The organism is Mesorhizobium sp. M8A.F.Ca.ET.202.01.1.1, from assembly GCF_004791595.1.
In the GTDB taxonomy this organism is placed as follows: domain Bacteria; phylum Pseudomonadota; class Alphaproteobacteria; order Rhizobiales; family Rhizobiaceae; genus Mesorhizobium.
In genome coordinates, this window is sequence record NZ_SRUN01000011.1 from 56,691 (window position 1) to 112,754 (window position 56,064).

The 56,064-nt window shown below is 64.5% G+C and carries 57 protein-coding genes (2 of these 57 running past the window's edge); 29 read left to right on the forward strand and 28 right to left on the reverse strand.

Going from position 1 to position 56,064, the window contains the following annotated elements; translation table 11 throughout:
• The 9 genes from EN845_RS22720 to EN845_RS22765 all read left to right on the forward strand — a co-directional run.
• Positions 1-766, forward strand: the 3' portion of a protein-coding gene (locus EN845_RS22720; RefSeq protein WP_127872871.1) for a spermidine/putrescine ABC transporter substrate-binding protein. 299 nt of this gene lie to the left of the window's left edge; 766 of the gene's 1,065 nt are visible here — the last part of the coding sequence; the start codon falls outside the window, past its left edge; it ends in the stop codon at positions 764-766.
• Between the two features lie 372 nt (positions 767-1,138).
• Positions 1,139-1,981: an ABC transporter permease gene (locus EN845_RS22725; RefSeq protein ID WP_127872912.1), complete on the forward strand. Its 843-nt coding sequence runs from the start codon at positions 1,139-1,141 to the stop codon at positions 1,979-1,981.
• Positions 1,974-2,768, forward strand: coding sequence for an ABC transporter permease (locus EN845_RS22730; RefSeq protein WP_127872870.1), 795 nt, complete (start codon positions 1,974-1,976; stop codon positions 2,766-2,768). Before EN845_RS22725 ends, EN845_RS22730 begins: the two co-directional genes overlap by 8 nt.
• A complete protein-coding gene (locus tag EN845_RS22735; protein ID WP_127872869.1) occupies positions 2,765-3,838 on the forward strand; it encodes an ABC transporter ATP-binding protein in 1,074 nt (357 codons plus the stop codon). The genes EN845_RS22730 and EN845_RS22735 overlap by 4 nt, the downstream gene beginning before the upstream one ends.
• 12 nt (positions 3,839-3,850) lie before the next feature.
• On the forward strand, positions 3,851-5,125 hold the full coding sequence (locus EN845_RS22740; protein ID WP_127872868.1) for a glycosyltransferase: 1,275 nt from the start codon (positions 3,851-3,853) through the stop codon (positions 5,123-5,125).
• 229 nt (positions 5,126-5,354) lie between these two features.
• Positions 5,355-5,705 carry a cupin domain-containing protein gene (locus EN845_RS22750; RefSeq protein WP_127872867.1) on the forward strand — a complete coding sequence of 117 codons (351 nt, stop codon included), beginning with the start codon at positions 5,355-5,357 and terminating at the stop codon, positions 5,703-5,705.
• Positions 5,706-5,733: 28 nt separating this feature from the next.
• A complete protein-coding gene (locus EN845_RS22755; RefSeq protein ID WP_127872866.1) occupies positions 5,734-6,075 on the forward strand; it encodes a cupin domain-containing protein in 342 nt (113 codons plus the stop codon).
• Positions 6,076-6,095: 20 nt separating this feature from the next.
• Positions 6,096-6,440, forward strand: a complete 345-nt coding sequence (locus EN845_RS22760) for a cupin domain-containing protein (protein WP_095202811.1) — start codon at positions 6,096-6,098, stop codon at positions 6,438-6,440.
• A gap of 20 nt (positions 6,441-6,460) precedes the next feature.
• Entirely contained in the window at positions 6,461-7,969 is a 1,509-nt protein-coding gene (locus tag EN845_RS22765) for an aldehyde dehydrogenase family protein (protein ID WP_127872910.1), read from the forward strand.
• Positions 7,970-8,114: 145 nt separating this feature from the next.
• Here EN845_RS22765 and EN845_RS22770 read toward each other — a convergent pair whose 3' ends face one another.
• From EN845_RS22770 to EN845_RS22795, 6 genes are all read right to left on the reverse strand, one after another.
• Positions 8,115-8,942 carry a hypothetical protein gene (locus EN845_RS22770; protein ID WP_127872865.1) on the reverse strand — a complete coding sequence of 276 codons (828 nt, stop codon included), beginning with the start codon at positions 8,940-8,942 and terminating at the stop codon, positions 8,115-8,117.
• A 284-nt stretch (positions 8,943-9,226) separates the two neighbouring features.
• Positions 9,227-9,988, reverse strand: coding sequence for a glucose 1-dehydrogenase (locus tag EN845_RS22775; protein WP_127872864.1), 762 nt, complete (start codon positions 9,986-9,988; stop codon positions 9,227-9,229).
• Between the two features lie 13 nt (positions 9,989-10,001).
• Complete coding sequence (locus tag EN845_RS22780) at positions 10,002-10,814, reverse strand: ABC transporter permease (protein WP_127872863.1); 813 nt, start codon at positions 10,812-10,814, stop codon at positions 10,002-10,004.
• Positions 10,814-11,677: an ABC transporter permease gene (locus EN845_RS22785; protein ID WP_127872862.1), complete on the reverse strand. Its 864-nt coding sequence runs from the start codon at positions 11,675-11,677 to the stop codon at positions 10,814-10,816. The genes EN845_RS22780 and EN845_RS22785 overlap by 1 nt, the downstream gene beginning before the upstream one ends.
• Positions 11,678-11,740: 63 nt before the next feature.
• Positions 11,741-12,904 carry a spermidine/putrescine ABC transporter substrate-binding protein gene (locus EN845_RS22790; RefSeq protein ID WP_127872861.1) on the reverse strand — a complete coding sequence of 388 codons (1,164 nt, stop codon included), beginning with the start codon at positions 12,902-12,904 and terminating at the stop codon, positions 11,741-11,743.
• Complete coding sequence (locus EN845_RS22795; RefSeq protein WP_127872860.1) at positions 12,885-14,021, reverse strand: ABC transporter ATP-binding protein; 1,137 nt, start codon at positions 14,019-14,021, stop codon at positions 12,885-12,887. Before EN845_RS22795 ends, EN845_RS22790 begins: the two co-directional genes overlap by 20 nt.
• A gap of 113 nt (positions 14,022-14,134) precedes the next feature.
• Here EN845_RS22795 and EN845_RS22800 point away from each other — a divergent pair, with 113 nt between their 5' ends.
• Entirely contained in the window at positions 14,135-14,947 is an 813-nt protein-coding gene (locus tag EN845_RS22800; RefSeq protein ID WP_127872859.1) for a LuxR C-terminal-related transcriptional regulator, read from the forward strand.
• Positions 14,948-14,961: 14 nt separating this feature from the next.
• On the opposite strand, the gene EN845_RS22805 is transcribed toward EN845_RS22800, so the two are convergent.
• From EN845_RS22805 to EN845_RS22825, 5 genes are all read right to left on the reverse strand, one after another.
• Entirely contained in the window at positions 14,962-17,034 is a 2,073-nt protein-coding gene (locus EN845_RS22805) for a 3-hydroxyacyl-CoA dehydrogenase NAD-binding domain-containing protein (protein ID WP_127872858.1), read from the reverse strand.
• A 128-nt stretch (positions 17,035-17,162) separates the two neighbouring features.
• Positions 17,163-18,110 carry an ABC transporter permease gene (locus tag EN845_RS22810; protein WP_127872857.1) on the reverse strand — a complete coding sequence of 316 codons (948 nt, stop codon included), beginning with the start codon at positions 18,108-18,110 and terminating at the stop codon, positions 17,163-17,165.
• Between the two features lie 3 nt (positions 18,111-18,113).
• Positions 18,114-19,094 carry an ABC transporter permease gene (locus EN845_RS22815; protein WP_127872856.1) on the reverse strand — a complete coding sequence of 327 codons (981 nt, stop codon included), beginning with the start codon at positions 19,092-19,094 and terminating at the stop codon, positions 18,114-18,116.
• A 1-nt stretch (position 19,095) separates the two neighbouring features.
• Positions 19,096-20,616 (reverse strand): sugar ABC transporter ATP-binding protein, encoded by a 1,521-nt coding sequence (locus EN845_RS22820; protein WP_245511783.1) that lies wholly within the window; start codon positions 20,614-20,616, stop codon positions 19,096-19,098.
• Positions 20,617-20,665: 49 nt separating this feature from the next.
• The gene (locus EN845_RS22825; RefSeq protein WP_127280402.1) at positions 20,666-21,679 is read right to left on the reverse strand and encodes an ABC transporter substrate-binding protein; all 1,014 of its coding nucleotides are present in this window, start codon (positions 21,677-21,679) and stop codon (positions 20,666-20,668) included.
• A gap of 209 nt (positions 21,680-21,888) precedes the next feature.
• Between EN845_RS22825 and EN845_RS22830 the strand changes: the two genes are divergently transcribed.
• The 8 genes from EN845_RS22830 to EN845_RS22865 all read left to right on the forward strand — a co-directional run bounded on the left by EN845_RS22830 (position 21,889) and on the right by EN845_RS22865 (position 31,091).
• Complete coding sequence (locus EN845_RS22830; RefSeq protein WP_127872855.1) at positions 21,889-24,309, forward strand: glucan 1,4-alpha-glucosidase; 2,421 nt, start codon at positions 21,889-21,891, stop codon at positions 24,307-24,309.
• Positions 24,310-24,358: 49 nt separating this feature from the next.
• Positions 24,359-25,375: a phosphogluconate dehydrogenase (NAD(+)-dependent, decarboxylating) gene (gnd, locus tag EN845_RS22835; protein WP_127277935.1), complete on the forward strand. Its 1,017-nt coding sequence runs from the start codon at positions 24,359-24,361 to the stop codon at positions 25,373-25,375.
• Positions 25,376-25,397: 22 nt separating this feature from the next.
• The gene (gene zwf, locus EN845_RS22840) at positions 25,398-26,774 is read left to right on the forward strand and encodes a glucose-6-phosphate dehydrogenase (RefSeq protein WP_127872854.1); all 1,377 of its coding nucleotides are present in this window, start codon (positions 25,398-25,400) and stop codon (positions 26,772-26,774) included.
• 14 nt (positions 26,775-26,788) lie between these two features.
• Complete coding sequence (locus EN845_RS22845; protein ID WP_127872908.1) at positions 26,789-27,493, forward strand: ROK family protein; 705 nt, start codon at positions 26,789-26,791, stop codon at positions 27,491-27,493.
• Positions 27,494-27,699: 206 nt separating this feature from the next.
• On the forward strand, positions 27,700-28,164 hold the full coding sequence (locus EN845_RS22850; protein WP_127277932.1) for a MucR family transcriptional regulator: 465 nt from the start codon (positions 27,700-27,702) through the stop codon (positions 28,162-28,164).
• A gap of 125 nt (positions 28,165-28,289) precedes the next feature.
• Positions 28,290-29,390, forward strand: a complete 1,101-nt coding sequence (locus EN845_RS22855; protein WP_127872853.1) for an aminotransferase class I/II-fold pyridoxal phosphate-dependent enzyme — start codon at positions 28,290-28,292, stop codon at positions 29,388-29,390.
• Between the two features lie 159 nt (positions 29,391-29,549).
• Positions 29,550-30,788 carry an MFS transporter gene (locus EN845_RS22860; protein ID WP_127872852.1) on the forward strand — a complete coding sequence of 413 codons (1,239 nt, stop codon included), beginning with the start codon at positions 29,550-29,552 and terminating at the stop codon, positions 30,786-30,788.
• A gap of 72 nt (positions 30,789-30,860) precedes the next feature.
• Positions 30,861-31,091 carry a hypothetical protein gene (locus EN845_RS22865; RefSeq protein ID WP_127277929.1) on the forward strand — a complete coding sequence of 77 codons (231 nt, stop codon included), beginning with the start codon at positions 30,861-30,863 and terminating at the stop codon, positions 31,089-31,091.
• 53 nt (positions 31,092-31,144) lie between these two features.
• On the opposite strand, the gene EN845_RS22870 is transcribed toward EN845_RS22865, so the two are convergent.
• From EN845_RS22870 to hemC, 6 genes are all read right to left on the reverse strand, one after another.
• Positions 31,145-31,861, reverse strand: coding sequence for a glutamine amidotransferase (locus EN845_RS22870; protein WP_127277928.1), 717 nt, complete (start codon positions 31,859-31,861; stop codon positions 31,145-31,147).
• Between the two features lie 18 nt (positions 31,862-31,879).
• Positions 31,880-32,359, reverse strand: coding sequence for a TerB family tellurite resistance protein (locus EN845_RS22875; protein WP_127277927.1), 480 nt, complete (start codon positions 32,357-32,359; stop codon positions 31,880-31,882).
• 53 nt (positions 32,360-32,412) lie between these two features.
• Entirely contained in the window at positions 32,413-34,008 is a 1,596-nt protein-coding gene (locus EN845_RS22880; protein WP_127872851.1) for a heme biosynthesis protein HemY, read from the reverse strand.
• Between the two features lie 10 nt (positions 34,009-34,018).
• Positions 34,019-35,497 carry a COG4223 family protein gene (locus EN845_RS22885; protein ID WP_127872850.1) on the reverse strand — a complete coding sequence of 493 codons (1,479 nt, stop codon included), beginning with the start codon at positions 35,495-35,497 and terminating at the stop codon, positions 34,019-34,021.
• Between the two features lie 111 nt (positions 35,498-35,608).
• Positions 35,609-36,325, reverse strand: a complete 717-nt coding sequence (locus tag EN845_RS22890) for a uroporphyrinogen-III synthase (protein ID WP_127872849.1) — start codon at positions 36,323-36,325, stop codon at positions 35,609-35,611.
• 2 nt (positions 36,326-36,327) lie between these two features.
• Positions 36,328-37,266: a hydroxymethylbilane synthase gene (hemC, locus tag EN845_RS22895; RefSeq protein ID WP_127872848.1), complete on the reverse strand. Its 939-nt coding sequence runs from the start codon at positions 37,264-37,266 to the stop codon at positions 36,328-36,330.
• Between the two features lie 103 nt (positions 37,267-37,369).
• Here hemC and tsaD point away from each other — a divergent pair, with 103 nt between their 5' ends.
• The 7 genes from tsaD to EN845_RS22930 are packed head-to-tail and all read left to right on the forward strand — an operon-like array spanning position 37,370 to position 42,114.
• On the forward strand, positions 37,370-38,455 hold the full coding sequence (tsaD, locus tag EN845_RS22900; protein WP_189343598.1) for a tRNA (adenosine(37)-N6)-threonylcarbamoyltransferase complex transferase subunit TsaD: 1,086 nt from the start codon (positions 37,370-37,372) through the stop codon (positions 38,453-38,455).
• Positions 38,452-39,474, forward strand: a complete 1,023-nt coding sequence (locus tag EN845_RS22905) for an NAD(P)H-dependent glycerol-3-phosphate dehydrogenase (protein ID WP_127872846.1) — start codon at positions 38,452-38,454, stop codon at positions 39,472-39,474. The genes tsaD and EN845_RS22905 overlap by 4 nt, the downstream gene beginning before the upstream one ends.
• Positions 39,475-39,493: 19 nt before the next feature.
• On the forward strand, positions 39,494-39,790 hold the full coding sequence (locus tag EN845_RS22910) for a YciI-like protein (RefSeq protein WP_127278253.1): 297 nt from the start codon (positions 39,494-39,496) through the stop codon (positions 39,788-39,790).
• Between the two features lie 17 nt (positions 39,791-39,807).
• Positions 39,808-40,233: an EVE domain-containing protein gene (locus EN845_RS22915; RefSeq protein ID WP_127278254.1), complete on the forward strand. Its 426-nt coding sequence runs from the start codon at positions 39,808-39,810 to the stop codon at positions 40,231-40,233.
• Positions 40,230-40,913, forward strand: a complete 684-nt coding sequence (locus EN845_RS22920; RefSeq protein ID WP_127872845.1) for a methyltransferase — start codon at positions 40,230-40,232, stop codon at positions 40,911-40,913. Before EN845_RS22915 ends, EN845_RS22920 begins: the two co-directional genes overlap by 4 nt.
• 23 nt (positions 40,914-40,936) lie before the next feature.
• Positions 40,937-41,353, forward strand: coding sequence for a DUF1761 domain-containing protein (locus EN845_RS22925; RefSeq protein ID WP_127872844.1), 417 nt, complete (start codon positions 40,937-40,939; stop codon positions 41,351-41,353).
• A 17-nt stretch (positions 41,354-41,370) separates the two neighbouring features.
• Positions 41,371-42,114: a glycosyltransferase family 25 protein gene (locus EN845_RS22930; RefSeq protein ID WP_127278257.1), complete on the forward strand. Its 744-nt coding sequence runs from the start codon at positions 41,371-41,373 to the stop codon at positions 42,112-42,114.
• 24 nt (positions 42,115-42,138) lie between these two features.
• On the opposite strand, the gene gcvA is transcribed toward EN845_RS22930, so the two are convergent.
• Complete coding sequence (gene gcvA / locus EN845_RS22935; RefSeq protein WP_127872843.1) at positions 42,139-43,071, reverse strand: transcriptional regulator GcvA; 933 nt, start codon at positions 43,069-43,071, stop codon at positions 42,139-42,141.
• A gap of 165 nt (positions 43,072-43,236) precedes the next feature.
• On the opposite strand from gcvA, the gene EN845_RS22940 reads away from it, so the two are divergent.
• On the forward strand, positions 43,237-43,479 hold the full coding sequence (locus EN845_RS22940) for a hypothetical protein (RefSeq protein ID WP_127872842.1): 243 nt from the start codon (positions 43,237-43,239) through the stop codon (positions 43,477-43,479).
• 110 nt (positions 43,480-43,589) lie between these two features.
• Here EN845_RS22940 and EN845_RS22945 read toward each other — a convergent pair whose 3' ends face one another.
• A complete protein-coding gene (locus tag EN845_RS22945; protein ID WP_167531445.1) occupies positions 43,590-44,126 on the reverse strand; it encodes a L,D-transpeptidase in 537 nt (178 codons plus the stop codon).
• Between the two features lie 144 nt (positions 44,127-44,270).
• On the opposite strand from EN845_RS22945, the gene EN845_RS22950 reads away from it, so the two are divergent.
• Together EN845_RS22950 and EN845_RS22955 are read left to right on the forward strand one after the other, a co-directional pair.
• Positions 44,271-44,954 (forward strand): response regulator transcription factor, encoded by a 684-nt coding sequence (locus EN845_RS22950; protein ID WP_027145512.1) that lies wholly within the window; start codon positions 44,271-44,273, stop codon positions 44,952-44,954.
• A gap of 122 nt (positions 44,955-45,076) precedes the next feature.
• Complete coding sequence (locus EN845_RS22955) at positions 45,077-45,532, forward strand: cyclic nucleotide-binding domain-containing protein (RefSeq protein WP_127872841.1); 456 nt, start codon at positions 45,077-45,079, stop codon at positions 45,530-45,532.
• A 49-nt stretch (positions 45,533-45,581) separates the two neighbouring features.
• On the opposite strand, the gene EN845_RS22960 is transcribed toward EN845_RS22955, so the two are convergent.
• From EN845_RS22960 to tesB, 7 genes are all read right to left on the reverse strand, one after another.
• On the reverse strand, positions 45,582-46,388 hold the full coding sequence (locus EN845_RS22960; RefSeq protein ID WP_127872840.1) for an exodeoxyribonuclease III: 807 nt from the start codon (positions 46,386-46,388) through the stop codon (positions 45,582-45,584).
• Positions 46,389-46,461: 73 nt separating this feature from the next.
• Positions 46,462-47,142: an outer membrane lipoprotein carrier protein LolA gene (locus EN845_RS22965; protein WP_127278263.1), complete on the reverse strand. Its 681-nt coding sequence runs from the start codon at positions 47,140-47,142 to the stop codon at positions 46,462-46,464.
• 134 nt (positions 47,143-47,276) lie between these two features.
• On the reverse strand, positions 47,277-49,934 hold the full coding sequence (locus EN845_RS22970) for a DNA translocase FtsK (RefSeq protein WP_127872839.1): 2,658 nt from the start codon (positions 49,932-49,934) through the stop codon (positions 47,277-47,279).
• A 205-nt stretch (positions 49,935-50,139) separates the two neighbouring features.
• Entirely contained in the window at positions 50,140-50,418 is a 279-nt protein-coding gene (locus tag EN845_RS22975) for a hypothetical protein (RefSeq protein ID WP_127280025.1), read from the reverse strand.
• Positions 50,419-50,874: 456 nt separating this feature from the next.
• A complete protein-coding gene (locus EN845_RS22980) occupies positions 50,875-52,230 on the reverse strand; it encodes an ammonium transporter (protein ID WP_127280024.1) in 1,356 nt (451 codons plus the stop codon).
• Between the two features lie 31 nt (positions 52,231-52,261).
• A complete protein-coding gene (locus EN845_RS22985; RefSeq protein ID WP_127280023.1) occupies positions 52,262-52,600 on the reverse strand; it encodes a P-II family nitrogen regulator in 339 nt (112 codons plus the stop codon).
• Between the two features lie 302 nt (positions 52,601-52,902).
• Complete coding sequence (gene tesB / locus EN845_RS22990) at positions 52,903-53,763, reverse strand: acyl-CoA thioesterase II (RefSeq protein ID WP_023771879.1); 861 nt, start codon at positions 53,761-53,763, stop codon at positions 52,903-52,905.
• 116 nt (positions 53,764-53,879) lie between these two features.
• On the opposite strand from tesB, the gene EN845_RS22995 reads away from it, so the two are divergent.
• Complete coding sequence (locus EN845_RS22995) at positions 53,880-55,139, forward strand: ubiquinone biosynthesis hydroxylase (protein WP_127872838.1); 1,260 nt, start codon at positions 53,880-53,882, stop codon at positions 55,137-55,139.
• 60 nt (positions 55,140-55,199) lie between these two features.
• Here the strand turns inward: EN845_RS22995 and EN845_RS23000 are convergent, their stop codons facing one another.
• Positions 55,200-55,730, reverse strand: a complete 531-nt coding sequence (locus tag EN845_RS23000; protein WP_127872837.1) for a hypothetical protein — start codon at positions 55,728-55,730, stop codon at positions 55,200-55,202.
• 153 nt (positions 55,731-55,883) lie between these two features.
• Positions 55,884-56,064, reverse strand: partial view of a YciI family protein gene (locus tag EN845_RS23005; protein WP_127276761.1) — the 3' portion only. It continues 176 nt past the right edge of the window; the window shows 181 of its 357 coding nt (coding positions 177-357); its start codon lies off the right edge, out of view — the gene reads right to left on this strand; it ends in the stop codon at positions 55,884-55,886.

Below are 56,064 nucleotides of genomic sequence, written 5' to 3' on the forward strand. Positions count from 1 at the left end.
CGAGCCGATGGACCATGCCAAGATCCCCAACCTCGCCAACCTCTATCCCGAAGCGACCAAGCTGCCGCACGATGTCGGCAACACCTTCTCCGTGCCCTACACCTGGGGCACGACCGGCCTCTGCTACCGCTCGGACCTGGTCAAGACGGCGCCCACGAGCTGGAGCGACCTGCTGGCGCCGTCGGATGAGCTGAAGGGCAAGACCACCATGCTGGCGACTGATCGCTGGCTGCTCGCCGCCGGGCAGCTCGACAAGGGTTTCTCTGTCAACGAGACAGATCCGGCCAAGATGGCCGAGGTCAAGAACCTGCTGATCTCGGCCAAGAAAACCCTGCTCGCCTATGACGACACCACCTTCTATTCGAAACTGGTTTCCGGCGAGGCGCTGATGGTCCAGGCCTGGGACGGCTGGTGCAATTACGGCATCGCCGACAAGCCGGAGATCAAATACATCATTCCCAAGGAAGGTTCGGATCTCTGGGTCGACACGATGGTGGTGATGAAGGCCTCCGAGCACAAGGATGCCGCCTTCCAGTTCATCAACTTCATGCTCGATGCCAAGAACCACGCCTGGGCGGCCCAGAATATCGACTACAAGGTTCCGAACAAGCCGGCGATGGAAAGCCTGCCGGCCGATTTCCTGGCAAAATTCCCCAACATGGCGATGCCGGTGGCCGACCTCGTCAAGTTCGAACAGCTGCGTGATGTCGGCGAAGCCCAGCGCGATTATTCCAAGATCGTCAGCGAGATCAAGGCCGCGCAGTAAGGACTGTTCCAACAGCATCTTGAAATAAAGCTTGCGTTCCGTGTCGCCCCCCTCTGGCCCGCCGGTCATCTCCCCCTCAAGGGTGGAGATTGGCCGGCTTGCGGCTTTTCGCCAATCGCTGGCGCAGCGCCCCCTCATCCGGCCGCTTCGCGGCCACCTTCTCCCCGTGGGGGAGAAGAGGAAGGCACCGGCGTGCGCGCACTCCTCTCCCCTCGGGGAGAGGTCGGATTGTCCCGAATTGCCCTTCGCAATTCGGTTGGCAATCCGGGTGAGGGGGCAACTGCCGAGACATCATTTCGATGCCCTCGAGATAGCTCGCAGACCAGAGGGCGGTACGTCGTGAAACACGTCCCCTACCGCTCCTCCTTGCTGATGGCCCCGGCGCTGGTCTGGTTGACCGCGCTGATGGTTGTGCCGTGCGCGCTGGTGCTGGCGCTCGCCTTCTTCCGGCGCGGCATCTATGGCGGCATCGACTACACCTTCACGCTGGAGAATTTCGGGCAGGTCTTCGACCCGCTTTATGCCGGCATTTTCCTGAACTCGGCGCGCATTGCCGGCACCGCCACGCTGATCGCGGTGGTGATCGGCTACGCCGCCGCCTATGCCATCGCGGCCGCCCCGCGCCGCTGGCAGCCGGTGTTCCTGTTCTTCGCCGTGCTGCCGTTCTGGTCCAACTACCTGATCCGCACCTATGCCTGGATCGTGCTGCTCAACCGCGAAGGGCTTATCACCCAGCTCCTGCGCTGGGTGGGCTACACCGGTGAACCGCCCTCGATGCTCTACACCGAAGGCGCGGTCATCGCCGGCCTGGTCTACAACTATCTGCCCTTCGTCATCCTCGCCTGCTACGCGCCTTTGTCGCGGCTCAACCCGGAACTGGCCGAAGCCTCGCGCGATCTCGGCGCTTCGGCGATGACGACGTTTCGCCGTGTCATCCTGCCGCTGACCGTGCCCGGCATCGCCGCCGGCGCCGTCTTCGTCTTCGTGCTGTCGATCGGCAATTTCGTCACCCCGGCGCTGCTCGGCGGCGGCCGCTTCCAGATGATCGGCAACCTTGTCTACGACCAGTTCCTGACCGCCAATGACTGGCCGTTCGGCGCGGCCCTGGCGATGGCGCTGATCGCCATCATGCTGCTGGTGCTGATGGCGCAAGCGATCGCCGCCAATCGCGCCTCTGGCCGCATCGCGGAAGCCGAGGGCAACGCGAATGGCTGAACGCTCACCAGCCACACGGCGCATGCTTTGGCTCGTGTTGAGTCTCGTCTTCGCCTTCCTCTACATCCCGATCGCCGTGCTGGTGGCGCTGTCCTTCAACGAAGGCGGGCTGCCTACGGCATGGTCGGGCTTTTCGCTGAAATGGTACGTCTCGCTGGCCGGCAATTCCGCCATCCTCTCCGCCGCCCTCAACACGCTGATCGTGGCGCTGGTCTCGACAGCGATCGCCACCTTGCTCGGCACGCTGCTGGCGATCGGCGTCGAGATGCGCCGGCAATATGGCAAGGGGCTCGAGGCGCTGATCTTCGCGCCGATGATCATTCCCGACATCGTGCTGGCAATCGCGCTCCTGTCGTTCTTTTCGATGCTCAACCTCACCATGGGCCTGCACACCATCATCCTCGCCCATGTCGTATTCAACCTCGCCTTCGTCTGCTCGGTGGTGCGTGCCCGGCTGAAGAGTTTCGACTGGTCGATCGTCGAGGCTTCCACCGATCTCGGCGCCTCCGCCATCACCACCTTCCGGCGGATCACCTTGCCGGTCATCGCGCCGGCCGTGATTGCCGGCGCACTGCTCGCCTTCACGCTCTCGGTCGACGAGTTCATCATCGCCTTCTTCACCGCAGGCGCGGGCCGCGCCTCGACCACGCTGCCGATGCAGATCTACGCCATGATCCGCTTCGGCATCACACCCGAGATCAACGCCCTGGCCACCATCGTCATGGCGGTCTCGGTCACCGCGCTGACCCTGTCGCAGCGGCTCAACCGGGGAATAACAGGCCAATGAGCGAACCGCGCACGCTGCTGGCCATCGATCGTGTGTCGAAGAATTTCGGCCGCGTCACCGCCGTCGACGGCATCTCGCTGGATATCAGGGAGAACGAGTTCTTCGCGCTGCTCGGTCCATCGGGCTGCGGCAAGACCACGCTCTTGCGCATGCTGGCCGGCTTCGAGACGCCGAGCGACGGGCGCATCCTGCTCGACGGCAAGGACATCGCCAGGATGCCGCCCAACAAGCGGCCGGTCAATCTGATGTTTCAGTCCTACGCGCTGTTCCCGCATATGAGCGTTCGCGCCAATGTCTCCTACGGGCTGGAGATGGAGCGCTTGCCGGCTAAAGAAATCCGCGCGCGCGTCGACGCCATCCTGGCGACCACCGAACTCGTGCCATTCGCCGACCGCAAGCCGGAGCAACTGTCCGGCGGTCAGAAGCAGCGCGTGGCGCTGGCCCGCGCCTTGGTCAAGCGGCCCCGGTTGCTGCTGCTCGACGAGCCGCTCGGCGCACTCGACAAGAAGCTGCGCGGCGCCATGCAGCTGGAACTGAAGCGCCTGCAGCACGAGGTCGGCATCACCTTCGTCATCGTCACCCATGACCAGGAGGAATCGCTGGTCATGGCCGACCGCATGGCGGTGCTGAAAGACGGCAAGCTGCTGCAATGCGACACGCCGCATGCGGTCTATGAGCATCCGGCCGACCGTTTCGTCGCCGACTTCATCGGCGTGATGAATTTTGTTCCGGGCAAGGTGTCCACCGATGGCGTCGTGGCCGCGAATGGCGCGCGCATCGCCGGCAAGGTTCCCGCAGCGCTTTCGTCCGGGGCGGCCGCCGTCGCGTCCGTGCGGCCCGAACGCGTCCGGCTGTTCCCGTCCGCGGATACCGCGAACCGGACGACCGGAACGGTTGAGGCACTGGCCTATCAGGGGCTCGACCTGCAACTGCATGTCCGAACGCCGCTGGCGCCGAAGCCGTTCCTGGTGCGTGTAACCGCCGATGCAGCCGACCGGCGGCCGGTCTCGTCGGGCGACCAGGTCGAACTCGGCTGGGATCCTGCCGATGTCAGAATTTTCGCAGAGTGAAGGAGAAGCCTGATGGCGCAGAAGACGATCGCGTTTTTTCCCGAAGCCGCCTACGGCCCGGCGCTCAATTCCGTCGGCATCGCGCAAGCCGTGGAAGCGCGCGGCCACAAAGCGGTTTTCCTGTCCGATCCGGGCTTTGTCGATGTCTACAAGGGCTATGGCTTCGAGGCGCATCCGGTGAACCTTTCCGAACCGATGCCGCCCGAGCAGATGGCCAAGTTCTGGGAGGACTTCATCAACGGCCACATCCCCAACTTCCGCAAGTCGCCCTACGACCAGGTCGACAATTACGTCAAGGATTGCTGGACGGCCATCGTCGACAGCGCCAAGTGGGCGCAAAAGGACCTGCCGCGCGTGCTTTCCGCCATCAAGCCGGATGTGATCTGCGTCGACAACGTCATCCTGTTCCCGGCGATCAAGCAGTTCGGCAAGCCGTGGGTACGCGTCATCTCCTGTTCCGAAAACGAGATCGAGGACGAGGGCATCCCACCGCATCTCTCCGGCTGCGGCGAAAACGACCATGCCGGACACCAGCGCTACCGCGATCACTTCAATGCCGTGATCAAGCCGATCCATGATGACTTCAACGCGTTCCTCGGCGCCAATGATGAGGCGCCCTATCCGATCGGCCAGTTCTTCGAGGCTTCGCCCTATCTGAACCTGCTGCTTTATCCCGAAGCCGCGAAATTCAAGCGCCGCCATCCGCTCGATCCGGCAAAATTCCGGTATTTGGAAGGCTGCGTGCGGCAGGAAAAGCCCTATACCGTCCCGGCCTTCGCCAAAAACAACGACGGGCCGCTGCTCTACGTCTCCTTCGGCAGCCTGGGGGCCGGCGATGTCGACTTGCTGAAGCGGATCATCGCGACGCTGGGCAAGACCCGCTACCGCGCGCTGGTCAATGTCGGCGGCTACAGGGATCAGTACACCGACGTGCCCGGCAACGTCATCGTCGACAGCTGGTTCCCGCAGCCTTCGGTGATCCCGCAGGTCGATGCCGTGATCCACCATGGCGGCAACAACTCCTTCACCGAGTGCCTCTATTTCGGCAAGCCCGCGATCATCATGCCCTATGTCTGGGACGGCCACGACAACGCCACCCGGGTCCAGGAAACCGGCCATGGCTTCGGCATGCCGCGCTACGATTGGACGGACGCGGAGTTGATCGCGAAGATCGAAGCCTGCCTGACCGATCCGAAAATGAAGGCGAAGCTGGCGCAGACATCGGCACAGATGCACGTGCAGAATGGACCTGAGAAGGCTGCGGGTTTGCTGGAGGCGTTGCTGTGATTGCGATGTTTGACACGCCGAGCCAAGGCGCCCCCCTCTGGCCTGCCGGACATCTCCCCCACGAGGGGGGAGATTGGATGTCGCGACTGCCTTGGCCAATTTTCGACGTCGATGACGAAACGCCGAGGCCGAAGTTGCCGATCTCCCCCCTCGTGGGGGAGATGTCCGGCAGGACAGAGGGGGGCGCCGTAGAGCACGAGCTTCTCAGGCGGCGCGCAGGAGCATCAGCATGACTTCCTCCGCCCCGCACCTCCACCAGGCCTCGACCCGCACCGACCTCGTCGACTGGGGCGTCCAGCCCGACGCCCTGTCGGGCGTCTCCCACTCCACCGGCAAGCTCGTGCACAAAGGGCCGAACAACCAGCCGGAATCCGGAATATGGGTCTGCACACCGGGCCGCTGGCGGCTCTCGATTCCGCGCGACGAACTGTGCCACTTCGTCGCCGGCCGCGCGACCTACCGGTCGGATGTCGGCGAGGTGATAGAAATCTCCAGGGGAAGCGTGGTCATGTTTCCCGCCGGCTGGACGGGCGAATGCACCGTGCATGAGACCATGCGCAACGTCTACATGCTGGCCTGAGCAAGAATAAGCCGCAGAGGAGCAAGACATGCCGACACCGCATTGGCCTGAGGCCTCGACCGTGGAGCTGGAAGATTGGGGCGCGGGCGCCAACACGCTCGCCGGCGCGCCGCGGGCCTCAGGCAAGATCCTCTCCAGGAATCCGGACGGGTCGAGCGAATGCGGCCTGTGGTCGTGCACGCCGGGCACCCGCAAGGTCAGCTTCGCCGCCGACGAGTTCTGCCATTTCCTGTCGGGGCGCGGCAGCTATGTCAGGGACGATGGCGAGGACATCCCGGTCGGAGCCGGCACGCTCGTCTTCTTTCCCGCCGGCTGGACCGGCATCTCCATCATCACGCAAACGCTGACCAAGGCCTTCATGTGCCGGTGAGCACTTACCAGGAAAATCCTATGACCACGCCGATCATGCAATCGCCGCTTGCCATCACGGACCTCGTCGACTGGGGCGTCATCCCGACAATGATCGAGGGGCAATCCCATACGTCGGGCAAGCTACTCCACAAGGGGCCGGAAGGCCGTTCGGAATGCGGCCTCTGGGTCTGCACGCCAGGCAAGTGGCACTGCCACGTCACCCGCGACGAGTTCTGCCACTTCCTGGAGGGGCGCTGCACCTACGTGCATGAGTCCGGCGAGGTCATCGAGATCGAGCCGGACACGGCGGCCTTCTTCCCGCAGGACTGGAAAGGCGTCTGCACCGTCCATGAGACGATCAAGAAGGTCTACATGATCCGTTGAGCGGATCCGAGAGGATGTCCATGCATTTCTCCCCCGGCCGGCCGATTTTCTTCGTCAATCCGGACTACCGGCCAATGACCGGCGCGAACAGGCCGGTAATCGATCCGGCGACGCTGGAAAGCGTCGGCGCGATCGCGGCGGCCAGCGACGGCGAGGTCGACACCGTGCTCACCGCCGCGACCAAGGCGCAGCTTGCCTGGAAAAAGCTCGACGCCAAGAGCCGGGCAAAGCATCTGCACGCCGTCGCCAACGCCATCGAGGCGGCGGACTTCACGCGCTGCGCCGAACTGATGGTGCGCGAGATGGGCAAGCCCTATCCCGAAGCCATCGGCGAGATCGCCAATTGCGCGCCGATCTTCCGCTACTATGCCGAGATGGCGCGCGACGATGCCGGCAAGATCGCCGGCACGACGCAGGCCGGCTCGTTCCAGTATGCGCGCTACGAGCCCTATGGTGTCTCCGTCCACATCATGCCCTACAACTTTCCGATCCTGCTGATGTGCTGGACCGTCGCGGCCTCGCTCGCCGCCGGCAACGCCTGCGTCATCAAGCCGGCGGAAGCGACGACGCTCTCGACGCTGGACTACATGACCGTATTCCGGTCGCTGCCCGAGGGCCTCGTCTCCTGCTTGCCTGGTGGCGCGGCCACCGCGCAGGCACTGATCACTGCCGATCGCACCCATGCGGTCGCTTTCACCGGCTCGGTCGCGGCCGGCAAGGCGGTGGCCGTGGCCTGCGCGGAACGCATGAAGCCTTGCGTCATCGAGGCCGGCGGCAGCGATCCGCTGATCATCAGCCAGCACGCGCCGCTCGACGTGGCGGCGGCTGGCTCCGTCACAGCCGCCTTCCACCTCACAGGCCAGGTCTGCACGTCGGCCGAGCGATTCTTCGTCGTCGATTCGGTCCACGATCGCTTTGTCGAACTGTTTGCCGAGAAGACACGGGCGCTGCGCATCGGCAACGGCATGGACAGAACCGAGATCGGCCCGCTGGTCAGCGAGGCAGCACGGGCCAAGGTCATGCGGCTGGTCGACGATGCCATCTGCAACGGCGCCACGGCCATTACCGGCGGCCGCATCCCGCCGGAGCACAACACCGGCTGGTTCTACGAGCCGACCATCCTGACTGGCGTCACCCCAGACATGGCGATCGTGCGCGAGGAGTGTTTCGGCCCGGTCGCCGCCATCTGCCGGGTTAGGGATTTCGACGAGGCGATCCGGCTTGCCAATGACAGCCCGTTCGGGCTCGGCGCTTCGGTGTTCACGACGGATCTGGCCGAAGCGCATGAGGCGGCCGAACGGCTCGAGGCCGGCATGGTCTGGGTTAACAACCCGCTGATCGACAATGACGCCCTGCCCTTCGGCGGCTGGAAGGCTTCCGGCCTTGGCCGCGAACTCGGGCGCCAGGGGCTCGACGCCTTCCGCCGCTCGAAGATGGTCATCATCGATCACAGACCGGCCATCCAGGACTGGTGGTATCCCTATCCCGACAGCTGGTTTCGCGAGACCGGCGGCCGCAAACACGTATGAAGAATGGCGCGCGGCAACACCGCGCGCCCTATCCTTATGCCTCGATCGCTACGACCAGGACGTGCGAGCAGGAAAAGCAATGCCGCCGGGCAAAGCCCAGCGGCATCTTCTTCGACTGGCTACCGCCTTTTTCAGGGACGATCCGCTACGGCGTCGTTCCCGCCTGAAGCTTGGCCGCCATCTGATCGATCTTGTCGGCAAGGACGCCTTGGGCCCAGGCCGTGACATCGGCGTCGACGGGCTTGTTGGCCATATCCGCCAGTGCCGCGTCGAGCGCCGCCGGATCCGTGCCGACCGCTGCCGCGGCAGCGTCGGCCTCGGCCTGGTCGGCCGCCGCATTGTCGGCGGCCACCACGGCCTCCTGTGCGGTGACATCTGCCTGCAGGGCCGCTATCTGGCCAGGCAAGGCCGCCTGTTCTTCGGGCGTCATGGCGGCGATCTGATCCGGCGTCAGCGACGTCAGCGCGCTCAGCTGCGAATTCAGGTCATCTAGCTGGGCTTGGGCGGCGGCGGCCGTGGCGGCGGCGGCAGCGGCCGCTGCTTGCGCATTCTTGGCCGTCGCCGATTGCGTCACGAAGGCCTGAATGCCGGCGAACTTCTTGCTCTTGGAATTCATGTAGGCGTTGATGTTGCGCTGCAGCGAGTTCAGCCGGCCGAGTTTGGCGTGAATGTTCTTGTCCTTCGGTACGGACGAGACTGTTGTGGTCGTATCGACCGTGGTGTCGGTGGTTGTGTCGGTTTCCGTCTTGGCTGCATGTCCCGGTGCCGACGACGACTTGCCATGCGAAGCACCGCTGTTGCCGTTGCTATTACCGTGGGTGCCGCCGTTGCCATTGCCACCGCCATTCCCGTTGCCGCCGCCGTTACCTCCGCCATTGCCATTGCCGCCATTGCCACCATTGCCGGCGAGCGCCGGAGACGCCAGAAGCGCCAATGCGGCCAGCGCCGCGAACAGAGTTTTCCGGTTTGTCATGTTAATCTCCTTGGGAATCGCCTACTCGCCCACCGCTGAACCATCTGGGTATGAGAAATCGCTAATTATACCCGGTAAACTTTAGACAAACTCGGTCGCAATCCGAGAGCGGACGCCGTTACCAAGCTGTAACGAGTTGAAAAGTCACAGAAATTGCCGCTCTGGTCCTGCCATGGCACTGAAGTCCCATGACAACCAGACCATAGTCCTGTGCCGTCCGACGCCACGCAAACCGCAGCAAAAAGGGGGCTGAAATGGGAAGGTCGATAGATGACAGCGTCGTGTCAGCCGATACTTTCGCCGCCATCGATCACCAGCGCCTGCCCGGTCATGAAGGACGAGCGGTCCGAGACGAGGAACAGGATCGCCTCGGCGATCTCTTCGGCCACGGCCCAGCGCCCCATCGGGATCTTGGTGCGGACATAGGTTTCGATCGCCTCGCGTCCGCCCATCTGGGCGATGAACGGTTCGTTGAAGGGCGTGTCGACCCAGCCCGGGCAGAGCGCGTTGACACGCACATTGTGCCGGGCATAGTCGAGCGACATCTGCCTGGTCATCGCCACCACGGCATGTTTCGATGTCGCGTAGGCGATCATCTCGCGGTCATAGAAGACACCCGAATTCGAAGCCGTGTTGAGGATGACGCCGCCGCCTTGCGCAATCATCGACGGCATGACGATCCTTGCCGCGAGAAACTGCGCCCGCACATTGACCCGCCACGAGGCGTCCATGCCGGCGGTCTCGACCTCGGTCAGCGTGCCGCCGACCTGGATGCCGGCATGATTGTGCAGGATGTCGATGCGCCCATGCTTCTCGAGCGTGCCGGTTATCAGCTGCTCGACAGCCACGTCCTCCCCGACATCGGTGGCGATGGCCTCGGCCCGGCCGCCCACTGCGCGGATGCCTGAGGCTGTTGCCTCGCCGGCGGCCGCATCCCGGTCGGCGATGACGACCACCGCACCTTCCCTGCCCATGATCATGGCGCCGGCACGCCCGATGCCGGATCCGGCGCCTGTCACCACGGCGATGCGGTCTTTGAGGATCATGGAGCAGCAGCTTTCAGTTGGATGGCTTGCGCTGGCGCAGCTGCCATTGGGCAAGCACCACGAGCAGTACGGAAGCGACGAGCACGATCGTCGCGATGGCGTTGATCTCCGGCGTCACCCCGCGCCGGATCGACGCGAACACATAGATTGGCAGCGTCGTCTGCGCGCCGGCGACGAAGAAGGCGACGATGAAATCGTCGAAGGAGAAGGTGAAGGCGAGCAGGAAGCCGGCGACCACCGCCGGCATGATCTGCGGCAGGACGATCGAGCGGAACGTGGTCAGCGGCGTCGCGTAGAGGTCGCTCGAAGCCTCGACCAGATTGCGGTCGAGGCTGCCCAGACGCGTGCCGACGATCATCGTCACCAGCGCCATCGAGAACAGGCCATGCGCGGCGATGATCGAGCCGTAGCCGAGCGACAGGCGCGGCGGCTGGTCACCGGGCCAGATCGAGGCGAGGAACGGGTTGACGACGGCGAACAGCTGGACGAGCGCGACCAGCGTCGAGATGCCGATGACGACGCCGGGAACGACGATCGCAGCGCCAAGCAAACCGTCGAAGACGGCGCGGGTTCTGATGCCGACACGCGCCAGGCCAAGGGCTGCCGCGGTGCCGAACACCGCCGCCAGCAGGGCGCTGGTGGTGGCAATGAACAGGCTGTTCTTCAGCGCCTCGACCAGGAACGGGTTGGACAGCGCCTTGCCGTACCACTGCACCGAGAAGCCGGTGAACTCGCTGGCATGGTGGCCGGCGTTGAAGGAGAACAGCACGACCAGCACGATCGGCAGATAGAGGAACGCGAAGACGGCGATGACGAAGGCGCGCATCAGATAAGGTCCACCCGGCGGGCGCCCGCAACCCGGTTCGAAATGCGGTTGGCGACAATCAGCACCACCACCGAGACCAGCACCAGCGTGATTGCGATGGCCGACCCGAATGGCCAGTTGCGCGACTGCAGGAACAGGTCGACCAGCGCGTTGCCGATGAAGAACACTTTGCCGCCGCCAAGCAGCGTCGGGATCAGGTACTCGCCAAGCAGCAGGATCATGACCAGCGAGAACCCGGTCATCACGCCCGGCAGGGACAGCTTCAGGGTCACGCCCAGAAAGGTTGACAATGGCGTCGCGCCGAGATCGGCCGAAGCTTCCAGCAGCCTTCGGTCGAGCCGCTCGAGGCTTACATAGATCGGCAGGATCATCAGCGGCAGATAGCCGTAGACGATGCCGAGCAGGACGGCACCCGGCGTGTTGATCAGCCTCACATCCTCGATGCCTACGAAGGCGATCAGCGCAGGGATGCCGCGTCCGCCCAGAATGTACATCCAGGCATAGGTGCGCATCAGCAGGCTCGTCCAGAACGGAATGACGACCAGCGCAAGCAGGATCAGCCGCCAGCGCTGCGGCGCCTGCAAGGCAAGATAGTAAGCGACCGGATAGGCAACGAGCAGGCAGGCAAGCGCGCCCACCGGCGCCAGCACCATGGTGTTCCAGAACGCGGTCGCCCGTGCCGGAAGATTGGCGTATTGCGCCAGCGTGAAGGCCGCCTGGTAGCCGCCCTCGGGCGCCCGCTCGCCGACGCTGAACACGGCGATGGCGACAAACGGCAGCACCAGGAACACCACCAGCCATACTGTCGCCGGCGCGAGCAGCAAGGCGGTCAGGAAATTATGCCGAAATCTGTTGCCGTGCATCGAAACCGTCCCGGTACCGGCGGACAGGGGCCCGCCGGTCGATTGTCTGTATCCAGGCCAGTCTCAAGCCGATTTGAAGCGCGCCATCAGTTCGGCACGACCCGGATCGGTCAGCGTTGCCGCAGCGCCGAATTCGAGCGGCGTCAACAGGTCCGCCGCCGGATAGAGGATCGGATTGTCGAGCACTTCCTTGGGCAGCAGCTTGTTGACGCGCGCATCGGTGGAAGGAGCGCCGTTGGCGAGGTGCTCCTTCACCGCGACCTGCGGGCTCATCAGATAGTTGAGCAAGGCATAGCCGGCGGGCTTGTTGGGCGCGTCCTTCGGGATGGCATAGAAATCGGTCCAGATCTCGCCGCCTTCCTTGCCGAGCACATAGGCGATCTCGGGAATGTCGCGATGCAGCTGCGCGCCGTCATTGGTCCAGCACATCGTCATCCACGCGTCGCCCGCGCGCATGCCCGGCTGGTAGTCGGAGGAGACGGCGAACAGATGCGGCTTGACCTTGAGCAGCAGTTCCTCCGCCTTGGCGAGTTCGTCCTGCTTCAGCGAATTGAACGAATAGCCGTAATATTTCAGCGCGTTGCCGATGGTGGTGAGCTGGTAATCATGCACCATGGTGCGGCCATCGCCCTCGGCCATGGCCGTATCCCAGAACTCCTTCCAGCTCGTCATCGGCTTGGCGAGCTTCTTGGTGTTGACGGCAAAACCCGTCGTGCCCCAGTTCTTCGGCACGGCGTATATCACCTTGTCGATCGTGCCTTCGGAGGTGAAGCGCGGATCTTCCTGGGTGCCATCGAAATTCGGCAGCTTGGCCATCTCCAGCGGCTCGATGATGCCGAGCTTCTTGTAGGTCGAGATCGTATAATTGGTCGGCACGAACAGACTCCAGCCCGAGGCGCCGGCCTGCAGCTTGGCCAGCATCTCCTCGTTGGAGCCGAACACGTTGACCTCGACGGCGACGCCCGTGTCCTTCTTGAAGTTCTCGAAGGTCTGCGGGTCATGATAGTTCGGCCAGGTGGCGATCGACATGCGGTCGCCAAGGCTCTCGGCGGCGAAGGCCGGCGTCGGCATGATGCCGATCTCGCGCGCCATCACCGCCGTTGCGATGCCGAGGCCGGTGAGGCCAAGGAAGTCGCGGCGGCCGATCGAGCCGCGCTTCAAGCGCATCAGCTGGTCGACGAAATTCTCGGGGCTTATCGGCAGTCCGTCACGATATGATTTCGACATTTTTGTTTACCCTCTGGTTGGTCCCGTTGTTCTTGGTTTCCGGAAACGCCAGCGGCGTCCCGGTGGCAAAGCCGATGGCGACGGGTTCACCCGGCTTGAAGAGATTGCCCTGGCCGATCAAATGGTCGGCCTTGGCGAGTAATGTTCCGATGCCCTGGACCTCGATCGCGTATTCCGCCGTCGATCCCAGGAAAATCCGGTTGCGGACGACGCCCTTGAGCGGGCCGCTTGCCGGAGCGCCGAGGCTGAGCGATTCAGGACGCAGGCTGACCGAGACGGTGTCGCCTTGCTGCAGGGCCGTGCGTTTGCGGGCCGTAATGATGGTGCCGTCCGCCAACGCAACGTCCACCAGCTCGCCCGTATGCCCCGCGACCTTGCCGGCAAGCAGGTTGGTCTTGCCGACGAAATCGGCCACGAACAGATCCGCCGGCTCATCATAGATCTCGCTCGGCTGGCCGAGCTGGACGATGCGGCCGCCATTCATGACACAGACGAAATCGCTCATCGACAGCGCTTCCTCTTGGTCGTGGGTCACCAGCACGAAGGTGATGCCGATCTCGCGCTGCAGGTTTTGCAGCTCGATCTGCATGTCGGTGCGCAGCTTCTTGTCGAGCGCCGCCAGCGGCTCATCGAGCAACAGCACCGCCGGCTTGTTGACCAGCGCGCGCGCCAGCGCGACACGCTGCTGCTGGCCGCCGGACAGTTCGTGGATCTTGCGGCCGCCATAGCCGGCGAGCCGCACCATTTCGAGCGCTTCGCCGGCCCGCTGGCCGATCTCGCGCGACGACAGCCGTGGCCTTGCCTGGCGCAGGCCATAGGAAACGTTGGCTTCGACATCGAGATGCGGGAACAGCGCGTACTGCTGGAACACCATGTTGACCGGCCGCCGGTAGGGCGGTGTGCCGGCCATGTCCTGGCCGCGGATGAACACCTGGCCTTCGCTCGGCTGTTCGAAGCCGCCGATCATGCGCAGGCAGGTCGTCTTGCCGCAGCCGGACGGTCCAAGCAGCGCAACGAAGGCGGAGGGCGGCACGGCAAGGTCGATGCCGCTGACCGCGGTCACCGCGCCATAGCGCTTGGCCACGCCGCGAAATTCGATGTCGGGCACTGCGGTCAAGGCTGCGGGCTCCAGGACGATGCGATTTCAAGACGCTACCAGAGCCAATGGCAGCTAGTATATACCTCGCGGGTGGTATATCTGATCTATTTTCTCGTTTAAGGGGGTATTGATTGAGCACTTCCCGCAGCGACGAATACAGCCGGCTTGCCACCCTTGTCGCGGCGACGCGGGAAACGAGCGGCGACCTGTTCGGCCACGCGATGGTCGATTGGCTGCGCCAGCATGTCGGCTTCGACCACTGCGTGATCTTCGGCTATCGTGGCGCCTCACGACCGCCATTGCTGTTCGAGACGTTCACACCGGCCGAAAGCCACGTCTTCGTCGCGCTCTACCAGGAGGGGCCTTACCTGCTCGACCCGTTCCATCACGCGGCGGTCGAGCGCAAGGAAGGGTTCTGGCGCATGCGGGAACTCGCGCCCGATCGTTTCTACGCCAGCGAATATTTTCGCTCCTACTACAGCCAGACCCGGTTGGCCGAGGAAGTCGGCTTCTTCGTGCCGCTGCCGGGCAAGGATGCGCTGGTGCTGTCGTTGATGCGGCTCAGTGCTTCCGGCCCGTTCGGCACCGCCGATGCCAGGCTGCTGCGCGACATGGCGCCCGCGGTGATCAGCTTCATCAGATCGCGCTGGCCTGCCCTCCCCGCCGACGAACCGGCCGTGACGAAGCAGGACGAGGAAATAGCCGCGGTCAACGAATTCGACCGCGCCCATATCTGGAAAAGCCTGTCACTGACGCCGCGCGAAAAGCACGTCGTCGACCTGGTGCTGCAGGGGCATTCGACGGAATCGATCGCCAGGGCCATGCGCATCGTGCCGGGAACCGTGAAGGTCCATCGCCGCAACATCTACCGCAAGCTCAAGATCAAGTCGCAGGCCGGCCTTTTCGCCCGCTTCGTCGAGATCATCGACGCGCGGATCCGATGATTCCGCTACCCGGATCAGGCTGTTGAGCCGGCTTCCCAAGAGCCGCTCTCAGCCATCCGCTTGAGCAAGGACGCCGGCTTGAAAACATCCTTGCCGGTCCGCTCCAGCCAATATTCGAGCCGCTCGATGATCTTGCCCGCGCCTACGAGACCGGCCCAGAACATCGGGCCGCCCTTGCCGATGGGAAAGCCGTAGCCATTGACCCAGACGACATCGATGTCGGAGGCGCGGGCTGCAATCCCTTCCTCCAGAATTTTCGCCCCCTCGTTGATCAGGGGATAGAGCGTGCGTTCGATGATCTCGTCGGCGGCTATCGTGCGTGGCGCGATGCCCTTCTCGGCGGCCTTGTCGCGGATCAGCGCCTCGACCTCGGGATCGGGTACCGGCGTGCGCGAACCGTTCTCGTAGAGATAGAAGCCACGGCCGGTCTTCTGGCCGAAACGGCCCTGCTCGCACAGCGTGTCGGCGATGACGGCCGTCAGCCCACGCGCCTTGCGGTTGCGCCAGCCGATGTCGAGGCCGGCCAGGTCGCCCATCTGGAACGGCCCCATCGGCCAGCCGAAATCGGTGAACGCCTTGTCGATCTGGCCGGGTGTCGCGCCCTCCAGCAGCAGCGCTTCCGATTCCGAGCCACGCGCGGCCAGCATGCGGTTGCCGACGAAGCCGTGGCAGACGCCGACGACGACGGCCACCTTGCCGATCCTGCGTGCCAGGTCGACCACGGTCGCCAGCGCATCCGACGCCGTCTTTTCGGCGCGCACGATCTCCAGCAGCTTCATGACGTTGGCCGGCGAGAAGAAATGCAGGCCGAGCACGTCCTGTGGTCGCGAGATCGAGGCGGCGATCTCGTCGATGTCGAGATAGGACGTGTTGGTGGCAAGGATGGCGCCTGGTTTCGCCACCGCGTCGACCTTGCCGAAGATTTCCTTCTTGACCGCCATGTCCTCGAACGCCGCCTCGATGATCAGATCGCAATCGCCGAGATCGGCATGGTCGATCGAGCCTTTGAATTGACCGAGCCGCTGCTGCCTGGCGTCTTCGCTCAAGGACCCCCGCGAAACGGAGACGGCATAATTCTTCTCGATCGTCGCCAGCCCTCGCTGCAGCGCTTCCTGACTGGTTTCCAGCAAGGTGACGGGATAGCCGCCATTGGCGAAAGCCATGGCGATGCCGCCGCCCATCGTGCCGGCGCCGATGACGCCGACGCGGCTGATCCTGCGCTTGGGCGTATCCTTTCCGGGAAGCTTGGTCGCCTCGCGCTCGGCGAAGAACAGATGCCGTTGCGCGCGCGACTGGTCGCTGGCGACGAGTTTCACGAACAGCGCCCGCTCGGCCGCCAGCGCCTCGTCGAAGGGCAGCGTGACGGCATTGCGCACCGCCTGCGCACAGGCAACAGGCGCCTCGAGCCCGCGCGCCTTCCTGGCAAGATCCGCGGCCTCGGCATCGAAGGCGGCAAGGTCGGTTTCCCCCAGACTTTCATCGCGTTCGCGCACCGGCGTGAACGGACCACCCTTGCGGGCGATCTCGCGGGCGAAATTCACGGCATGCGTGGTCAGATCACCCTCGAAAACGGCATCGACCAGACCGGCGCCATGCGCCTCTTGCGCGCCAATCGGGGTGCCGGAACCGATCATCCTCATCGCCTTTAAAGCGCCCACGAGACGAGGTAGCCGCACCGTGCCGCCGCCGCCGGGCAACAAGCCGAGCTTCACCTCGGGAAGGCCGAGCTTCGCGCCTTGATCGGCAACACGGAAATGACAGCCGAGCGCCAGTTCCAGCCCGCCGCCGAACGCGGTGCCGTGAATGGCGGCGACCGTCGGCTTGGCGATGGCTTCAAGTGTCGTCACGATGGCGCGCAGGTCTGGCTGCTGCACCGGCTGGCCGAATTCGGTGATGTCGGCGCCGGCGACGAAGGTCCGGCCGGCGCAAGCAATGACGATTGCCGCGACCGATGCGTCATCGCGCAGGGCGACCAGGGCCTGCATCAGCGGCTCGCGGACGTGAAAACTCAGTGCGTTGACCGGCGGATTGTCGATGGTGACGATGGCCACGCCACCCTCGTTCGCGACGCTGACAGAATTGGACAAGCGGAGGCCTCCCGAAACCGACTGAGATCGCGGACCGGTTTACTAGGCCACGCCGCGAATGGGAAACGGATGTTGAACTGGTCCAATGATTGGCCCGACAGGCCGCGGTCGCGCCGTCGACGTTGCAGTCAGCGCACCGCCTTCTCGCCACCCGCCGCCGTGATCACCCCTACGATGATCAGGCCGGTAAGCAGAAGCCGCACGCCGGCGCTGACGCCGAATGTGTTGAGCATGGTGAGCAGCAGCACCAGGAACAGCGCCGCGCCCCAGACGCCGGGCACATTGGCTTTGCCGCCGGCCACCGACGTGCCGCCGATGACGACGACCGCGATCGAAGCCAGCAGATATTCATTGCCGATATCGACATTGGCGCCGCGGAAATAGCCGGCGAGCAGCGCGCCGTCGATGCCGCCGAGCGCCCCCGACAGCGTGTAGGTGAGGAAGCGGATGCGGCCGACATTGACGCCGGCGAGCCAGGCGGCGCGGATGTTCTGGCCGATCGCCAGCACCGAGCGGCCATAGATCATGCGCTGCAAGGTGATGGCCGCGCCGATGGTGAACAGCACGGTGAGCATCGCCAACACCGGAATGCCCAGCACCTGCCAGTTGGTGAAATCGGCGAAGCCCGGCGGCGGCTTGATCTGCAGCCCGCGCCCATAGCTGATGTCGACCGACTGGATGATGAAGCTCGCCGACAACGTGGCGATGATCGGCGGAATGCGCAGCGCCCAGATCAGCAGGTAGTTGATGGCGCCGATGGCGGCACCACAGGCGAGCGCCGCCAGCAATCCAACCACGATCATGGCATCGCTGCCGCCCATCACCTTCATGGCAACCGCGCTTGCCAGGCCGATATTGGCCGGCAGCGACAGGTCGACATTGCCGGGCCCGAGCGTGATGACGAACATCTGGCCGACGCCGACGATGACCGTGAACACGGCAAGCGAGAGCGCCGCCGTGACCATGCCGCCGGCGCCATAGCCGCCGGTGAAGGCGATCGTCGCCAGCCACACCAGCAGCGCACCGGCAAACGACCAGATCCAGGGTTTTGTGAGCAGCGTTTTCAGCGAAGCCATCGCTCACCTTTCCCTGCGGCTGATCAGCACCCGCGCCGCCAGCACGATGATCAGGATGGCGCCGTTGGCGGCCACCTGCCAGTCGGGCGGAATGTGCATGAAGGTGAGCAGCGGCGAGGCGGCCAGCGCCAGCGTCAGCGCGCCGATGACGGCGCCGATCGGCGAGACCCGGCCGCCGACGAACTCGCCGCCGCCGAGGATGACGCCGGCGATGGCCAGCAGCGTGTAGCCATTGCCGATATTGGCATCCGCCGAGGTGGTGATGCCGATCAGCGCCATGCCCGACAGCACGCCGAACAGGCCGGCCAGCGCAAACAGCACGATCTTGGTCTTGAGCAGCGACCAGCCGGCGCGCCGCAGTGCTGCCGGATTGCCGCCGGAGCCGCGCAGGATCACGCCGTAGGAGGTGCGCATCAGGCCGAAATGCACCACCGCCGCGATCAGCAGCGCGGCGATGATCGGGAACGGAATGAAGAGCGGCTTGAACGACATGATCGCCAGCAGCCAGTCCGGCGCCTTACCGCCGGGCTTTGGCAGGACGAGGATGGCCAGGCCCTGCCAGACGAAACTCATGCCCAGCGTCACCACGATGGAAGGCAGGTTGCGCAGATGGATCAGCGCGCCGAGCAGCGCATAGATGCCGATCGACCCGGCGAGGATGAGGACGCCGATGAGCGGCGCGTCCTTCAGCCATGTCGCCGTGACGCAGCCGACAAAACCGACAAAGGTGCCGATCGACAGATCAAGCTCGTTGCCGGCTATGACGAACATCTGCGCGATCGTCGCCAGCGCGATCGGGATAGCCAGGTTCAGCATCAGGCTGAAGCCGAAATAGCTGATGGCGCGCGGGTTGAGCCAGGCGATTGCGGCCAGCACCAAGGCCAGCGACAGCGCTGGCAGCAGGGCGCGCAACAGCCGCGCCCGCGCCGCCGCATTGCGCGCCGCCGATCCCTTGAAGCCATTGTCGATTGGCGTCGCCGTCATCTCAGGCCGCGTCGCCGAAGGAGGACTGGATGATCTTCTCCTCGGTCAGCTCGTCGCGCGTCAAATTGGCGACGATGCGGCCGTTCTTGAAGACATAGATGTGATCGCAATTGTCGAGCTCTTCGGTTTCGGTCGTGTACCAGAGGAAGGTGCGTCCGCGGCCAGCCTCCTCGCGCACGAGGTCGTAGACCTCCAGCTTGGTGCCGATGTCGACGCCGCGCATCGGATCGTCCATCAGCACGATTTCGGCATCGGAGCCCAGTGCGCGGGCAAACAGGGCCTTCTGCTGGTTGCCGCCTGACAGTGAAAAGATGTTGTTGTCCATGTCGGGCGTGCGGATGCCGATCTTCTTCTTCCAGGCATCGGCGAGTTCCGCCTCGCGTCGCGGCGAGATCAGCAAGCCGTTGCGCAGACGCGCCAGCGAGCGGATGCCGATATTCTGCGCAATCGACCATTGCGGGAAAATGCCGTCCGACTGGCGGTCGCCCGCCACCAGCGCCACCGGCGCCGTGACCTCGATGCCGGCTTTGGCGCGTGCGGTGGCGCCAAAGATCCGCAGCAGCAAGTCGGTCTGTCCGTGACCGGCCAGCCCGGCAAGGCCGATGATCTCGCCGGCACGGGCGACAAGCTCCTTGCCGTCAGTCTGCCCGACGGGCCGCGCCCGGACGCGCAGCGGGCTGGCGCCTGGCTTTGCGGCAGCGGCCTGCGCGGCGGTCTTCTGGCGCGCCTCAGCCCCGCCCATCACCGTCACCAGCCGGTCGCGGTCGAAGGCGCCAGCCGCGTCCGACGCCACCATCTTGCCGTCGCGCATCACCACGATCCGGTCGGCGTTGCGCAACACCTCGCCCAGCACGTGCGAGATCAGGATGCAGCTTTTCCCGCCAGCGACGAAGCGGCGCACGAAAGCCAGCAGCTGGCCTGCCGTGTGCGCGTCGAGCGAGGAGGTCGGCTCGTCGAGGATGACCAGGTCGAGCCGGTCCTGCGTCACCGTGAAGGCGCGCGCCACCTCGACCATCTGCCGCCGGCCGATCGACAGATCGCCGACAATGTCCCAGGCCGAGATGCCATGGTCCGGGAATATCTCATCTAGCTTGGCGGCGATCAGCTCGGCCGCCTTGCGCCGCCAGCCGAAGCCGGACAGCGAGGCATGGTTGATGCGGGTGTTTTCGGCGACGCTGAGATTGGGACACAGCGACAGCTCCTGGAACACGCAGCGTACGCCGAGCTGCTGCGCCCGCGAAACCGAGTAGTTCTCCTCGATGACGCCATGCACGCCGATGGTGCCGCTGTCGGGCGTCAAGGTGCCGGCCACCATATGCATCAGCGTCGATTTGCCGGCGCCATTATGGCCGACGAGGCCGACGCATTCGCCGGGTCCGACATGGAAATCCACCCCGCCCAGCGCTCTGACGGCGCCGAAATGCTTTTCGGCACCGTCAAGTCTGACGACGTCAAGAGTGGCGGCGCCGAACTGTTTTTCGGCGCCGCCCAGCCTGATGATGCCCGTGTTGCCTGCAGCCATGCTCAACGATATCCGTTCAGTGATGCGCTAGGCAACGCGGATGCGGCTTTCACTTGATGTTGGCTTTGATGGCCGCGATGGCATCTTCCTGGGTGTATTCGTGAGTGGCGACGCCACCCTCCTTGATCTTAGGCAGGGCCGCCTCGAAATCGTCCTGGGTGAAGGCGAGATACGGCACCAGCAAATCGTGCGGAATGTCCTTGCGGCCATCGAGCACCTGCTGCGCCACCCAGAAGGCGAGCGTCGACACGCCGGGCGCGATCGACGCCGACCAGGTCTTGTAGCCGTCCTTCTCCTTCTGTTCCTTCCACCACTTCAGCTCGTCCTGCCGGTTGCCCATGATGATGGTCGGGCGCGGCTTGTTGGCGGCGGCGAAGGCTTGCGCGGCGCCATAACCGTCGCCGCCCTGGTCGACGATGCCGACGATGTCGGGCAGCGACGGCAGGATGGTCGCGACCGCCTTCTGCGCCGTGGTCTGGTCCCAGTCGCCGGTCACCGAACCGACGATCTTGAATTCGGGATGGGCAGCGACCCCTTCCAGGATACCGGCATGGATGGCGTCGTCGATCGAGGTGCCGGCCAGCCCGCGGATTTCAAGCAGATTGCCGCCCTTGGGCTGGAACTTCGCCATCTGCTCGACTTCCTGCTTGCCCATGTCCTTGAAGTCGACGACGACGCGGTAGGCACATGGCTCGGTCACCGTGCCGTCGAAGGAAACGACGGTGATGCCGGCGTCGCAGGCCTGCTTGATGGCGCCGTTGAGCGCGTCCGGCGAAGCGGCGTTGATGACGATGGCGTCATAGCCCTGCAGGATCAGGTTCTGCACCTGGGCGGCCTGCGTCGGCACCTCCTTGTCGGCGGTGGTGAAGACATCGGCCGCGCCGACGATCTTGTCGTCGACCGCCTTCTTGGTGACGATGCCATAGCTGTCGAGCATGGCCTGGCGCCACGAATTGCCGGCGTAATTGTTGGAGAACGCGATCTTCTTGCCGCTGGTGTCGGCGAAAGCCGTACCGGCTGCGAGCACCGCCGCAAGCGTGCCGAGAACCAATAATTTCTTCATAGGATACTCCTCCCGAGAGTGTTGATCAGTTGGCTGTCGATGAATTTTCGCGATTGCGATCCTGTTTTTTATCTATTGTCAGACAAAAGTGCAGAAGGCCGCCGAGCTGTCAACTGCAATCCGATGCGCGCCGGCGATCAACTTGCAGTGCGCTGATTGAAATGGTTTCGGTTGATGGCTAGGCAGGCGGGCCAGGAGACCGAACAAGCATGGCAGTGACGCCGACTGTGCCGACGGGCGCACCGGGAATTCCCGCGCGCTGGACCTCTAGCGCCAAGAGCGGCGTCGGCTCGGCGCTTTCGCCGTCCAGTCGCGTCTGGTTCACCATCAGCCACGGCATCCTGAACGAAGTGTATTATCCGCGCGTCGACAGCGCCTGCACGCGCGACCTCGGCCTGATCGTCACCGGCAAGGATGGATATTTCTCCGAGGAGAAGCGCGATGCCGCGCACGGCATCGAGCCGTTCGGAGATGGCGTGCCCGCCTACAGGCTGGTCAACACGGCTGATGACGGCGCCTACCGGATCGAGAAGCGCATCGTGGCCGATCCGGCTCGTCCGACGTTGCTGCAGGAGATCACCTTCAGCCCGCTCAAGGGCTCCGCGGCCGACTACCGCGTCTACGCGCTTCTGGCGCCGCATCTGGTCAATGCCGGCATGGGCAACACCGCCTGGGTCGGCGAGCACCGGGGAAAGCCTGTCCTGTTTGCCTCGGGGCGCGGCACCTGCCTGGCGCTGGCCTCGTCGCTGCCCTGGCGGGACTGTTCGACCGGCTATGTCGGCTTCTCCGACGGCTGGCAGCAATTGAACCACACCGGCAAGCTTGATCCGGCTTGCCGGCGCGCCGAGGACGGCAATGTCGCGCTGACCGGCGAGATCGGCTTCACCGCCACGAAGACAAAAGCCGTGCTGGCGCTGGGTTTTGGCGCGACACCGGACGAGGCCGCCGAAAACGCCTTCGCCAGCCTGAAGCGTGGTTTTGAGCCGGCAGCGAGATCCTATGTCGAAAGATGGCACGAATGGCAGGCGGGGCTGCTGCCGCTGGACCGGACGCCCGGAGTGCCCGGGGTGAACAGCTACCGCGTCTCCACCGCGGTGCTGGCAACCCACCGGTCATTGGCCAAGCCGGGCGCGGCGGTGGCCAGCCTATCGATCCCGTGGGGATTCAACAAAGGCGATGATGATCTCGGCGGCTACCATCTGGTCTGGCCGCGCGACCTGGTCGAAACGGCGGGCGGCTTCCTCGCCGCCGGCGATGCCGCCTCGGCCCTTCGGATCCTGGAATACCTCCGCTCCATCCAGCAGCCTGACGGCCATTGGCCGCAGAATGCCTGGCTCGACGGATCGGCCTATTGGCCGGGCATCCAGATGGACGAATGCGCCTTTCCCTTGCTGCTGGCAGACGCCCTGCATCGCGCCGGCCATTTGCCGCAGGCGCGACTGAAGGCCTTCCTGCCCATGATCGAGCGCGGCGCTTCCTATGTCGTGCGCAACGGCCCTGTCACCGGCGAGGACCGCTGGGAAGAAGACGCCGGCTATAGCCCGTTCACCCTGGCCGTCGAGATCGCTGCACTGCTCGCCGGCGCGGACCTGCTCGACGCCTGCGGCCGGACGGCGGAGGCGGCCTATCTGCGCGAGACAGCGGACTGCTGGAACGATCAGGTCGAGCGCTGGACCTATGTCACCGGTACCGCCACCTGCAAGGTGGCCGGCGTCGCCGGCTACTACGTCCGCATCGCGCCGCCCGACAGCGCCGATGCCGGCTCGCCGAAGGACGGCTATGTGCCCATCAAGAACCGCCCGCCCGGCGACACGGAACGACCGGCCGAAGAAATCGTCAGCCCCGACGCCCTGGCGCTGGTGCGCTTTGGCCTGAGAGCCGCCGACGATCCGCGCATCGTCGATACAGTGAAGGTGATCGATGCGCAGTTGCGCTGCGAGCTGCCGCAAGGGCCGCTCTGGTACCGCTATAACAGTGACGGCTATGGCGAACACGAGGATGGCGCGCCCTTCGACGGCACCGGCCAGGGCCGGCCGTGGCCGTTGCTCGCCGGCGAACGGGCGCATTATGAGCTGGCGGCCGGCCGCAAGGACGAGGCGGCCAGCCTGCTCGATGCGCTGGAACGGTCGGCCGGACCCGGCGGCCTGCTGCCGGAACAGGTCTGGGATGGCGCCGATATTCCGGAGCGCGAGCTGCTGCATGGCAAACCATCGGGCAGCGCCATGCCGCTGGTCTGGGCGCACTCCGAGCATATCAAGCTGCTGCGTTCGCTGCGCGACGGCGCCGTCTTCGACATGCCGCCGCAAGGCGTGAAGCGCTACATCGAGAACAAGACCATATCGCCGTTCAGGCCATGGCGCTTCAACAACAAGATCCGCACGCTGCCGGCCGGCAAGGCGCTGCGTATTGAATTGATGGCAGCAGCCACTGTCCACTGGAGCACCGACGATTGGGCAACCGCGCATGACAGCCAGACGGTGGAAAACGCGTTCGGCATCCACCTTGTCGATCTGCCCACGGCCGGCCTCCCCGAGGGAAACACGCTCGTCTTCACTTTTTTCTGGCCCGGCACCGGCGATTGGGAGAATGTCGACTTCTCTGTCATATCTGGCGGGCAGGATAGCCAGTAGACCCTTCTCCAGGGATACCCGAGACTCTTCAGCAAACAGGGACGAAACCATGCAGATCGGAATGATGGGACTGGGCCGGATGGGCGCCAACATGGTGCGGCGTCTGATGCGCGACGACCACGAATGCGTCGTCTACGACATCAACCCGGCCAGCGTCGCGGCGCTGGTGAGCGACGGCGCGTCTGGAGCGGCCTCGATGGCGGAATTCGTCGGCAAGCTCACCAAGCCGCGCTGCGTGTGGCTGATGCTGCCGGCGGCGATCACCGGCAAGATCATCGACCAGGTCTCGGCGCTGATGGAGCCTGGCGACATCGTCATCGACGGCGGCAATTCCTATTATCACGACGCCGTCGACCAGGCCGCGAAACTCGCCACCAAGGGCATCCACCTTGTCGATGTCGGCACCAGCGGCGGTGTCTGGGGGCTGGAGCGTGGCTACTGCCTGATGATCGGCGGCCCCGACGTGGCGGTGCAGCATCTCGATTCGGTCTTTGCCACGCTGGCGCCTGGCGCCGATGCCGGCGCACCCACCCCGGACAAGACCGTCGGCACCGCACCCTTCGGTTACTTGCATTGCGGACCGAGTGGCGCCGGCCACTTCGTCAAGATGGTGCACAACGGCATCGAATATGGCGTCATGGCCGCCTATGCCGAAGGCATGAACATCCTGAAGTCGGCCAATGCGGGCAAGCGGCAACGAACGGCGGACGCCGAGACCAGCCCGTTGGAAAACCCGCAATACTACCAGTTCGACATCGATCTTCCGCAGGTGGCCGAGGTGTGGCGGCATGGCAGCGTCATCGGCTCCTGGCTGCTCGATCTCACCGCCGGCGCGTTGAAGAGCGATCCGGGCCTGGCGCAATTCGGCGGCCGGGTTTCGGATTCCGGCGAGGGCCGCTGGACGCTGAAGGCGGCGATCGACACCGGCGTGCCGGCGCCGGTCCTGTCCTCGGCCCTGTTCGACCGCTTCTCCTCGCAAGGCGAATCCGAATTCGCCGACAAGCTGTTGTCCGCCATGCGCTACGCCTTCGGCGGCCACATCGAAAAGCCGAAGGGCGGCAAGTGACGGCGACAGGGGAGACGCAGGCATGAGCCAGGAACGGTCCGACACGCTGGTGCTCTTCGGAGCGACCGGCGACCTCGCCCACAAGAAGATATTTCCAGCCCTCTACCAGATGGTCGCCAAGGGCACGCTCACCGAACCGGTGATCGGCGTCGCCTTCGACGCCTGGGATTTGAAGCAATTGCAGGACCGTGCCCGCGACGGCATCGTCAACGCGCTCGGCACGATCGACGAGAAGGTGTTCGCCAAGCTGGCGTCGCTGCTGCGCTATGTCAGCGGCGACTACCGCGATCCGGCCACTTTCGAGAAGCTGAAGACCGCACTCGGCAGCGCCCAGCGGCCGCTGCACTACATGGCGGTGCCGCCGACCATGTTCGAGACTGTCGTGCAAGGCCTGGAGCAATCCGGCACCGCGCACGGCGCCCGGCTGATGGTCGAAAAGCCCTTCGGCCACGATCTGCAGTCGGCCCGCTGGCTGAACCGTGTGCTGCATTTGGTGTTCGACGAACAGTCGATCTTCCGCATCGACCACTATCTCGGCAAGGAAGCGATCCAGAACCTGCTCTATTTCCGCTTCGCCAACGCTTTGCTCGAGCCGATCTGGAACCGCAATTACGTCGAGAGCGTCCAGATCACCATGGCCGAGGATTTCGGCGTCGAAGGGCGGGGGCGGTTCTACGACGATGTCGGCGCTATCCGCGACGTCATCGAGAACCATCTGCTCAACATCCTGCTGCTCTTGGCCATGGAGCCGCCGGTCGGCCGCTCGGCGGATGACTTGATCGACGAGAAGGTGCAGGTGCTGCGCGCCATCCGCACCCTGACCAAGAGCGATGTCGTGCGCGGCCAGTTCACCGGCTATCTCGCCGAGCCCGGCGTCGCGCCGAACTCGCCGGTCGAGACCTTCGCGGCGGTGCGTTTTTTCGTCGACACCTGGCGCTGGCAGGACGTGCCGTTCTTCATCCGCGCCGGCAAGAACATGCCCGTGCATGTCACCGAGGTGGTGGTGCGGCTGAAGCGGCCGCCGCTCGACGTCTTCGACCCGATCAAGCCCGCCGACCAGAATTATGTCCGTTTCCGCATCGACCCGCAGGTGATGATCGCCATCGGCGCCCAGCGCAAGGCGCCCGGCGACGACATGATCGGCGAGCAGGTGGAACTGACCGCGCTCGACGACTCGAAGGGCGACATGCCGCCCTATGAACGGCTGATCGGCGACGCCATGAACGGCAATGGCCAGCTCTTCACCCGTCAGGACGCGGCGGAACTGGCCTGGCGCATCGTCGGCCCGGTGCTCGGCGACACCACGCCGCCACATCTTTACGAGCCGAAGACATGGGGACCGGAGGACGCCATGGCCGGCTTCGGGCCGCCCAATGGCTGGATCGATCCGGTGGCATGAACGGAGGGGACAAGATGGCCAAGGCGGTGAAGCAGGCTGCGTCGGACACCGGGCAGGTTGTCCTTTCGGTCGACATTGGCGGCTCGCGCGTCAAGATCCTGACCAGCGACGGCGGCACCGAGCGCCGGACGGATTCCGGACCGGACCTGACGCCGCGGCAAATGATCGACAAGGTGAAAAAGCTCGCCGAGGGCCTGTCCTATGACGTTATCTCCATGGGCTATCCAGGCCCGGTGCGCCACAACAAGCCGGTGCTTGACCCCATGAATCTCGGCAAGGGCTGGGCCGGCTTCGATTTCGCCGCGGAGTTCGGCAAGCCAGTCAAGGTGGTCAATGATGCGCTGATGCAGGCCATCGGCAGCTATGAGGGCGGGCGCATGCTGTTCCTCGGTCTCGGAACCGGCCTCGGCGCGGCGATGGTCTTCGACAATGTCGGTCAGCCGATGGAACTCGCCCATCTTCCCTACCGAAAAGGCCGGAGTTTCGAGGATTATGTCGGCGAACGCGGCCTGGAAAAACGCGGCAAGAAGAAGTGGCGCGGCTATGTCTTCGACGTCGTCAACCGGCTACGAGCCGCCCTGCAGCCAGACTATGTCGTCATCGGCGGCGGCAATGTCGACAAGCTCGACGAATTGCCCGCCCACTCCAGACGCGGTGACAACACACGCGCCTTCGAAGGCGGATTTCGTCTATGGCGCGACAAGGCGCTGATCGTCTGAGAGTATTACAGTTTAGTATAGTCGTTCAAAATGACGTGTGATGCCGCGCCGATAGATTGCATTGTGCAGATTTGCCGACTAGGAAGTCAGCCCCACTACATCGCGTCGCGCGCGACGCACAATGACGACGCACTTTAATTTTGCGCATCATCCTTTTTGAAAACGGCCCCATTTTCGAGGTCATGCGCCATGGATGGAGAAATAGATTGACCGACGAAGACAGCCACGCCAGCAAGACCCTCGACCTTCTCGAACTGACCGCCCATATCGTATCGGCTTATGTCGAGAAGAATCGCCTGCCTGCGTCCGGCCTTCCCGAGCTGATCGCCAGCGTCAGCGCCTCGATCAGCGGGCTCGGTCAGCCGGTCGCTCCGGTGGCGGCACCGCTGGTCCCGGCCGTCAACCCGAAGAAGTCGGTGACGCCGGATTTCATCATCTGCCTCGAGGACGGCAAGAAATTCAAATCGCTGAAGCGTCACCTCGGCGTGCATTTCGGCCTGACGCCGGATGCCTACCGCGCCAAATGGGGCTTGCCGTCTGACTATCCGATGGTTGCTCCCAACTATGCGGCTTCGCGCTCCGAACTGGCGAAGTCGATCGGCCTCGGCCGCAAGGCCGTCGCCCCGGCGCCCGTCAAGGGCAAAGGCCGGAAGGCCAAGGTTTCGGCCTGAGCAATTCAGTCCTGAGCCAATATTTAGGACGACTGGAACGGAAGCCTGCCGGCGAAATCGCCTTGGCAGGCTTCATGTTTTTGTGGCTTGGATGAAGCGGACAGGTGCTTTGAGGGGGAACTGCCATGAACTACACCAGGATGGTGATCGAGAAAGAAGCACCGGAGGAATACGGCTACGATCGTATCCGCTACAATCTTTCCGAAAGTTCGATCGCCGACCAGAAGCTCTCCGACATCGGCCTGTCGCTGCCCGACCTGACGCTTTTCTATGGCGAGCATCGTGGCGACAAGGACTTGCGCGCCCTGGTCGCGGCGCAGGATGCCGGCATCTCGCCCGATGATGTGCTGGTCACCGCCGGCGCCGCCGGCGCGCTGTTCATCATCTCGACATCGCTTCTGTCGGCCAGCGATCATCTCGTCGTCATCAGGCCCAACTACGCCACCAACATCGAAACGCCGCGGGCGATCGGCTGCGCCATCAGCTTCGTCGACCTCGCCTTCGACGAAGGCTTCGCCATTGATGTCGAGCGCGTCAGGGCGGCGATGCGGCCGAACACCAGGCTGATCAGCGTCACTTGCCCGCACAACCCGACCGGCACCATGATGAGCCGCGCCGAATTGGACGCACTGGTCGCGCTCGCCGAAGCCAGCGACTGCCATCTGCTGGTCGATGAGACCTATCGCGACCTCTCCTATGGACGGCGCCTGCCCTCGGCGGCCTCGCTGAGCAACAAGGCGATCAGCGTCTCGTCACTGTCGAAAGCCTTCGGCATTCCCGGCATCCGCATCGGCTGGCTGGTCACCAGGGATGCTGCCCTCCAGGAAAAATTCCTCGCCGCCAAGGAGCAGATCGGCATCTGCGGCAGCGTCATCGACGAAGGCATCGCGCGCGGCATGCTGGCGCGCCGGGACGCGTTTCTGGGAAAGCTGCTGCCCGAAATGGCCAGGCGCCGCGATATCGTCCAGGCATGGATCGACCGCGAACCTTTAGTCGACTGGGTGCGCCCCGAGGGCGGAGTGGTCGGCTTCCCGCGCCTCAATGTCGAGCCCGGCTTCGACCTCGACCGGTTCTATGTCAGGCTGCTGGAAGACCACGGCACCTATGTCGGACCCGGCCATTGGTTCGAGATGGAAAAGCGCTTCTTCCGCGTCGGCTTCGGCTGGCCGACGGAGGCCGAGTTGAAAGGCGGATTGGACGCGATTTCGGCCGCGCTGCGGCAGTAACTTCCGCGTGGGCTGGACGGTGCGGACCGAAAGTCCCTTGATCCAGGTTTGAATTTGAAGCATATCCGCCCCGAACTTTTATCCAGTTCCATTGGTCGAACAGCGCCCATCCGGGAAGTGCCCCGCGAGCCGATGCCCACCGCAACGGGGCCTCTTTCCATGATACCAGAACAAACTTTGCCGGAGCAGCGTTACGCCGCGTTCCGGCACAAAGCCTTCCTCAGCTATTGGACGGCGCGCTTTCTCACCACCTTCGCGACCATGATCGTTTCCGTCGCCGTCGGCTGGCAGGTCTATGACCTGACGCGCGATCCGTTCGACCTCGGCATTGTCGGCATCGTCCAGTTCCTGCCATCGCTGCTTCTGGTGCTGGTGACAGGTGTCGTCGCCGACCGCTTCGGCCGCCGGCTGATCATGACTCTGGCGACATTGGTCGAAGGCGCCTGCGCGCTGGCTCTGCTGTTTCTGACCCTGCGCGGCCTTACGACCCCGCTGCCGATCTTCGCCGTACTGGTCATGTTCGGCATTGCCCGAGCCTTCTATGGGCCGGCTTCGTCCTCGCTGTTCGCCAATCTCGTGCCGCAGCGGGATTTCGCCAACGCCATCGCCTGGAACTCCTCCGCCTGGCAGACGGCGACGATTGTCGGCCCTGTCGCAGGCGGCTTGCTCTATGGCGTGTCGGCGGAGGTGGCCTATGCCACGGCGGCAGTGCTGATGCTCGCTGCCGCGTTGCTCATCTTCACCATCCCCAAGCCCGCGCAACAGACGGCCACGGACAAGCCGACAATGGAGACGCTGTTTGCCGGCTTCCGCTACATCTGGAGCGAGAAGATCGTGCTCGGCGCCATCTCGCTCGACCTCTTTGCCGTGCTTCTGTCCGGCGCCTCGGCACTGCTGCCGGTCTATGCCCGCGATATTCTGCAACTCGGCCCCTGGGGCCTCGGCCTGCTGCGCTCGGCGCCGGGCATCGGTGCCATTTGCGTCGCCATCTGGCTTGCCGGCCATCCGATCCGCGATCATGCCGGCAAGATCATGCTGAGCTTCGTCGCGGCGTTCGGCGCCTGCACAGTGCTGTTCGGCCTGTCGACCCTTACCTGGCTGTCGATAGCGGCACTTGCCCTGCTCGGCGCCACCGACATGTTCAGCGTTTACATCAGGGAAACGCTGATCCAGCTGTGGACGCCCGACGCGGTGCGCGGCCGCGTCAACGCCGTCAACCAGGTCTTCGTCGGCGCCTCCAACGAGGTCGGCGAATTCCGCGCCGGCACCATGGCGGCACTGATCGGCACGGTTCCGGCGGTGGTCATCGGCGGCGTCGGCGCCGTCGCGGTTGCCGGCCTGTGGGCCTATCTGTTCCCCGCGCTGCGCAAGGTGAGGCACCTCAAGGGACGAAACTGAAGGCTTCATCGGTATCGGCGGGGCCGCGAATCTGTGCTAAGCCGCCGCCCAATCAACGAAAGGACGACACCTGTGAGCGAACCGACCGTGGCCGAGGCGACCGAAAATATCTATGCGTCGCTCCGGGCGGACAATGCCGACATCGACGCGCATATCGCGACGCTTAAGGCGGCGCTGACACGCGAGGGGATAAAACAGGCGGTCTTCGATCCTGCCAAATTGGCGCAGAACAACCGCTCGGGCCGCAAGTTGATGCAGGCTTACTTTCGGCAGCGCGGCGTGAGCGTGAGGTTTTCGGAGTAGTTTCCACACTCCGAAAAGCGATGGTCGGCCACATTGGCGGCCACTGGTCTGCCCTAACGCGCGGCCGGCCCGCCAAAAATCATCCGCAAGAACTCGTCGAGCCAGCGCTTTAGGTGCATGTCCCAGATCAGCCGGCCGCCGAGATGGTCGCGGCCGGGCTGGGCGCCGGGTAGCTCGAAACGATGGGCGCCGCGCACCACCCAGCGCTGCATCATCACCCTGGTGAGTTCGCCATGGAACTGGATGCCCCAGGCATTGTCGCGATAGCGGAAGGCCTGGTTGGGATAGGTCTCGTTCGTGGCCAGCAGCGTCGCGTCGCTCGGCAGCGAAAAGCCCTCGCGGTGGAACTGGTAGACCATTTCGGGCCAGTGCATCAGCTTCCTGCCGGCCTCGGTCCCCTTCAGCGGATACCAGCCGATCTCCACCAGCCCTTCGCCGTGGCCCTCGACCTTGCCGCCGAGATGATTGGCCAGCATCTGCGCGCCCAGGCAGATGCCGAGCAACGGCCGGTTTTCCCTGAGCGGGACTTCCAGCCAGTTGGTTTCGCGGCGGACGAACTCGTCCTCGTCATTGGCGCTCATTGGCCCGCCGAACACCACCGCGCCGGCATGGCCATCCAGCGTTTCCGGCAAGGCGTCACCGAGCGGCGGGCGGCGAATGTCGAGATCGAAGCCTTCTTCCAGGAGCATGTGGCCGACGCGTCCGGGGCTCGAATTCTCCTGATGCAGCACGATCAGGATCTTTGGCTTCGGGCTCGTTGCGCGCTGCATCGTTGGGCGAAATCCCGTCTATTCGTCGCTTGACGTCCCGCGCGCGCCTGGCGCATGCGCCGCGGCCTGGCGGCGCGCCTCGACCCGGTCGTGGCGCTCGACGCCGATCAGCTCGGCAACGCGCCACACCGTATTGTCCTCGAGCTCATGCAGCTCGCCATCGGCATAGACGATCTCCCACATCAGGCCGATGAAGGCCTTGCGCCCCTCCGCGTCGAGATGGCGCTTGAGCACGCTGGTGAAGGCATAGAGGTCGATCGCTTCATTGTCGGCGCGCTCGCCGGCGGCGACGAGCGCTTCGAGTTCGGCACCACTGATCGAATAGCTCTGCGCCAACACCGCCTTGAAGCGCTCCCACTCGACATCCTGGCGCACGCCATCGGCATTCATCACATGGTAGAGCAGCGCCGAAGCCGCGACGCGCGGATCGTCCGCGCTGGTGTGGCTGGCCGAGCCGGCCGGTAAATCCCTGAGAAACGACAGAACGCGCTCGAACATCAATTCATTCCCAAACGGCCCGATGGCCAGGTCAAATCACCCGATGGCCAAAATCAAAACAGCCGGAACCGGCGTGGCGACTTTTCCGCCTCGTCGTCCGGATCGACGCCTGGATCGTCCGGCAGGCGCGCCAGTTCTTCCGCCGGCTCGACGGCCTCGGCATCGGCCGGCACCGCGGCAAAGGCGGCGGCCGTGACCGGGGTGACATGATCCTCGCGGCTTTCGGCGTCCTTGCCCGTTGCCTCGTTGCCCGGGGCGGCATGATCGATCACCTCGACCGGCTTTTCAGGCCTGTCCGTCGCCTCGATGGCTACCACCGGGGCATCCGGTTCAACATCGCGACTGTCGATCAGTTGGCCAAGGCGTTCCATCGGCGCGCGCCATTCGAAGGCGTCGAGCCGCCCGGTGACCGGCGAGACCGGCGCCCAGCGCTCGGAGACGATGCCGTCGGCGACCCAGGCCGGATCGCGCGGCGCCCGAACCGCCTTGGAGAGCAGCTGCCGTACTTTGCCCTGGTCGCCGGTCTCGGCCTCCTCAATGTCGGCCAGGAGCAGATAGGCGCCCTCGCGGCGGTCCATGCGGATCGCGGCTTCGGCCTCGCGGCGGGCGGTCGACAAATCCTGCGCGTCGAGCGCCGCACGCGCCACCGTCATCGACGATTCGGTGTGGTTCTTCTTCATCTCCTGCAGCTTCTTTGCCCGGTTGAGCCGATCAAGCACGGCGTCGCCAGGCCTAGCATGGGTGTAAAGCTCGGCAATTTCGGGATGCGGCTCGGCCTTCCATGCGGTCTCGAGGATCTTCGAGCCCTTGCGCACGTCGTTCTGTTTGAACAGCGCGGCGGCGGCGGCAACGGCGGCAGGCGCGAAGTCGGGGGCGAGTCTGTTGGCCTCGATCGCCGCTGTCCTGGCAGCCGCGGGATCGCTGTCGGCGAGCGATTGCGCCTTGGCGGTCAACAGCACGGCGCGGCGGCGGTTGGCAGCGTCGCGCTCGATCTGCCGCGTCGACTTCTGCGCCTCGACCAGTTTCAGCGCACCGTCCCAATCGCCGCGCGCGGTCAGCTCCTCCAGCGTCGATTCGGCCGCCCATGCCAGTTGCGGCGCCACCGCGGCGGCGCGGCCGGCATAGTGCCGGGCGGCGTTGCGGTCGCCCAGGCGCTCGGCTTCCAGATAAAGCCCGCGCAGGCCAAGCAGCCGCATTTCCGGATCGTCGAGCATGCTCTCGAATTTTTGCCGCGCACCTTCATGGTCGCCTTCGAGCAGCGATGCCTGCGCTTCGAGCAGATGGATCAACGGCTCCTGGTCGGAGCGGATCAGCTTGGCGGCTTCCTTGGTCTTCTTGCGGGCCAGCGCCCCATCGCCGGCGCCGGCGGCGATCATGCCGGTCGACAGCGCCTGATAGCCACGGTCGCGGCGGCGCACGCGGAAATAGCGCGAAATTGTGTAGGGGCTGTTCCACAGCGACTTGATCAGCCACCAGACGATCATCACCGCCGCGACGACGGCGACGACGGCCACCGCCGCCACCATCAGGCTGACCTGGTACTGATAGCCGTTGAAGGTGACGACCATGTCGCCCGGCCGGTCGGCCAGCCAGGCAAAGCCCAGCCCGAGCGCGAAGACGACGATGAGGAAAGCGAGCAGGCGGATCATCGTGTTGCCCTCATGCCTTCATCGCGCCGGAGATCAGCGCGTCGACCTGGGTTTCGACCTCGATGCGCGCCTTCAGTTTGCCGGCAAAGTCGGCGCCCGCGGCCTTCGCGGCTTCCGGCAGCGTGTCATATTCGCTGAGCGCCTTGGCGTAGTCACCCTGAGTGACCGCAACCTCCATGCGCGCCACGGTTTCCGGCGCACCTTTACCTTCGACGGCCCCGATCGGCCGGATCTTGACCAGTGACTCGGCGCTCGACATCAAATTCTGCAGGAAGCCGGCATTCTGGTCGACCGGCGTGGCGGCGGCGACCATGGCATTGGCGGCGACGTCCATCTGCGAGGCGATCTCGGTGCGGGTCGGAACGCCCTTTTCGGCATAGGCACGCAAGGTCGCAAGCTGCGGCGCATCAGGCGAGATCGCGGCCAGCGTATCGAGTTCGGCCGAAAACGGCGCGCCACGGTCGAGCGCGGCCTTGAGCGCGGAAGCCGCGATGGCGAGCGCGATCTTCGGCTGCGACGCCTGTGCATCGACCTTGCCGGAAAGCTGCGACACCGACTGCTCGAGCGCGGCAAGCCGGCCTTCCTGCGCCTTCGCCGCCTCGCCCGTCGACTTCACCAGCGCATCGAGAGCCGCCATTTTTTCGTTGAGTGGGCCGAGATCGACGGGCGCCGCGCTGCCGGCCTTGCCGAGAGCGGCGACGGCCGTTTCGATCTGCTTGACCTTGTCGCCAAGTGCGGCGAGCCCGGCATTGTCGCCGGCGCCGCCCTTTTCGACCGCCGATTTCAGCGCCGCGACATCGCTCTTGACCTGGTCGAGCGCCGACGACAGGCCGTCGACCTTGGCCGATGCACCATTGTTGTTGCCGGCTTCCCTCATGTCTGCGATTTCGCTCTTCAACGAGGCGATCTCGCCATTGACGCCGTCGAGCGAGGCACCGGGAGCGGAACCCGGCGCGCCGAGCAGGCCGGCAAATTGCAGGCCACCGGCGCCGACCAGCGCGATGACACCGCCGATGATGCCGGCGGCGATGCCGTTGAGGCCGCCCCGCTTCGGCCGCGCTGCCATCGGCTCGCTCCTTGAGTCGGTTTTTCCGGCAGCCGCTTTGGCCTCGCCGGTCTTTGTGCTTGCGTCCTCGAAGCTGTAGTCGAACGCCCTGGCCTGGTTGGGAGGTGTATCCGAACCGGGATAAGGCATTTCCGGCTCGGCGGCTTCGGCCTCGGCATGCGGCGGCGCCTCTGTGCCGGACCGCCCGGCGGCGGCGTCGCCATGCTCCCAGGGTTCGAGATCCGCCTGATCGGCATGCACCGGCTCTTCCGGGAGCTCTGGTCGCGAGGCGTTCGCGGATTCCTCGGCCCTCGCCTCGTCGGTCTGGACGGTAACCTTGGCGGCATCCTCGTCGACGATGCGTGAGACGGCGCCCGGATCGAGGTCGATGGTCACCGGCTCGCGGCGGCTTTTCGAGTGTCGCATCTTCGGCGTCTTGACCATGCATGGGCTCCGCAAAATTCGCTTCGTCTCAACGCGCGGCGGCGCGTGATGGTTCTAAAAAGGGTCTAGCACATCACCAAGCGGTGAAAAGGGGCGGTGTGATGACGCGGGTCAGGGCCGTGCCCGCAAAAGTGCCAGCAGCGCCTCCTCGTCGGGCCGTGCGGCGACACGGATTGCTTTGCCGGCGCTGTCGCCGAAGGCGGCGGCGATGCGCGCGGAAAGGACAAAAAAACGCGTCTTTTCAAAGGCTTTTTGCAGGGCGGGTCGTCTGGCCAGGACCTGCATCGCGGCAGCGGCGTTGGCCGAATAGAGCAGCACCACATCGACCGCTTGGCCTGATAGCAGCGGAAGGATCGCTTCGTCCGAATAGCTCACCGCAAGCGTGTCATAAGTCTCTACGGCATGGACCTGGACATACGCTGCTTCCAGCTTCTGTTCGAAGGCAGCAAACCGCACGCGCCCACAGAGATAGACGATCGTTTTGCCGGAAAAGGCGGTCGCCATGCCGTCGGCCAGCGCCTCGGCATCGCCAGGCCCCTCGCTGACCGACAGAAAACCGGCTTTGCGCGCGGCCTCGGTGGTCCTCTTGCCGACAGCATGACAAGGCAGCCTGGAAAGCGCCGCTACCAGATCTCCAGAGGCATGGCGCACGGCATTGGCGCTGGTGATGGCGACGGCTGCGACATCGTCCGGAACCGCCTTGGCATCGACCGGCAGTGCCGTCGTCTCCGTCAATGGCAGGAGAAGAGGCTCAAAACCCATTTCTTTCAGCTTTCGCGCCGTGCGCGATGCACCGGGCTCCGGTCTGGTGACCAGGACGCGAAGCATTTTCAGAGCCAGCCGTCGAAGAACTTTTCGCCGGCCCTGGCGCGAACCGCCCGCGCGGCGTCAGCCCCCATTTCCGCCGCGTCCGTGGCCTCGCCTTCCAGCCGGACGTCATGCCACTCCGTGCCGTCGGGCGAGATGATCAGCCCGGCAAAGGACAGTTTCCCGCCCGATACCGTCGCATGGCCGGCGATCGGTGTGCGGCACGAGCCGTCGAGCGCGGCGAGAAACGCGCGTTCGCAGGCCAAGGCTTGGCCCGTCGGCACGTGATGGATCGCCGCAAGCATTGTCTCGATATCACGGTCGCCGACGCGCGTTTCGATGCCGATCGCGCCTTGTCCCGGCGCCGGCGGAAAATCCTCCAGCGGCATCAGGTCGGTAATCACGCCTTCGAGCCCGAGCCGCTTCAGCCCGGCATAGGCGAGAATGGTGCCCTCGGCGATGCCTTCATCCAGCTTGCGCAGCCTCGTCTGCACATTGCCGCGGAACATCACCACCTCGAAATCCGGCCGCATCCGGCGGATCAGCGCCTGGCGACGGAGCGATGACGATCCGACCTTGGCGCCATGCGGCAGATCGGCGATCCGCCTGACCGCCTTGCCTATGAAAGCGTCGCGCGCGTCCTCGCGCGGCAGGAAAGTGGAAAGCTCCAATCCGCCCGGAAGCACCGTCGGCATGTCCTTCGACGAATGCACGGCGATGTCGATACGCCCGTCGAGCAGCGCTTCCTCGATTTCCTTGGTGAACAGGCCTTTGCCGCCGGCCTCCGACAGTGGCCGGTCCTGAATACGGTCGCCGCTGGTCGAGATGGGCACCACTTCAAACGCCTGCTCGGGAAGGCCATGCGCTTTCATCAGCCGCACACGCGTCTCATGCGCCTGGGCAAGCGCCAGCGGGCTGCCGCGCGTTCCGATTTTGCAGGTTCCGATTTTCAAAGTTTGCATGGCGCGCGGTCCGTGATAACCCCCGAGCGAAATCGAGGTCTTGCCGGCCTTTTCCTAATGGGGAATAGCCTCATAAACAATCTCTTGGGATAGCGACGAATTGATCCGCGTTCTGGGCATTGAGACGAGTTGCGACGAGACCGCCGCCAGCGTCGTGGCGCTGGAGGGCGATGCCGCGCCGAAAATCCTGTCCAATGTCGTGCTCTCCCAGATCGAGGAACATGCCGCCTTCGGCGGTGTCGTGCCCGAGATCGCCGCGCGCGCCCATGTCGAGGCGCTGGACGGCATCGTCGAGGCGGCGCTCGCCGATTCGGGCGTGGCGCTGGCCGATATCGACGCGATCGCCGCAACCGCCGGTCCAGGCCTCGTCGGCGGGCTGATCGTCGGCCTGATGACGGCCAAGGCGATCGCCGCCGCGGCGAACAAGCCGCTGATCGCCGTCAACCACCTCGAAGGCCACGCCTTGACGGCGCGGCTGACCGACGGGCTCGAATTCCCCTACCTGCTGCTGCTGGTCTCCGGCGGCCACACGCAGATCCTCGCCGTGCGCGGCGTCGGCGAGTATCAGCGCTGGGCCACCACCATCGACGACGCGCTCGGCGAAGCCTTCGACAAGACCGCCAAGATGCTCGGCCTGCCCTATCCCGGCGGTCCGAATGTCGAGAAGGCGGCGCTATCGGGCAACCCGTCGCGCTTTGCCTTCCCGCGGCCGATGAAGGGCTCGGCGCAGCCCGATTTTTCCTTTTCCGGCTTGAAGACCGCCGTGCGCCAGGCGGCAACCGCGATCGAGCCCCTGAGCGACCAGGATGTCGCCGACATCTGCGCGTCGTTCCAGGCGGCGGTCGCCGATGCATTGGCCGACCGCGTTTCTCGCGCCCTGGCACGCTTTCGCGAGACATTCCCTGGCACGAAAAGCCCGTCGCTGGTCGTCGCCGGCGGCGTCGCCGCCAACCGCGCCATCAAGGCGACGCTGGAACGGCTCTGCGCCGAGGCCGGCTTCACCTTCGTCGCGCCGCCGCTGAAATTGTGCACCGACAATGCCGCGATGATTGCCTGGGCCGGCATCGAGCGGCTGCGCGCAGGCATGGCGCAGGAGAACGGCTTCGATTTCGTGCCGCGCTCGCGCTGGCCCCTGGACAGCGTCTCGACGCCAATGGTCGGCTCCGGTCGGCGCGGAGCCAAGGCATGACAGATCGGGCCACGAAGAGCGCGGGCCGGGGCAAAAGTGGCTGGCGTGTCGCCGTGCTCGGCGGCGGCGCCTGGGGCACGGCGCTGGCGCTGGCCATGCTGCGCGCCGGCCATGCCGTGCGGCTGTTCGCGCGTGACCCTGAAACCGTGGCCTCGATCGGTCGAGGCGAGAACCCACGCTACCTGCCCGGCATCGCCATCGCGCCAGGCATCGAGGCGACGAGCGACATCGAGGCGGCGCTCACTGGCGCCGATTGCGTGCTGGCGGTGACGCCGGCGCAGGCGTTGCGCGCGACTCTGGCGGCCGCGAAGGATCATATGCCGGCCGGCATTCCGCTCGTGCTCTGCGCCAAGGGCATCGAGCGCGACACCGGCGCCTTGCTGTCGGCAATCGCCCTGGAAATCCTGCCGCGAAACCCGGTCGCCGCCTTGTCCGGGCCGAGCTTCGCCAGCGATGTCGCCCGCGGCCTGCCGACGGCGGTCGTGGTGGCCGCCGGCGACGAGGCGCTCGCCGCCGACCTTGCCGCCCGTTTCTCGGCTGAAAACCTGCGCTGCTATTCGAGCGACGACCTGATCGGCGTCGAGATCGGCGGCGCCTTGAAGAACGTCTTCGCCATCGCCGCCGGCGCCGTCACCGGGGCCGGGCTCGGCGCCAGCGCCCAGGCCGCCATGGTCACGCGCGGCTTCGTCGAGCTGCGCCGCATCGGTGCCGCCTTCGGCGCCAGGCCCGAGACCCTGATGGGGCTTTCCGGCCTCGGCGACCTGCTGCTCACCTGCTCGTCCACCCAATCGCGCAATTTCGCTTATGGGCTGGCGCTCGGGCAAGGCAAGGCGCTTTCCGGGCTGCCGCTGGCCGAGGGCGTGCCGACGGCGGCCATCGCCGCCCGCATCGCCGCCGAGCGCAACATCGATGCGCCGATCATCGCCGCCGTGGCCGCCATCCTGGACGGCACCATCACCATCGGCGAGGCCGTGACGGCCTTGATGACCCGGCCGCTGAAGACCGAGACCAACGATTGACGACCATCAGGAGAAAGACATGCTGTTTGCACTGATTTGCAAGGACAAGCCCGGAAGCCTGCAGGTGCGCGTTGATACGCGGCCCGCGCATGTCGCCTTTCTCGAGGCGCTGAATGGCGAGAAGAAGCTGGCCTTCGCCGGCCCGTTCCTCGATGCTGATGGCAAGCCGAACGGCACGCTCGCCGTGATCGAAGCGCCCGATATGGCCGGAGCGCAGGCGCTGTCGGCCGCCGACCCCTATGCCAAGGCGGGGCTGTTCGAGAGCGTCGAAATCCGCCCGTGGAACTGGGTCTTCAACAAGCCGGCGGCCGGCTAACCGGCAGGAGAACGAAAATGAACTACTGGCTGTTCAAATCCGAACCCTCGGTTTTCTCCTTCGAGGCGTTGAAGGCCAAGGGCAAGGCCGGCACCCAATGGGACGGCGTGCGCAACTACGCCGCCCGCAACAACATGAAGGCCATGCAGATCGGCGATCTCGGCTTCTTCTACCATTCCAACGAGGGGCTGAACGTGGTCGGCATCGCCGAGGTCTGCGCGCTGGCCCATCCCGACACCACATCGGATGATCCGCGCTGGGAGTGTGTCGACATCCGCGCCGTCAGGGACGTGCCGAACCCGCCGACGCTGGAAGACGTCAAGGCCAATCCAAAACTGGCCGAGATGGCGCTGGTGCGGCTCGGACGGCTTTCCGTGCAGCCGGTGACCCCGGCCGAATGGAAGGAAGTCTGCCGCATGGGCGGCCTGACGCCTGCGCCGTGACGGCGCTCACCTCCGACAGCGCCAGGCAGTTCATTCTCGACAACACGGCGCTGATGGCGCCGCCGCATGTACCGGAGATTCTTCTCCACCTCGCCGACGAAGCGCACGATCTTTGGCAGCGGACCGAGGACGAACTGGTCGAGATCGGCCTGCCGCCGCCCTTCTGGGCTTTTGCCTGGGCCGGCGGCCAGGGCCTCGCCCGCCATGTCATCGACCATCCCGCCATGGTGCGAGGCAAGCACGTGCTCGACTTCGCCTCGGGTTCCGGCCTCGTCGCCATCGCCGCCGCCAGGGCCGGTGCCGCGGCCGTGACCGCAGCCGACATCGACCCGTTCTGCGCCACCGCGGTTCGTCTCAACAGCGAGGCCAACGGTGTTCCGATCGAATTCCTCGGCGCGGACTGTATCGGCACCGATGCGGGCTGGGACGTGGTCCTGGCTGGCGACGTCTTCTATGACAAACCCTTCGCCGACCGGCTGATGCCGTGGTTTTCGGCGCTCAAACGGCGTGGCGCCGACATCCTGGTCGGCGATCCCGGCCGGTCCTATCTGCCGCGGTCGGGGCTGGCGCCGCTTGGCGTCTATCAGGTGCCGGTGACACGGGCGCTCGAGGATGCCGAGGTCAAACGTACGACCGTGTGGCGGCTGCTTGACGCCATCGCCGAACAGGCGTTTCCATAAACCGCATCTGGAGGGGGAAGCTCATGGATTTTTCAGCAGTGAACTGGATGGCGGTGGTCGCTGCCGCCGTCGTCGCATGGCTGTTCGGCGCCGCCTGGTACATGGCGTTGAGCAAGCCCCGGCTGAAGGCCGCCAAGCTTGATCCGGCGACGATGAAGAAATCGCCGCTTCCCTTCGTCATCTCCTTCATCGCCGAGCTGATTATGGCGCTGGTCATGGCCCTGGTCGTCGGCGCGATGACGGGTGGGGAGCCAACCTGGCTGGCGGGGCTGATCTTCGGCTTCGTGCTTTGGCTGGGTTTCGTCGCCACGACGCTGTCGGTCAACCATCGCTACGAGAATTTCGGCTGGGACCTGACCCTCATCGATGGTGGCCATTGGCTCGGCGTGCTGCTGATCATCGGTGTGGTGATCGGCTGGTTCGGCGCCGTCGCGGCCTGAATGGAGCGCTAGTTTTGATGGCGGACGAAACCGGCTTTCCGCGCGACCTGGTGTTCAGCCGGATCTGTCATGTCAAGAATGGCTATGACGACCGGCGCCGGCATATCGTGCGCGAGTTCGAGCGGCGCGGCGTGCCGGTCACCTTCTACACCGACTGGGACCAGCCTGACATCACGCCCGATATCCGGGCCGAACTGGTCGCTCCAGACTTTACACACCCGGCGGCTGTCTCGCTGGCGCTGAAGCATGTCGGCATCTGGCGTGATTTCCTCGAAACCGACCAGCCCTATTGCCTGGTGTTCGAGGATGACGTCTTCCTCGCTCGCGACTTTGTCGCCAAGTTCCGGCAGGGGCTCGCCGAACTCGGCGATCCCAACCGCAAGGCCGTCATCTATCTCGGCAATGGAAGCAACTACTACACGCCGAGCTGGAAATTGCGCAAAGGCCAGAAGCTTTACCCGGCGCTCCATGCCCGCTGCGCCGATTCCTACCTGATCACCCGGCCGGTCGCCGAAGCCCGTTGCAACTGGATTGCGCAAAACAAGATATACACGGCCATCGACCACCAGATCGAACAGATGGACGAGAAGCTCGGTGTTGAAATGCTGTGGTTCGAGCGGCCGATCGTCGAGCAGGGCAGCGAGAACGGCGCTTTCCAAACGTCCGTCGCCGGCAAGAGACAGCCGCTTCTCTACAAGAAGCTGAAATGGAACGTGAAAAAGTACCGGCGCATGATCTTCGGCCACAACGCCCGGTCCTAAGGAAGGCCGAACCTCGCGAGCCGCCTACAGCTTGTCCGCGCTGCGCGTCCTCGCCACCTCCTCCAGAATCCATTCGCGGAAGGCGACGATACTGGGATCCTCGGCTGTCGCCTGCGGATAGACAAGGAAATAGGCGAATTCCGGCGCAACCCTGATGCTGAGCTCGAAGGGCCGCACCAGCCGGCCCTCGGACAAGTCGTTTGCCACCATGGCGAAATCGGCGAGCGCGACGGCATTGCCGTCGAGCGCTGCCTGGACGGCATCCGTGGACGTGCCGAAGACGACGGTGCGGCTGTCGTCGAAATCGTTGATGCCGGCCGCCGCCATCCACATGCGCCAGTTCGGCCATGTCACGCCCTGGCGGGCCCATTCGATATGGGCAAGCGTGTGGTTGAACAGGTCGCGCGGCTCGCGCAGGGGCGGCCCGGATGCCAGGAGGCCCGGACTGCACACGGGAATGATGATGTTGTCGAACAGGCGATGCGCGCAGAGCCCCGGATATTTGCCGGCGCCGAAGCGGATGCCGACATCGACGTCGTCGAGATCGAAATCGCGCAAGCCATAGGCGATGTCGAACCTGAGTTCGATGCCCGGCCGCAGTTTGCGGAAATTCTCGACGCGCCGCATCAGCCATTTCGCCGCGAACTGGGCATCCAGCGTCACCTTCAGGAATTCGGTGCCGCGCGCCATCTTGCGCGCCCGCATCACCGCCCGGCCAAGCAGGTCGAGCGTGTCGGTCGCCGCCTCGTACAGCACCGCGCCCGCTTCCGTCAGTCGGATGGTGCGGCTGGTGCGGGTGAACAGCACGATGCCGAGCTGATCCTCGATTTCCTTGATCTGATGGCTGACGGCGGCGGGCGTCAGGCCGAGCTCGTCGGCGGCGCGGGTGAAATTGAGGTGCCGGGCCGCCGCCTCCAGCGTTCTTAGCGCCCGCGTTCCCGGCAACAGGGCCGCCATCAGCGCCCGGCCCGATCGAAGCGATCCATGAAGCCTCAATCCTCAAATAAAACTTGATGATGAGAAAAGAACTACTCGTTTCTCGTTTGTTTTTCAATCCGGCATGATTGCAGTATCAAAACACCATCAAACCGGATTTGATGTCCGGAGTATAGGAATCCCATCATGTCTCACATCGTTCTTCACCCTGCATACATCGCCCGGCCAAGCTGGCTGTCGGCTGCCCGTGATTGGCTGCGGCAGGCCAGGGTCGCGATCAGTCTTGCCCACCAGGACGTCGAGGACCTGTCCGACCGCCAGTTGCGCGATATCGGCGCCGCCCGCAAGGACATCGCGAAGGCCATGGACCGTGAGACCGGCCGGCTGGGCCTTCTCGACATCGGCTGGCAGCGGAATAGGAAGAGGTAGGGAGTAGGGAGTAGGGAGTAGGGAGTAGGGCAGATGATGGGGCCTGGGCGTGCCTGCTCCTACTGAAGACTTTCCCTATTCCCTATTCCCTATTCCCTATTCCCTATTCCTTACCTCACCACCCTCACCACCGTCCGGTCCGACAGCAGCGGCAAAAGCCGCGCCATCGTGCGCGCGGTCACCGCCACGCAACCTTCCGTCGGCGTAAAGCCGGGGCGCGCCAGGTGGAAGAAGATGGCGCTGCCGCGCCCGCGGCGGCGCGGCGCGATATTCCAGTCGAGCACCAGGCAGGCGTCATAGAGCCGGTCGTCGCGCCGCATGCGTTCGTGGCTGGCGCCATAGGGAATCCTGACCGGCCTGTTATAGTTGCGGTCGTCTGGTACCTCGCACCAGCCGAGATCCGGCCCGATCGGCGCCATAGCCAGCCGCGTCTTGCGGCCGGCGGCAAACTGATCCCCCCGAAAATAGCCCGCCAGGATGCGCATCGAAGCGAGCGGCGTGGCGCCGTCGCCTTCCCGCTTGCCGGACGAGATGCCGCCGCGCCCGAGCGCGCACGCAAACACCGTTTTGCCGGCCTGCAGCAGGCCTTGGCTTGGGTGGCCGGGCCTCGCCCGCACGGTCAGTACGGGCAGCCCTTTTGCCAAAATTGCGCCGGCTGCATTGCGATCGCGTTTTTTCTTGTATGATCGTGCCACGGAACAAATCACTGTGATCGGCTATTGTGCCGGCCAGCTTCCGCATAAATACGCAGCGGTCAACTGAATTCACTTTTCAAAACAACGGATTGATCCATGACCTCACGTACCATCCTGATCGTCGACGACGATGACGACCTGCGCGGCACATTGGTCGAGCAACTGTCCCTCTACGAGGAATTCGACGTGCTGCAGGAATCCACTGCGGCAAAAGGCGTCACCGCTGCGCGCGGCGGGCTCATCGATCTGCTCATCATGGATGTCGGCTTGCCCGACATGGATGGCAGGGAAGCGGTGAAGATCCTGCGCAAGGGCGGCTACAAGGCGCCCATCATCATGCTGACCGGCCACGACACCGATTCGGACACGATTCTGGGCCTCGAGGCCGGCGCCAACGACTATGTGACCAAGCCGTTCCGCTTCGCGGTGCTGCTTGCCCGTATTCGGGCGCAGTTGCGCCAGCACGAGCAGAGCGAGGACGCGACCTTCTCGGTCGGCCCCTACACCTTCAAGCCCAGCCAGAAACTGCTCATTGACCCGCGCGGCGGCAAGGTGCGGCTGACGGAAAAGGAGGCCTCGATCATCAAATATCTCTATCGCGCCGACCAGAAGGTGGTAACGCGTGACGTGCTGCTGGAGGAAGTGTGGGGATACAATTCCGGCGTCACCACGCACACGCTGGAAACCCATGTCTACCGTCTGCGCCAGAAGATCGAGCGTGATCCTTCCAATGCCGAAATTCTTGTGACAGAAAGCGGCGGCTACAAGCTGGTTCCTTAAACATTTCGCTATCCAATGAGCGGTCTGGACGGGGCCGCTTTCGGGTACGATCCTGTTGGAGGGGGATTCAGGAAGCGTACCGCAGAGGAGGGATTGGACTGACCGTTCGGGGACACAGCTAGATGGCGCTGGATGACGACATCCGCATCCTGTCCGCCGTGAGGCTTTTCGAGGGCTTCACGCAGGAACAGCTGCGCCTGCTCGCCTTCGGTGCCGAGACCACTTTGGTGCAGGCGGACCACAAGCTTTATCGCGAGGACGACGTGGCCGACTCGGCCTATGTCGTGGTCAGCGGGCTTATCGTGCTCTATCGCGAGCAAGATGGCGAGCGCATCCCGATTGGCAAAGCCGGCCCCGGCACGATGCTCAGCGAACTGGCGCTGATCGCCGACACCAACCGGCTGACCAGCGCCTCGGCCGAAATCGACTCGGAAGTGATAAGGCTGAGCCGCAAGATGTTCCGGCGCATCCTCGAGGAGTATCCGGAATTGGCGGTGAAACTGCACCAGCGCATCTCCGAGGAATTCCACGACATGATCCGCCGCATCGAGGAACTGGCCCCTCGCTTTTCGGGTTGAGGCACAACCAGCGGAACCACACTACATTCGTCGCGAAACCTACGTGGCACTAATCCAGATCAAACCTGGCGATGACCGGCACATGGTCCGAAGGCCGGTCCCAGCCACGTGCCCGCCGGAGGATCTCATAGCCGGCAAAATCAGGCACCAGGTTTGGCGACGACCAGACATGGTCGAGCCGTCGGCCGCGATTGGACGCCTCCCAATCCTGCGCACGATAGCTCCACCAGGTGTAGAGCTTCTGTTCCGAAGGCACGTTGAGCCGCATCAGGTCGACCCAGCCGCCGGCCAGCCGCATCGCCTCGAAGTTTTCGGTCTCGACCGGCGTGTGGCTGACCACGTTGAGCAATTGCTTGTGCGACCAGACATCATGCTCCAGCGGCGCGATATTGAGGTCTCCGACCAGCACCGAGGCCGACACCTCGTCATGCTCGGCCCGGATGGCATTCATCTCGGCGACGAAATCGAGCTTGTGCCTGAACTTCCTGTTGATCTCGGGATCCGGTTCGTCGCCGCCCGCGGGAACGTAGAAATTGTGCAGCAGGATTGTCTTGCCGCCGGCCCGCACCGTCACCGACAGATGCCGGCTGTCCTCGATATCGCAGAAGCGGCGCCTTTCGACGACCTCGATCGGCCGCCGCGCCACCGTCGCCACGCCGTGATAGCCCTTCTGGCCATGGAAGGCGATGTAGGGATAGCCGACCTTGCGAAAGGCTTTTTCGGGAAAGAGCTCGTCCGGGACCTTGGTTTCCTGCAGGCAAAGCACATCGGGCGCATACTCATCGAGCAGGCGTTCGATGATCGGCATGCGCAGGCGCACGGAGTTGATGTTCCAGGTCGCGATCGAAAAGGGCATGCGGCAAGGTCCGGCGAGAGATCGCCGAACTACTGCCAGCCGCACGCCGGAAAGACAAGCGAGGCGACGAAACCTACCTGGTTTTCGTGTTCAGCTCGCGATTGGCCGTATAGTCGATGGCGAAGGTGTCCGGCGCGAAACTGACGCCTTCCTTGGTGTTGAAGATCATCACCGTCGTGTCCTTGCCCTGCGCGTCGGTAATCGTCCACTGCCGCAGGTCGTAGGTTTTCGGGTCGAACATCATGGTGATTCGCGCATTGCCGAAAACCGACCTGTCGGAGAGCTGGATGGTGGTGAGGTCGTCCTCTTCCTTGACGCTCTTGACGCGGTCGCCGGAGAGGTCGATGCGGTCGTCGAGCAGCAGCTTCAGCGGCGTCTTTGATAGCGGATAAAGGTCCGACGTGTTCAGTTTCTTGTTGAGGATGGCAACTGATCTGCCGTCGGAAATCACCCGGAAATTCGAAGCTCCGTCATAATTGAAGCGGATCTTGCCCGGCCGTTCCAGGAAGAATTTGCCGCCGGTCTGCTCGCCTTTGGGGCCGAACTGGACGAATTCGCCGCTCATCGATTTGACCGCTGAGAAATGGTCGGCGATCTTTTGCGCCGCCGGAGGCGCGGCCGCCTGCGCCGAGGCCAGCAGCTCGAATCCGGGCACCACGTTGAGGGCGGCGGCACCGGCGAACACAAGACCGAGGCCAAGCAACTGGCGGCGTGTCGGGGCAAGATCGCTGAGCGCTGAAAGATCGTTTTTCATATCGGTCACTCTCGTTTGATTCCTGATTTGGTCGCTGTCGTGAACCCCCAGTTGGGCTGAAGTTTGGCGAGGCGATCGCTGCTCAATCGCTTGAACGCGCCAGCAGGTTCAAAGTTGCCGCGAACTCCCACCAGCTAGAATTTGTCGTCTTCGGTCGGCACCAGGATTTCGCGTTTTCCGGCATGGTTGGCCGGGCCGACAATGCCTTCCTTTTCCATCTTCTCGATGATCGAGGCGGCCCTGTTATAGCCGATGCCCAGACGCCGCTGGATGTAGCTGGTCGAGGCCTTGCCGTCGCGCAGCACCACCGAGACCGCTTGATCGTAGGGATCGTCGGAATCCTCGAAATTGCCACCGCTTCCGCCACCGGAACCGCCCTTTCCGGACGGCTCGTCGTCGTCCTCGCCGTCATCCTCGGTGATGGCGTCGAGATATTCCGGCACGCCCTGCAGCTTCAGGTGCCCGACGATCTTCTCGACCTCGTCATCGGAGACGAACGGCCCATGCACGCGCTGGATGCGGCCGCCACCGGCCATGTAGAGCATGTCGCCCATGCCAAGCAGCTGCTCGGCGCCCTGCTCGCCCAAAATTGTGCGACTGTCGATCTTCGACGTCACCTGGAAGGAGATGCGGGTCGGGAAATTGGCCTTGATGGTGCCGGTGATGACATCGACCGAGGGACGTTGCGTCGCCATGATGACATGGATGCCGGCGGCGCGCGCCATCTGCGCCAGGCGCTGGACGGCGCCTTCGATGTCCTTGCCGGCGACCATCATCAGGTCGGCCATTTCGTCGATGATGACAACGATATAGGGCATCGGCTCGAGATCGAGATTCTCGGTCTCGTAGATCGCCTCGCCGGTCTGGCGGTCGAAGCCGGTCTGTACGGTGCGCGAGATCTTTTCGCCCTTCTTCTCGGCCTGTTGGACGCGGGCGTTGAAACCGTCGATGTTGCGCACGCCGACCTTGGACATCTTGCGGTAGCGGTCCTCCATCTCGCGCACGGTCCATTTCAGCGCCACCACGGCCTTCTTCGGATCGGTCACGACCGGCGTCAAAAGATGCGGAATGCCGTCATAGACGGAGAGTTCGAGCATCTTCGGATCGATCATGATCAGCCGGCATTCCTGCGGCGTGAGCCGGTAGAGCAGCGACAGGATCATCGTGTTGATGGCGACCGACTTGCCCGAACCGGTGGTGCCGGCGACCAGCACGTGCGGCATCTTGGCGATGTCGACGATGACGGCCTCGCCGTTGATGGTCTTGCCCAGCGCCAGCGCCAGCTTGGCCTTGGTCGTCTCGAAATCGCGGCTGGCCATGATCTCCCTGAGATAAACCGTCTCGCGCTTCGCGTTTGGCAGTTCGATGCCGATGGCGTTGCGGCCGGGTACCACGGCGACGCGGCACGCAATCGCACTCATCGAGCGGGCGATGTCGTCGGAAAGGCCGATGACGCGCGACGACTTGATGCCCGGCGCGGGTTCGAGCTCATAAAGGGTGACGACCGGACCCGGGCGAACGGCGATGATCTCGCCCTTGACGCCGAAATCCTCCAGCACGCCTTCGAGCAGGCGCGCGTTCTGTTCCAGCGCGTCCTTGGAAAGACTTGGGTCGCGCGCGACGTTCTTGGGTTCGGACAGGAAATGCAGCGACGGCATTTCGAACGTGTCCGAACCGATCAGCGAGGTCTGCGCCTCGCGCTGGACGCGGGCGCCAGGCACGGGTCGCGCCGCCGGCGCCTCGACCCGGGTGGCGGCATCGGAACGGAATTGCTGGACCTTGGCAGTGGGGGCACGCCGCTGGGCGACCGGCTCGTCGTCGAAATCCATGTCCTCGTCGTCGCGGCCGAAGACATCGTCGTCGGCCGGATCGACGGAGACGCCGCGGTCGTTCACCATGGCGGCGAAGAATTCCGGTTCGACACGGGCGCGGCCGTCCTGGCTCATGCGGGATTCGGCGAACTCGGCCGACTCGACCCGTTCGGCGGCACGTCGCCAAGCACTGGCGCGTGGCTCCATCTCCGGCTCGAACTCATCGCGCTCCTGCCTGCGGCGCACCGCGCGGCGATGCATCCACGCGCGCAACGACAGCCACCAATGGGTGATGGCGCCGAGCGCCAATATGCCCTCGTCACCCTCGTCCTCGTCATTGTCGAAGAGAAGCTCGTCCTCGCGCGGGTCCGCCGCGGCCGGTTCTTCCATCACGGCGAAGCCGTTCTTGCGCCCGATCAGCGCCGCGCCATAGGCGAACAGCCAGAGCGCCGGTGCAGCCAGCAATATGGCGAGCACGCTGGCGACCAGTCCGGTCGGATAGCCGCCGATGAGGACGCCGGGAATCTTGAGCACCATGTCGCCGAAGACGCCGCCGAGGCCGGTAGGCAGCGGCCAGGTCTTGGGCGGAACCACGCAGCCCGCGATCGCGGCGGCGAGCAGCGCAAAACCGAACCAGAACAGCCCGCGCTTGGGCAGCCGGTCGACGCCGCGCGCCGAAAACAGCAGATAGCCCCAGACGACGGCCGGAACCAGCGCGGCAACCGCGGCAAGGCCGAAGAACTGCATCGCAAGGTCGGAGAAGACCGCGCCGGCATAGCCCATGGCGTTGGTGACGGTGTTGGCGGTGGCGTGCGAGAAGCTCGGGTCGGCGACGTTCCAGGTCGCGAGGCTTGCGACGGCGAAGGCGGTGAACGCGAACAGGCCGGCGCCGACCAGCCGGCCGACCTGGCGCCGCGCGAATGCCTGGATGCCGCCCCCGGTATCGGTCAGCGCGAGCGGTGCTGAAGCCCCTGAACGCATGCTCTTCCCCGTCTTGATTGCCTGGCCCGAGCGCATGACGCACTCCGGCAGATTCGGATGCCAGACTAGGCGTGGGAAGGTTAAGGGCGCATTAACTATAAGGCTGCGGCGATCGTCCTTTCGACATCGACACCTCCAGCGCTCGCGTCACATGAAAATGGCGGGCGCTTCGGCCCGCCATCCATTGGTCGGGTCGGCCGTGCGTTTACTTGTTGGCGCCGCCGAGCATCTTCACATTGGCGCAGAACTCGGCGTGCGGCTTGCTCATCGCCGCGTCCTGGCATTCCTTCATCATGGCGTCCTGCTTCTCCTTCGGCATGGCCATGAAAGCTGCCTTGAATTCCTCCATCGGCTTCATGGTTTTCATGCTGGAATCGGTGAAGAACGGCGCCATGTTGTCCGGCTCGTCCAGTGCGCCGGCAAATGCAAAGCCGCTGACCATGGAAAGCGCGAGTGCCCCGAGGCAGATATCCTTGAGGTTCATGAGCAAATTCCTTCCCTATGTTTCGAAACACGAGCGTCAGAACGACGGGCGCCTCCACAGTTCGGAGACAGGGCGGTCGATGTTTCCTCGAAAATCTCCTTCACGCGAACGTGATTGCGCGAAGTTGATCTCCACCAGAAAGAAGAATTTGCCAAAAAAAGAGGCCCGGAGCGATCCGGGCCTCAAGGCGTGAGTCCCTTTCGAGGACGTCACGACGGGATGCTTTTCAAAGCAATTCCAGGAAAAGTGCTTTTGCGGTTTTCCGTCCGGAATTGCGTAAAAACAAAGAACGCGAGCAATTCCAGGAAAAGTGCTTTCGCGGTTTTCCGTCCGGAATTGCGTAAAAACAAAGAACTCCAGCAATTCCAGGAAAAGTGCCTTTGCGGTTTTCCGGAAGTGCCTGGAGGTATGGGGCCGGCGGGAGGAGGGTTCCGCCGGCCCCGTGGCAAGGATGCCTTACGGCACCACTTCGCCATGCTGGGAAATGTCGAGGCCTTCGACCTCTTCCTGGGTGGTGGGACGCAGGCCGACCAGCGCCTTGACGACGTAGAGGATGACGAAGGTGGCAACCGCCGTCCAAATAATGGTGACGGCGACACCGTAGATCTGCTTGCCGAGCGAAGCGCCCGACGAGAGGCTGTTGATCGCCGGGTCGGCGAGCACGCCGGTCAGCAAGGCGCCGATCACGCCGCCGACGCCATGCACGCCGAAGGCATCGAGCGAGTCGTCATAGCCGAACATGTGCTTCACCTTGACCGCCGAGAGGTAGCAGACGACGCCGGCGACGATGCCGACGATGAAGGCGCCGGTCGGATTGACGAAACCGGAAGCCGGCGTCACCGCGACGAGGCCGGCCACGGCGCCCGAGATGATGCCGAGCACGGAAGGCTTCTTGGCGATGATCCATTCGGCGAACATCCAGGCCAGAGCCGCGGCGGCTGTGGCGACCTGGGTGTTGAGCATGGCGGCACCGGCAAGGCCGTCGGCCGCCAGTTCCGAACCGGCGTTGAAGCCGAACCAGCCGACCCACAGCAGCGATGCGCCGATGACCGAATAGACAAGGTTGTGCGGTGCCATGTTGGTGGTGCCATAGCCTTCGCGCTTGCCGAGCACCAGCGCGCAGACGAGGCCCGCTACACCGGCATTGATGTGGACGACCGTGCCGCCGGCGAAGTCGAGAACGCCAGCCGTACCGAGGAAGCCGCCACCCCAGACCCAATGCGCGATCGGCACGTAGACGACCAGCAGCCACAGCGCCATGAAGATCAGCAGTGCCGAGAACTTGAAGCGTTCGGCGAAGGCGCCGGCAATCAGCGCCGGCGTGATGATGGCGAAGGTCATCTGGAACATCGAGAAGACGAATTCAGGGATGTTGGCCACACCCGGCAGCCACAGGCTCGCGGTGGTGATGCCGTGGTGGAAGAATTTCGAGGTGCCGCCGAGATAGGCATTCATGCCGCCGCCGTCGGAGAAGGCCAGCGAATAGCCGAACATGAACCACAGCACCGTCACCAGGCAGGTGATGGCGAAGCTCTGCATGATGGTGGCAAGCACGTTCTTCTTGCGCACCATGCCGCCGTAGAACAGCGCCAGGCCCGGGATGGTCATCATCAGCACCAGCGCCGTCGAGGTCAGCATCCAGGCGGTGTTGCCGGTATCGAGCACCGGGGTCGGAGCGGCAGCCGGCGCGGCAGCCGCCGCAGCGGGTGCGGCTTCCTGCGCGAAGGCGGCGACGCTGCCCAACGCTGCGAGAGCGAGCGAGCCCAGCAGGGCCGCCCGTCCCGTCGTCTTCAAGGTGGAAGGAATATTCATTGAACTCTCCATTGGAATACGTGTTCGCCGCTCAGAGTGCGTCGGTGTCTGTTTCGCCGGTGCGGATGCGCACGGCCTGGTCGATGCCGAAAACGAAGATCTTGCCGTCGCCGATCTGACCGGTCTTGGCTGCGGCGGTGATGGCTTCGACGGCCTTGTCGACCATGTCGGCCGCGACCGCGACTTCGATCTTGATCTTCGGCAGGAAGGAGACCGCGTATTCCGCCCCGCGATAGATTTCCGTATGTCCCTTCTGACGCCCGTAGCCTTTGACTTCGGTGACGGTCAGGCCCTGGATGCCGACGGCGGTGAGCGCCTCGCGCACCTCGTCCAGCTTGAACGGCTTGATGATTGCCATCACGATTTTCATAAGGTTTCACCCTTTGCTGTTGCGGTCCCCCGCGTTTGCACACCTTCACCGATCCCGAGGAGCCGGAGAGTGCCCCCAAGGATTCAAGCTCCGTGCCAAGTGCCGAAGCAGGGTATTAACCTGTTGTAAACAAAGGGAATGGAGTGGCCGGAACCGGCAGGTGCTGGCGCCTGCGGTGCATCATATGCTCAAAAATTATGCAATTTTTCGAAATTGCCTATTTTGCCGGCTTTGGGAGTGACCCCGAAAAGGCGAGGCTGGGTTTCGGAAAAGATCATGCTCAAACAAGACCCGCAAAGTGCTCAACGCTTGAGCCGGATCAGGCCTTCCTGTGCCATCGAGGCAATCAGCGTGCCGTCACGGGCATAGAGCGTGCCGCGGCTGAAACCGCGCGATCCCGAGCTCGAGGGACTGTCCTGTGCATAGAGCAGCCAGCCATCGAGCGAATGCGGCCGGTGGAACCACATCGAATGGTCGAGGCTGGCGGCCTGGATGTCGGGATCGAACAGGCCGCGCCCATGCGCGAAGGTCGAGGTGTCGAGCAGCGTCATGTCGGAGAGATAGGCGAGCAGCACCGACTGCAGCGCGCGGTCGTCGGGGACCGGACCGGCAAGGCGGATCCAGACATTCTGCCGGGGCGGCAGCTTGTCGCGGCTTTCATAGTGCTGGAGATTGACGGGTCTCAGTTCCAGCGGCCGCTCGCGCGCCCAGAAACGGCGCACCGCTTCCGGCACCCGGTCGGCAGTTTCGAGCAGCTGGCGCTGCGTCTTCAGCCCTTCCGGCGGCGGCACGTCGTCGGGCAGCGCGAACTGATGCTCGAGCCCTTTCTCGTCGACCTGGAACGAAGCCTCCAGCGAAAAGATCGCCTGTCCGTGCTGGATCGCCAGCACGCGCCGCGTGGTGAAGGAACCGCCGTCGCGGATGCGGTCGACCTCGTAGATGATCGGCACCTTGATGTCGCCCGGGCGCATGAAATAGCCGTGCAGCGAATGCACGAAACGGTCCGGCTCCACCGTGCGCTGCGCCGCCACCAGCGCCTGGGCGATGGTCTGGCCGCCGAACACGCGCTGCCACTCCACCTGGGGGCTGCGACCACGATACAGATTGTGTTCCAGCCTCTCGAGGTCGAGAATGCGCAGAAGCTCGTCGATCGCCGCCGTCATGTTTTGTGACCTCGCCGCAAAATTGCTATGGCGGTTTCCGACAGGAAGAACGAGCCGTCAAGGGCGCGAGCCCCCGGGCGGCGCGCAAAGGGTCGCCGAGAGAAGGAGCCAGGACAATGGAAGGCAAGGCCGACGCCAAGACCAGATCCGGGCTCGATGTTCTCGTCGCCGGTGCCGGCTATGTCGGCCTGGCCGCCGCCGTCTCGCTGAAGCAGGCACGGCCGGGCCTCGCCGTGGCGCTGGTCGATGCGGCGCCCGCCGGATCCTGGCAAAGGGATGGCCGCGCCTCGGCCATCGCCGCGGCCGCGTGCCGCATGCTCGACCAGCTCGGCGTCTGGGCCGAAATCGCGCCGAGGGCGCAAGCGATCACCGAGATGATCATCACCGATTCACGCAGCGCCGATCCGGTGCGCCCGGTTTTCCTGACCTTCGGCGGCGAGGTGGCGCCGGGCGAACCCTTCGCGCACATGGTCGCCAACCGGGCGTTGAACGGCGCCTTGCGGGCCAAAGCCGAAAAGCTCGGCATCGACATCATCGAAGGCGTGGCGGTGCAAGGTTTTGAGACCAATGGCGCCGGCATCACGGTGCACCTGGCCGACGGCGCCACGTTGACGGCGCGGCTGCTGGTTGCCGCCGACGGTGTCAATTCGAAACTGCGCGACATGGCCGGCATCAAGACGGTCAAGTGGGAATACGGCCAGTCCGGCATCGTCTGCACCGTCGCTCACGAGCGGCCGCACAATGGTCGCGCCGAAGAGCATTTCCTGCCCGCCGGCCCCTTCGCCACGCTGCCGCTGAAACCCGACGAGGACGGCACCAACCGTTCATCGATCGTCTGGGTCGAACGGACTGAAGACGCCAAAATGCTCGTGGAAGGCGACGATCTCGTCTTCGAGCATGAACTCGAACAGCGCTTCGGCCTCAAGCTGGGAGAAATCCGCGTCGCCGACAAGCCGCGCGCCTGGCCGCTCGGCCTCACCATCGCGCGCGCCTTCGTCGCGCCGCGCATCGCACTTGCCGGCGACGCCGCGCACGGCATCCATCCGATCGCCGGCCAAGGCCTCAATCTCGGCTTCAAGGATGTAGCCGCACTTGCCGAGGTGATCGTCGAGGCCGACCGGCTCGGCCAGGACATCGGCGCGCTCGACGTGCTGGAGCGCTACCAGCAATGGCGCCGTTTCGACACGGTGCAGATGGGCATCACGACGGATGTGCTGAACCGGTTGTTTTCCAACGACATCACCCCGCTGCGCACCGTCCGCGACATCGGCCTCGGCCTCGTCGAACGCATGCCACGGCTGAAGGAGTTCTTCATCCGCCAGGCATCGGGCCTTTCCGCCGGCACGCCAAGGCTGCTGAAGGGCGAGGCGATCTGAACCTGCCCAGCTTCGTCATCAATCACCAAGGTCTGCGAACTGCCGATGGACCCAAGGGTCCTAGTTCACTTCAAAACCGAGCTTCTGGCGCAGTCGCAGCATGCGCTGGTCCGGTATCTTCAGGCTCCGCTCTCCGCCCTGAGCAACCCGGTTCAGCATCTGCAGCAGATCGTCCCGTTCGCTCGGGTCGAGGCGCTCGCGCAAGAAGGGTGCTAGCTTGTCGATGACAATGGTGGTGTCGTCTATTTGCGAGGCAGCCCACTTGGCATAGACAACCGCCTCGTCGGTCTTCTTCTGGCCGGCCGCGATCTGCGAAATCACCTCGCGAATGACGGCCTCGCGCTGCGGCAGAATCGGGCCATCTTCCGAAACCATCGCGGTGATCAGCGTCGCGGCGGCCACAACCGGATCGTCGATCGCCGTCAGCGGCGAGAGCGCGGCCTGCTTGCGCAGTTTCTTGCGCCTGATGTTGCCTTGCACGCGCCCGACGACGTCGGCGACCTCGCGCGCGGCGTCGTTCATCGCCTTCATCCGGTACCACCAGAACGCCGCCGCGCCGAGCACGCCAAGGACAGCAATCAGGAAAGGCATGTCCAAATCCCCCGAAAATCCCGGCGACGATAGGAGAACTGTCGCGTTGCTTCAACACGCAAGAGTTGCCTCTAACGAAGAAAAAACAATTCGTGGCTGGTGAAGCTTAGGCGGGTAAACAAGCCGGTTCGCGCCATCGAAGCCGGGGGCCGCCTATGACCCCGGTATGTCGTAGACGGCCCGAACCTCGATCGTGCCGATTTCGGCCAGCGGAATGCCGGCGGCAATGTCCAGCGCCTCGTCGAGATTTTCGGCCTCGACCATGACGAAGCCAAGCAACTGCTCCTTGGTTTCGGCGAAGGGCCCATCGATGATCAACCGCTTGCCCGTGCGA

Bases quoted from the DNA above. Each gene is read 5' to 3' on its own strand.
- EN845_RS22730 (WP_127872870.1), top strand. From the start codon at position 1,974: ATGGCTGAACGCTCACCAGCCACACGGCGCATGCTTTGGCTCGTGTTG.
- EN845_RS22915 (WP_127278254.1), top strand. From the start codon at position 39,808: ATGAACTACTGGCTGTTCAAATCCGAACCCTCGGTTTTCTCCTTCGAG.
- EN845_RS22870 (WP_127277928.1), bottom strand. From the start codon at position 31,861: ATGCAGCGCGCAACGAGCCCGAAGCCAAAGATCCTGATCGTGCTGCAT.
- EN845_RS22815 (WP_127872856.1), bottom strand. From the start codon at position 19,094: ATGACGGCGACGCCAATCGACAATGGCTTCAAGGGATCGGCGGCGCGC.
- EN845_RS22770 (WP_127872865.1), bottom strand. From the start codon at position 8,942: ATGACAAACCGGAAAACTCTGTTCGCGGCGCTGGCCGCATTGGCGCTT.
- EN845_RS22780 (WP_127872863.1), bottom strand. From the start codon at position 10,814: ATGCGCGCCTTCGTCATCGCCGTCTTCGCGTTCCTCTATCTGCCGATC.
- EN845_RS22910 (WP_127278253.1), top strand. From the start codon at position 39,494: ATGCTGTTTGCACTGATTTGCAAGGACAAGCCCGGAAGCCTGCAGGTG.
- EN845_RS22725 (WP_127872912.1), top strand. From the start codon at position 1,139: ATGGCCCCGGCGCTGGTCTGGTTGACCGCGCTGATGGTTGTGCCGTGC.
- EN845_RS22830 (WP_127872855.1), top strand. From the start codon at position 21,889: ATGGCAGTGACGCCGACTGTGCCGACGGGCGCACCGGGAATTCCCGCG.
- EN845_RS22905 (WP_127872846.1), top strand. From the start codon at position 38,452: ATGACAGATCGGGCCACGAAGAGCGCGGGCCGGGGCAAAAGTGGCTGG.
- gcvA (WP_127872843.1), bottom strand. From the start codon at position 43,071: ATGGCGGCCCTGTTGCCGGGAACGCGGGCGCTAAGAACGCTGGAGGCG.
- EN845_RS23000 (WP_127872837.1), bottom strand. From the start codon at position 55,730: ATGCCTTTCCTGATTGCTGTCCTTGGCGTGCTCGGCGCGGCGGCGTTC.
- EN845_RS22755 (WP_127872866.1), top strand. From the start codon at position 5,734: ATGCCGACACCGCATTGGCCTGAGGCCTCGACCGTGGAGCTGGAAGAT.
- EN845_RS22820 (WP_245511783.1), bottom strand. From the start codon at position 20,616: ATGGCTGCAGGCAACACGGGCATCATCAGGCTGGGCGGCGCCGAAAAA.
- EN845_RS22790 (WP_127872861.1), bottom strand. From the start codon at position 12,904: ATGTCGAAATCATATCGTGACGGACTGCCGATAAGCCCCGAGAATTTC.
- hemC (WP_127872848.1), bottom strand. From the start codon at position 37,266: ATGCAAACTTTGAAAATCGGAACCTGCAAAATCGGAACGCGCGGCAGC.
- EN845_RS22810 (WP_127872857.1), bottom strand. From the start codon at position 18,110: ATGGCTTCGCTGAAAACGCTGCTCACAAAACCCTGGATCTGGTCGTTT.
- EN845_RS22885 (WP_127872850.1), bottom strand. From the start codon at position 35,497: ATGGTCAAGACGCCGAAGATGCGACACTCGAAAAGCCGCCGCGAGCCG.
- EN845_RS22760 (WP_095202811.1), top strand. From the start codon at position 6,096: ATGACCACGCCGATCATGCAATCGCCGCTTGCCATCACGGACCTCGTC.
- EN845_RS22995 (WP_127872838.1), top strand. From the start codon at position 53,880: ATGGAAGGCAAGGCCGACGCCAAGACCAGATCCGGGCTCGATGTTCTC.
- EN845_RS22750 (WP_127872867.1), top strand. From the start codon at position 5,355: ATGACTTCCTCCGCCCCGCACCTCCACCAGGCCTCGACCCGCACCGAC.
- EN845_RS22975 (WP_127280025.1), bottom strand. From the start codon at position 50,418: ATGAACCTCAAGGATATCTGCCTCGGGGCACTCGCGCTTTCCATGGTC.
- EN845_RS22940 (WP_127872842.1), top strand. From the start codon at position 43,237: ATGTCTCACATCGTTCTTCACCCTGCATACATCGCCCGGCCAAGCTGG.
- EN845_RS22965 (WP_127278263.1), bottom strand. From the start codon at position 47,142: ATGAAAAACGATCTTTCAGCGCTCAGCGATCTTGCCCCGACACGCCGC.
- EN845_RS22825 (WP_127280402.1), bottom strand. From the start codon at position 21,679: ATGAAGAAATTATTGGTTCTCGGCACGCTTGCGGCGGTGCTCGCAGCC.
- EN845_RS22890 (WP_127872849.1), bottom strand. From the start codon at position 36,325: ATGCTTCGCGTCCTGGTCACCAGACCGGAGCCCGGTGCATCGCGCACG.
- EN845_RS22735 (WP_127872869.1), top strand. From the start codon at position 2,765: ATGAGCGAACCGCGCACGCTGCTGGCCATCGATCGTGTGTCGAAGAAT.
- EN845_RS22950 (WP_027145512.1), top strand. From the start codon at position 44,271: ATGACCTCACGTACCATCCTGATCGTCGACGACGATGACGACCTGCGC.
- EN845_RS22875 (WP_127277927.1), bottom strand. From the start codon at position 32,359: ATGTTCGAGCGCGTTCTGTCGTTTCTCAGGGATTTACCGGCCGGCTCG.
- EN845_RS22785 (WP_127872862.1), bottom strand. From the start codon at position 11,677: ATGCACGGCAACAGATTTCGGCATAATTTCCTGACCGCCTTGCTGCTC.
- zwf (WP_127872854.1), top strand. From the start codon at position 25,398: ATGAGCCAGGAACGGTCCGACACGCTGGTGCTCTTCGGAGCGACCGGC.
- EN845_RS22930 (WP_127278257.1), top strand. From the start codon at position 41,371: ATGGCGGACGAAACCGGCTTTCCGCGCGACCTGGTGTTCAGCCGGATC.
- EN845_RS22960 (WP_127872840.1), bottom strand. From the start codon at position 46,388: ATGCCCTTTTCGATCGCGACCTGGAACATCAACTCCGTGCGCCTGCGC.
- EN845_RS22980 (WP_127280024.1), bottom strand. From the start codon at position 52,230: ATGAATATTCCTTCCACCTTGAAGACGACGGGACGGGCGGCCCTGCTG.
- EN845_RS22880 (WP_127872851.1), bottom strand. From the start codon at position 34,008: ATGATCCGCCTGCTCGCTTTCCTCATCGTCGTCTTCGCGCTCGGGCTG.
- EN845_RS22855 (WP_127872853.1), top strand. From the start codon at position 28,290: ATGAACTACACCAGGATGGTGATCGAGAAAGAAGCACCGGAGGAATAC.
- EN845_RS22970 (WP_127872839.1), bottom strand. From the start codon at position 49,934: ATGCGTTCAGGGGCTTCAGCACCGCTCGCGCTGACCGATACCGGGGGC.
- EN845_RS22925 (WP_127872844.1), top strand. From the start codon at position 40,937: ATGGATTTTTCAGCAGTGAACTGGATGGCGGTGGTCGCTGCCGCCGTC.
- EN845_RS22985 (WP_127280023.1), bottom strand. From the start codon at position 52,600: ATGAAAATCGTGATGGCAATCATCAAGCCGTTCAAGCTGGACGAGGTG.
- gnd (WP_127277935.1), top strand. From the start codon at position 24,359: ATGCAGATCGGAATGATGGGACTGGGCCGGATGGGCGCCAACATGGTG.
- EN845_RS22860 (WP_127872852.1), top strand. From the start codon at position 29,550: ATGATACCAGAACAAACTTTGCCGGAGCAGCGTTACGCCGCGTTCCGG.
- EN845_RS22845 (WP_127872908.1), top strand. From the start codon at position 26,789: ATGGCCAAGGCGGTGAAGCAGGCTGCGTCGGACACCGGGCAGGTTGTC.
- EN845_RS22955 (WP_127872841.1), top strand. From the start codon at position 45,077: ATGGCGCTGGATGACGACATCCGCATCCTGTCCGCCGTGAGGCTTTTC.
- EN845_RS22765 (WP_127872910.1), top strand. From the start codon at position 6,461: ATGCATTTCTCCCCCGGCCGGCCGATTTTCTTCGTCAATCCGGACTAC.
- tesB (WP_023771879.1), bottom strand. From the start codon at position 53,763: ATGACGGCGGCGATCGACGAGCTTCTGCGCATTCTCGACCTCGAGAGG.
- EN845_RS22775 (WP_127872864.1), bottom strand. From the start codon at position 9,988: ATGATCCTCAAAGACCGCATCGCCGTGGTGACAGGCGCCGGATCCGGC.
- EN845_RS22740 (WP_127872868.1), top strand. From the start codon at position 3,851: ATGGCGCAGAAGACGATCGCGTTTTTTCCCGAAGCCGCCTACGGCCCG.